This is a genomic window from Rhizobium sp. R634 (assembly GCF_002211305.1).
Lineage (GTDB): Bacteria > Pseudomonadota > Alphaproteobacteria > Rhizobiales > Rhizobiaceae > Rhizobium.
Genome location: NZ_LOKW01000027.1, coordinates 56,221 through 113,172, shown reverse-complemented (window position 1 = coordinate 113,172; position 56,952 = coordinate 56,221). Strand labels below are relative to the sequence as shown.

Sequence of the window (56,952 nt, the reverse complement as noted above, 5' to 3'; positions counted from 1 at the left end):
TTACACCGTGCTGATGCCGACGCGAGGGTCGATCATTCGGCCGGTGGTCGAGAATTTCCTCATCGCCAACGGCGTTTCCAGCCTGCCGAACCAGATCGAGACGGTTTCGGATTCCTTCGGCCGCGCGTTTCTCAGGGCAAGCGACGCGATTTGGATCATTTCCAATGGCGTGGTTGCCGACGATGTCGCCGACGGACTGCTGGCACTTCTGCCGGTCGATACCGGCGAGACCAAAGGACCCGTCGGATTGACGATGCGGGCCGATGCGGTGCCGTCGCTGCCGCAATCGATCCTGATGCAGACGATCCGGGAAGCGGCGGGGGAAATTTCCGGTAAACCGTGATCGGGACGATGCGGTTGTGCGGCCTACTGTCCGCAGGATATTTTCTCGGCGGGCGACGCTTTAAATTTGCTTGATGAATGCCCAGATTTGGACTAAATCTATTTCAAGACAGGAGGCTTTCATGCAGCATGCCAGACAGTCTGAGCAAGCGGACGGCCAAGGGCCGCAGCGGCTGGATACCGGGCGCTTCGCCCCGGCAAACCGAAAAAGGCTGAGCGCGCCGGCACTGCGGACCTTTCTGGCGATCGCCGATCTCTGGGGCCTTACCGAAGAGCAGCGTCTGCTCGTGCTCGGTTATCCATCCCGCTCGACCTACCATAATTGGGCCAAGCAGGCGCGCGAGCACGGCGCTTTCACGCTGGATGTCGATACGCTGACCCGGATCTCGGCCGTGCTCGGCATTCATCAAGCGCTGGGGGTGCTTTTTGCCGACGAACGCGCCGGCGTTGCCTGGCTGCGCATGCCGCATCAGGCCCCTATTTTCGGCGGGCAGCCGCCGCTTTATGTAGTGACGAACGGCACCCAGGACGGATTGATGACCGTGCGGCGATTTCTCGATGGTGCTCGCGGCGGTGTTTATATGCAGCCGAACGCGCTGGATGAAGCATTCACGCCCTACGAAGCCGCGGACATCGTGCTCCGGTGAGTGACCGTTTTGCCCAGGCGCCGCGTCCGTCCTACCGGCTGATCCCGTCGCAATTTCCGCCGATCGGTCTTTTCGACACGGTGACGCGGGCGGCCGATCTCGATGCCGTGATGGATCTTGTCGGCTGGACCAACGACCGCCTCGTCGCCGATCGCATCCAGCGGCTTCCACAAGACGAGTGGGTCTATGGCATGCCGAACGCCAGTATCGTGATGGCGTCGTTCCTGCATGTCGCGCCCGGTGGAATGCGCTTCAACGGCCCCGATCTCGGCGCCTGGTATGCAGCCGACAATCTGAAGACAGCCGCCGCCGAGGTCGGCCACCATCTCCGGCGCGAGGCTGTCGCGCGCGGGGTTTCCACGATGGCCCGCACCTACAGATGCTACGCGGCCACTCTGCATGGCGACTACCTCGATATTCGCAGAGAACAGGCGCTGCGGCCCGAGATCTATGACGGCACCAGCTACGCCGCGTCGCAGGTGTTCGGCGAGCAGGTGCGTTCGAAAGGCGGCGCCGGCATCCTCTATGACAGCGTCCGGCTCAGAGGCGGGGTGAATATCGTCGCGCACCGGCCGCGCAACATTTGGGACGTCGTGCAGGCCGATCATTTCGAAATCACCGTTTCCGCCACCGACCGCCGCATCGATGTCAGGAAACTCGCGGCCTGACGATGCAATCCGGTTCTCAAACCGGCAGGCGGTCGGCCCATGCCCTTACCGCCTTCGCCATCGTGGCGAGGTGATCGGCGCTGGAGAAGCCGGAGATCTTCTTGCGCGGCTTGAGGTCATGGTCGCCGTCTTCGAGCCAGAGGATCTCGATCTTGTCGGAAAGATCGTAGCCCGGCACCTCGTCCCGCGTGCCGAATTCGTCGCGTGTTCCCTGGCAGATCAGCGCGGGCGTCGCCAGCCCCTCGAGATGGGCGGTGCGCAGCTTCTCCGGCTGGCCGGGCGGATGAAAGGGGTAGCCGAGGCAGAGCAGGCCGGCGATCTTTCCCCTGCCATACAGATCGTCGGCGATCATGCTGGCGACCCTGCCGCCCATCGACTTGCCGCCGATGATCAGCGGGCCGCCGGCGCCAAGCTCGGCAATGGCTGCTTCATATTCGGGATTGAGCGTTTCGGCGCGCGGCGGCGGCTTGCGGTCATCCGAGGTGCGGCGGGCGGCCATATAGGAAAATTCGAAGCGGGCGACGCGGAAGCCGGCGCCGGCAAGCGCCTCCGCCGCGGAGGTCATCGATGCAGAATCCATCGGCGCGCCGGCGCCATGCGCGAGAAGGATCGTGAAGCGCGCATCCGACGGCCCCTGCAGCAGAAACCTGTCCATCATCGGCATCCTCTATCCCGTCACCGGAACCATGTCGGTGGTCGTGACTTCTTCCTTGAAAGGAGACGGACCATGCCGACGAATGATGCAAACGTAAAGCCCGAACAGCGCCGCCCCCGCGATGTCAGGTCCATTCCCGAAAAGCCGGAGCCGGCTGACGAAGAATCCGTGGCAACACCGGTCGTCCAGCCGGGCGGCGTCAAGGACAAAAGTGAGCGGCCGGTGGTCAATCCCGTCACCGGCGTTGCCTTTTAACGGCCGGTCGTAAACTAGAGCATAATGCCGAAAAGTGTAGGCGGTTTTCGGACGACATCATGCTCTAACTCTATAATTTAGAACAGGATTCAGATTTTAGACCAGCCGGGCCTAAAATCATCCTGTTCTAGGGTGCAGGACGCCCCTTGAAACCCTGCGGTAAAAGGTACATATAGCGGCCCTGCCTGAAAAACGGATGCGTGGGGTATCGACGTCGTCGAACCGTTCGCCGTCCGACAGGATAAGGGCGCTCCCCGCAAGGGTCGAGCGCCCTTTTTGCTTTTGGCTCTGCCTAGAGCATGATGCCGAAAAGTGTGAGCGGTTTTCGGACGACATCTGCTCTAACTCTTTAATTTAGAACAGGATTCAGATTTTAGGCCGACCGGGCCTAAAATCATCCTTTTCTAAGCGGATTTTTCGCGCCCTATTGTCGATTTTCGCATCTGTCGTTCGTCATTCCAATGATGTGCCGAATTCCTTGTGGTTTCAGCACGTCTGGCAACAGAAGGAGGATATCGTCATGGATAATCAGCATCTGGTACCCGCCGCAGTGCTCGCGGCGAAGAACGGCGTTCGGTTCCCCAATGAGAGCGAGGCCTATCGCAGCGCCCGCGATGCGCTGCTCGCCGAAGAGATCGAATTGCGCCGGCACATCGAGCGCGTGGCAAGACAGCGCCGGGCCCTGCCGCCGGGCGGCGAGGTGAAGAAAGACTACCGCTTCGAAGGCAGCAATGGCCCGGTATCCTTCAGCGAGCTCTTCGCCGACAAGGACACGCTTGTCGTTTACAGTTACATGTACGGGCGTGAACGCGAGCGCCCATGCCCGATGTGCACCTCGTTGCTCTCGGCCTGGGATGGTGAAGTGCCCGATATGCAGCAGCGCGTGGCGTTTGCCGTCGTCGCCCGCTCGCCGATCGAAAGGCTGCTTGCCTTCAAGAAGGAGCGCGGATGGCATCACCTGCCGCTTTATTCGGACATGACCGATGAATACAGCCGCGATTATCACGCGATCGGCAGGGACGGCAGCGACGGCGCCGCCTTCAACATCTTCACGCGGCGCGACGGCACCATCCGTCATTTCTGGAGCGAGGAGATGGGCGAGGCGACGGCCGATCCCGGCGAGGATCCGCGCGGCGCGCCCGATCTGATGCCGCTCTGGACCGTGCTCGATGCGACGCCGGAAGGCCGGGCGCCGGACTGGTACCCGAAGCTATCCTATTGAGGCCGTGGGCCGTCAGCCGGTCGAGCGGTTTCTGGAGGTCTCGATCCATTCGAGATTGGTCACCGAAGCCTCCGGCAGCGGCGGCGCATCGATGTCATAGACATAGCCGGCGAGCATATCGGCGGCGCGTTCCGCTGCCTTGATCTTCGCCTCGGTTTCCGCGACCGCCTTGCCGATCGCTTCGATGCGGGCGCGGAACATGTGAGCGAGCACATCGCGGCCGGACTGTTTTTCGAGTCGTTCCAGATGCAGCCCGATTCGCGAGGCGTGACGCTCCAGTTCGCTCTTGCTGAAACGCGCCTTGCGCAATTCCTCCGAGAGGCTGTCCTGCATGACCGCGACGGGATCGAAGCTTCCCGGCGCCCGCTCGTCGAGCACCGCATCGGTGACGAGCTTCTCGATCATGACAAGCGCCTGCAGCTCGGCCGCATCGGCGAATTCAACGTCGTAGCCGGTATCGTCGTAAACCTTGCGGCGGACGGGATCGAGAAGCAGCGCATAGGCTTTCTGCAGATTGTCGAAGGCGTCCGTATCGCCGCCCGAATCGGGGTGGGCGACCTTGGCGAGGCGCCGATAGGCGGCCTTCAGCTTTGCCTCGTCCGCATCGCGGTCAACGCCGAGAATTTCGTATGGGTCCGTCACGCCTTCTCCCCTGCTGCCCCTGAAGTTGCGGGCAGTCTAGGTCTTCTTTTGCATCACAAAGGCAAAGTTTAGACCGAAAGCGGGAATGCCGTCCATGGCCCGATATGAAAATGATCGGCGCGAGAGGCCGCGGCCGGCGCATATTCATTTTTAATTTCAATATGTTACAGGAATGTCAGCCGGCGGTGATCGATACGAGATAACATTTTGCATCGCCGTCGATTTCAAGTTCGGCTCCGGCCGCATTCTCTATCAGCAACGCATCGCCGGCTGCCAGCGCGCCGGTCTCGTCGCCGCGCCGGAATGACAATACGCCGCTGTGGCAGAGCAACAGGCATGTCGGCGCTGGAAGCAGCATGCTGCTGCTGCCATCGAGTTCGATCCGGCTGAGCGTATGGGCGAGCCCTTGGCGGCGCGTCATGACGTTGAGATCGGTGATCGCGCCGTCCTGAAGCCTGGCTGCGACCGGAACATCCGCCGGGAAGGCCAGGGGATCGCTCGCCACCGTCAGCAGCACCGGTGCGCGGCCTTCGATGTCGAGCGCCATGCCGTTGCCGTCGAGAATCACAAGCGTGCGGTCGATGCTGGGAAAGATCGAAAACGGTCCGTCCGTCGCAACCGTCGCCATGCTGACGCGCCAGTCGAAGCCGGCAAGGCCGGCCTCTTCGGGCGAAACGGCGATCTCCACCGTTTCGCCGCCGCCGTTTTTCCACGGCATCCGCTTATGATCGCTGGCGTGCAGGATCCGCATGGGCTCAGTTCCTGAGGATGCCCGGCAGGCGCAGGCCCTTTTCCCTCGCGCAGTCGAGGGCGATGTCGTAGCCGGCATCGGCGTGGCGCATGACGCCGGTGGCCGGGTCGTTCCAGAGCACCCGCTCGAGGCGCTTTGCCGCATCGTCGGTGCCATCGGCGCAGATGACGACGCCCGAATGCTGGGAGAAGCCCATGCCGACGCCGCCGCCATGATGCAGCGATACCCAGGTGGCGCCCGAGGCGGTGTTGAGCAGGGCGTTCAGAAGCGGCCAGTCGGAGACGGCGTCCGAGCCGTCCTTCATCGCTTCCGTTTCGCGGTTCGGCGAAGCGACGGAACCCGAATCGAGATGATCGCGGCCGATGACGATCGGAGCGGAAAGCTCGCCATTCCTGACCATTTCATTGAAGGCGAGAGCCAGGCGGTGACGATCGCCGAGGCCGACCCAGCAGATGCGCGCCGGCAGGCCCTGGAAGGCGATGCGTTCTCTCGCCATGTCGAGCCAGTTGTGCAGGTGGGTATTGCCGGGGGTCAGTTCCCTCACCTTGGCATCGGTCTTGTAGATATCCTCCGGGTCGCCTGACAGGGCGGCCCAGCGGAAGGGGCCGATGCCGCGGCAGAACAGCGGTCTTATATAGGCCGGCACGAAGCCGGGGAAGGCGAAGGCGTTTTCCAAGCCTTCTTCCTTGGCGACCTGGCGGATGTTGTTGCCGTAGTCGAGGGTCGGAATGCCGGCGTTCCAGAAGGCGATCATCGCTTCGACATGCTCGCGCATCGAGGCGCGCGCCGCTTTTTCCACCGCCTTCGGATCGCTTTCGCGCTTGGCCTTCCATTCGGCCATCGTCCAGCCCTTCGGCAGGTAGCCGTTGATCGGGTCGTGGGCCGAGGTCTGGTCGGTGACCATGTCGGGGCGGATGCCGCGACGGACCATTTCCGGCAGGATTTCGGCGGCATTGCCGAGCAGGCCGACGGATTTGGCTTCGCCTGATTTGGTCCAGCGGTCGATCATCTCGAGCGCTTCGTCGAGCGTTTCGGCCTTGGCGTCGAGATAGCGGGTGCGCAGGCGGAAATCGATCGAATCGGGATTGCATTCGACGGCGAGGCAGCAGGCGCCGGCCATGACGGCGGCGAGCGGCTGAGCGCCACCCATGCCGCCGAGACCGCCGGTCAAAATCCACTTGCCCTTGAGATTGCCGCCGTAATGCTGGCGTCCGGCCTCGACGAAGGTCTCGTAAGTGCCCTGCACGATGCCCTGCGTGCCGATATAGATCCACGAGCCGGCCGTCATCTGGCCGTACATGGCAAGACCCTTCTTATCCAGCTCGTTGAAATGGTCCCAGGTCGCCCAATGCGGCACGAGGTTGGAATTGGCGATCAGCACACGCGGCGCATCCTTGTGGGTACGAAAAACGCCGACCGGCTTGCCGGACTGCACCAGCAGCGTTTCTTCTTCCGTCAGCGTCTTCAGCGTCGCTACGATGCGGTCGAAATCCTCCCAGGTGCGGGCGGCGCGGCCGATGCCGCCGTAAACGACGAGCTCGTTCGGATTTTCCGCGACATCAGGGTCGAGATTGTTCATCAGCATGCGCAGCGGCGCTTCGGTCATCCAGCTCTTGGCATTGAGCTCGTTGCCGCGGGGCGCGCGGATTTCGCGGATGTTATGGCGTGGATTGCTCATGGCGGTTCCCCTGTCGTGTGATCGTTATCGTTTCAGGCCGGGTGCGATCTGCTCGATGCGCACCAGAATGTCTTTGAGATGGATGCGAAGCCTGTCGGCCTTGGCGGCGTCATAGGCAAAGGGCGGCACCTCGCTTTGCAGATGGGTCGATTGCGCGAGCTCCATCTGGATCGCATGCACGCCGATCTCCGGCCTGCCGTAATGGCGGGTCGTCCAGCCGCCCTTGAAGCGGCCGTTGAGCACGCTGTCATAGCCTTGCGCGGCTTCGACGACGGTGAGCGTCGCCTGCTCGATGGCGCCGTCGCAGGTCTTGCTCATATCGGTGCCGATGTTGAAATCCGGCAGCTTGCCTTCGAAGAGGAAGGGAATATGCGAGCGGATCGAGTGGCAATCATAGAGGACGGCCACGCCGTGGATTGCTCTGACGCGCTCGATCTCGGCGGCAAGAGCCGCATGATAGGGCGCATGAAAATCCCTGAGCCGCGCCGCGATATCGGGCTCGTCGGGCGCCTGCCCATCCTTCCAGATCGCCTTGCCGTCGAAGTCCGTTTCCGGGACGAGACCGGTGGTGTTCTGGCCGGGATAGAGGCTGACGCCGGCGGGATCGCGATTGGCGTCGATCACGTAGCGGTGGAAGGTGGCGCGCACGGTCGTCGCGTCATCGAGCAGCCCGTCATAGAGCTCGTGGATGTGCCAGTCGGTATCGGCGAGGATCCGGCCGTTGTCGTTGAGGCGATCGTAAATCGCCGGCGGGACGTCGGTGCCGGTGTGGGGGAAGGCGAGGATGACAGGGGAGGTGCTCCGATGGATTTCGTATGGTTCGGTCATAAGCAAAGAGCTCCGGCGTCTCGGGCATTACCCCCCTCTGTCCTGCCGGACATCTCCCCCACAAGGGGGGAGATCAGCTGGGCGGTCCCGCTCGTTCCAGCATCGATTGTTTGGGGAGATTCCACCCGCGAGTCGATCTCCCCCCTTGTGGGGGAGATGCCCGGCAGGGCAGAGGGGGGTACCAAGTGCACAAACATCACGATCAACCCTCCAGAACCGGCAAGATGCCAGATGAAACCGAGGCGTTCAGCGCGCCCGTTGCCACCAGCTCGGCGGCGGCGGCGAGGTCGTTTGCCATGTAGCGGTCGATGTCGAGGCTCGGAACCTTGCTGCGGATCGCGGCGATCGCCTTCAAGAGCTCCGGGCTCGTCGACAACGGCGCGCGCAGTTCGACGCCCTGGGCTGCGGTCAGCGCCTCGATGCCGATGATGGAAAACAGGTTTTCGGTCATCTGCAGAAGGCGGCGGGCGCCGTGGCAGGCCATCGAGACATGGTCTTCCTGATTGGCCGAGGTCGGCGTCGAATCGACCGAGGCCGGGTGCGACATCTGCTTGTTCTCAGACATCAGCGCCGCCGAGGTGACTTCAGCGATCATCAGGCCGGAGTTCAGGCCGGGCTTCTTGGCGAGGAAGGCCGGCAGGCCGTAGGACAGCGTCGGATCGACCAGCAGCGCGATGCGGCGCTGTGAGATCGCGCCGATCTCGCAGATGGCAAGCGCGATCTGGTCGGCGGCGAAGGCGACGGGTTCGGCGTGGAAATTGCCGCCCGAGACGACCGAATTGTCCGACAGAACCAGCGGATTGTCGGTGACCGCATTGGCCTCGATTTCCAGCGTGCGGGCGACCGAACGCAAGAGGTCGAGGCAGGCGCCGTCGACCTGCGGCTGGCAGCGGATGCAATAGGGATCCTGCACGCGCTCGTCGCCCTCGATATGGCTCTGGCGAATGATGGAGTTTTCGAGCAGGGCGCGAAGCGCGGCTGCGGTATCGATCTGTCCCTTATGGCCACGCAGTGTATGGATATCGGCGTGGAAGGGCGCCGAGGAGCCCATCGCCGCGTCGGTCGACATGGCGCCGGTGATCAGCGCCGACTGAGCGGCGCGGTGGGCGCGGAAGAGGCCGGCAAGCGCCAGCGCCGTCGAGGTCTGCGTGCCGTTGATCAGCGCCAGGCCCTCCTTGGCGGCGAGCGCGACGGGCTTCAGCCCGGCCCTTGCGAGGGCCTCGGCGCCGGAAAGACGTTCGCCGGCGAAGAAGGCTTCGGCCTCGCCCATCATCACCGCCGCCAGATGGGCGAGGGGCGCAAGATCGCCGGAGGCGCCGACCGAGCCCTTTTCCGGAATCAGCGGGATGACGCCTTTCTCAAGCATGCCTTCGATCAGCCGCACCAGCTCCAGCCGCACGCCGGAGGCGCCGCGGCCGAGCGAAACCAGCTTCAGCGCCATGATCAGCCGCACGATATTTTCCGGCAACGGCGCGCCGACGCCGCAGCAATGCGACAGGATGAGATTGCGCTGCAGCGTGGCGACATCGGCGCTGTCGATCTTGATCGAGGCGAGTTTGCCGAAGCCGGTGTTGATGCCATAGACCGGCGCGTTGCCGGCGGCGATCTCGGCGATGCGGGCGGCGGCCTTGGCGATGCCGGCATCGAAGGCGGGATCGAGCCTTGCCGGCTCGCCGGTCCAATAGATGATTTCCAGGTCCTTAAGCGAGACAGAGCCCGGGTGGAGCGTAATGGTCATCGGCCGTTCCTTTCGCCCTTGAAGACGCGTGCATGAAGTGGGTTGAAGCCGATGCGGTAGACGAGCTCGGCGAGGCTCTCGACATCCCAGACGGCAAGGTCGGCAGACTTGCCGGCTTCGAGCGTTCCGGTCTCGCCGATGAGGCCGAGCGCGCGCGCACCTTCGCGGGTGGCGCCGGCGATACATTCCTCGACGGTGAGGCCGAACAGCGTCGCCGACATGTTCATGGTGAGCAGCATCGAGGTCAGCGGCGAGGTGCCCGGATTGCAATCGGTGGCAATCGCGATCGGCACGCCGGCCCGGCGCAGCGCCTCCACCGGCGGTTTCTGCTTCTCATGGATGGCGTAGAAGGCGCCGGGCAGCAGCACGGCGACGGTGCCGGCAGCGGCCATCGCGGTAACGCCGTCCGCGTCGAGATATTCCAGATGGTCGGCCGACAGCGCACCATAGCTGGCTGCGAGTTTGGCGCCGCCGAGATTGGAGAGCTGCTCGGCATGCAGCTTGACCGGCAGGCCAAGCGCCTTCGCCTTGTCGAAGACGCGGGCGATCTCGGTCGTGGAAAAGGCGATGCCTTCACAGAAGCCGTCGACGGCATCGGCCAGGCCGAGATTATGCACGTCATCAAGGCCGGGCAGCACGACATCGTCGAGATAGTCGCCGTTGCGGCCCTTGTACTCCGCCGGCGTCGCGTGGGCGCCGAGATAGCTGGTGGCGACCCGGATGGGCCTGATGTGGCCAAGAAGGCGGGCGCCTTGCAGCATCTTCACTTCGCCGAGCCTGCTCAGCCCATAGCCGGATTTGATCTCGATCGTGGTCACGCCTTCGGCAAGCAAAGTGTCGAGCCGCAGCAGGGCCTCGGCGACGAGTTCTTCGACCGACAGCGCATTGGTCGCCTTGACCGAGGAGACGATGCCGCCGCCGGCGCGCGCGATCTCCTCATAGGTCGCGCCCTCCAGGCGCATCTCGAACTCGCGGGCGCGATTGCCGCCGTGAACGATATGGGTGTGGCAGTCGACGAGGCCAGGCGTCACCCAGCGGCATTCGAGATCGACGATCTCGGAGTGCTCGATGGCCGATGCCGGCAGCTCGCTTTCGGCGCCGGCAAAGGCGATACGGCCGTTTTCGGTGAGCAAGGCGCCCTTTTCAACGATGCCGAGCCCTGCTTTGTCAGGCGCGAGCGTCGCCAGGCGCGCATTGCGCCAGAGCACCGGCCTGACGTCGGCGGATGGGGTACGTTCAGAAAAATTGTTCCCGGTCATCAGCTTTGCGCCTTTCCTTATGCCAAAACATGTATATACATAATAAGCAGGTGACAAGAGAAATTTTGCGCGCTCTTCTGGAAAAGAAAGATCGGCGGGCGCGGGCAGGAGGAAAGGAAGGTCATGACCACACTTCACGCAGGCACGGCGCTGACACCGCAAGGCTGGCAGAAGAATGTGCGGCTGACGCTCGAAGCCGGGCGGATCGCACGGATCGAAGCGGGCGTTTCTCCGGAGGCCGGCGACGAACGCCACGCTCTGATCGTTCCTGCCATGGGCAATCTGCACAGCCATGCCTTCCAGCGGGCGATGGCCGGTCTTGCCGAAGTGCGCGGCCCGGCAAACGACAGCTTCTGGAGCTGGCGCACCGTCATGTACAAGTTCGCCCTGGCGATGACGCCGGAGCATGTCGAGGCGGTTGCCGCCAAGCTCTATGCGGAAATGCTGGAGACCGGATTTTCGCGCGTCGGGGAGTTCCACTATCTCCATCATGACAAGGACGGCACGGCCTACGCCAATATTGCCGAGCTTGCCGAGCGCATCGGCGCTGCAAGCGAAGAGACCGGCATCGGCCTGACCCTACTGCCGGTCTTCTATGCCCATTCCGGCTTCGGCGGCGCAGCGCCGATCGACGGCCAGCGGCGCTTCATCAATTCGCTCGAAAGCTTCGAAAGGCTGATGGAGGGATGCCGGGCGGTGACCGGCCGGCTCGACGGCGCCGAACTCGGGCTCGCGCCGCACAGCCTGCGCGCCACGACACCCGAGGAGTTGGCAAAGCTCGTGCCGATGGCCGGCGACGGTCCGATCCACATCCATGTCGCCGAGCAGGTGAAGGAGGTCGAGGACTGCGTTGCCTGGTCCGACGCGCGGCCGGTGGAATGGCTGCTCGATCACATGCCTGTGGATGAGCGCTGGTGCCTGATCCATGCGACCCATATGACCGAAGACGAGACGCGGCGGATGGCGAAGAGCGGCGCGATTGCCGGGCTCTGCCCGATCACCGAAGCCAATCTCGGCGACGGGGCCTTTGCCGCGCCGCTTTTCCTCGAAGAAGGCGGACGTTACGGCATCGGTTCGGATTCCAACGTGCTGATCTCGGTGCCGGAGGAACTGCGCCAACTCGAATATTCGCAGCGCCTGGCGTTGCGCGCCCGCAACGTCATCGCAGCCCCCGGCGGCTCGACGGCGCTTCGTCTGTTCACAGAGGCGCTTGCCGGCGGCGGCGCGGCGCTCAAGGCCCCGGCCGGTCTCGCCGAAGGCCATCACGCCGATCTCGTTTCGCTCGATATTTCGGCCGTTCCCTATCTCTCCGGCGATCAGATCCTCGATCACTGGCTGTTTGCCGGCGGCGTTTCGGTCGATTGCGTCTGGACACGCGGCCGCAAGCAGGTGGCGGGCGGGCGTCATCTCAAGCGCGAGGCGATCGACCGCCGTTTCCTTGCCGCGATGGGCGAATTGCTGGCTGCCTGAAAAAGAGCTTTTCACAGCCGGGTATTGGATTTAGATCGGGGGACCAATCGGAACGTGGCGATGAACCAAAGCAAGGATCCCACCTTGCACCAGCGCATCCTGGGCGAGATCGAGGGCCGTATCGTCTCGGGCGAATGGCCGCCGGGGCATCGCATTCCCTTCGAGGTCGATCTCGCCACGCAGTATGACGTCTCGCGCATGACGGTGAACAAGGTTCTAACCCAGCTCGCCAAGGCCGGCCTCATCGAGCGCCGCAAGAAATCCGGCAGCTTCGTCACCCAGCCGCAGGCGCAGTCGGCGATTCTCGAAATCCACGACATCAAGGCCGAGGTGCAATCGCTGAACCTGCCCTATTCCTATGCGGTTTCGAAGAAGGTGAGCCGCAAGGCCAAGGCGGAAGACAGCCGCCGGCTGGAACTGCCGGCCGCCTCTTCGGTGGTCGAGGTGATATGCATCCACAATGCCGGCGCGCGGCCCTTCTGTCTGGAGGAGCGGCTGATCAGCCTCGAAACCGTGCCGGAAGCCGCCGATGCCGATTTCCTGACGGTGGCGCCAGGCCCCTGGCTGCTCAATCAGGTGCCGTGGAGTGCGGCCGAGCACCGGATCCATGCCATATCCGCGAGCGCCGAGCTCGCCACGGCTCTCGACATCCCGCGAAACACCGCCTGCCTCGTCGTCGAACGCCGGACCTGGAGCGGCGCCGGGCCGGTGACACATGTACGCTTTACCTATCCCGGCGACCGTCACGCGCTGGTGGCGCGTTTCACGCCGGCGTCGCAGTAGGTTCCATATACAAGATATCCGGTGTTTTACTCTTCGAACATCTTGCCGCTGCGCGCTTCCAGCCGATAGCGATAGCCGGGATAGACGAGGCGAGCGGTTGATACCACCTGTTTTGCGGACCATGTGCGCCGGCGGATCGTCAGGCACGGCTCGGTCTTCAGGATGGTCAGCAGCTTGCATTCCCAGGCCTGCGGCATCGCCGCCTCGACCACGTGCTCGGAGCCGCTGAGCGGGGCGGCGGCGGTCAGATAGGCGTTCGGTGTCAGCGTCGTGAAATCCTGATCGAGATATTCGGGTGCGGCCTCCGGATGGACGAACCGGTCCTCGATCTGCACCGGGACGCCGTTTTCGCTGTGCACGATCAGTGAGTGAAAAACCGCCGCGCCGATGGGAAGCTCCAGCGCGTCCGCCACTTCGGGAGAGGCTGTTTCCCGGGCCAGAACGACAACCGACGCCTGGTGTTCATGGCCGCGCTCGGCGATTTCCTCGGCAATGTTGCGCACTTCGAACAGTGCCGAATAGCCCTTGCGCTCGGCAACAAAGGAGCCGACGCCCTGGATGCGGACGAGTTCGCCTTCATTGGCGAGTTCGCGCAGCGCCCGGTTGGCGGTCATCTTGCTGACGCCGAGCTCGACCACCAGCTCGTTTTCCGACGGCACCCGATATTTCGGCGGCCATTCGCCGCTATGGATGCGATCGAGGATCACCTGTTTGACGCCGGCATAAAGGGGCGTGCTGTCATTTCCCGCCAGCTCGCGCTTCATCTCCCCGGAACGCTTCATTGCCTATTCCTTTTGCACGAATGGAATTCGCCACATAAACCGACTTTCCTCTTGCATATCACAAAATATCTCATATGGTACCATATACAACCTCCCAATCGATCCTTGAGACATAAATAGGGCTGAGAGGGCAAGCCGGCGAAGATCGGCGATGGTGCCGCACGGTCAGTTTCAACATCAGAGGAGAATTCATCGATGAAATTCAGCGCCATTCTGTTTTGCGGCGTCGCCGCCCTTTCTACCTTTGCAGCGCCTGCCTTCGCCAAGGACTGGACGAAGGCGACCATCACGCTCGAAGGCGCGTATGCGCCGTGGAACCTCACCAACGCCGACGGCACGCTCGGCGGCTTCGAGCCCGAGCTTGCCAAGGTGCTCTGCGAGCGCGCCAAGATCGAATGCACGCTCGTCGCTTCCGACTGGGACGGTATGATCCCGGCGCTCAACGCCGGCAAGTTCGACGTCATCATGGATGCGCTGTCGATTACCGAAGAGCGCAAGCAGATCATCGACTTCACCATTCCCTATGCCGCCACGCCCGCTGCCTTCGCCACGGCCAAGGACAGCCCGCTGGCCAACGCCGCCGGCACCGGCGCCACGATCAAGATGACGACCGGCCAGACCGGCGTGAAGGAGATCGATGCGCTCAAGGAACTCTTCAAGGGCAAGACGATCGGCATCCAGGCGGCCACCGTCTACGCCAAGTTCGTCTATGACAATTTCGGCGACATCGCCGAGATCCGCGAATACAAGACCGGCGCCGACCGCGACCTCGACCTGCAGAACGGCCGCATCGACCTCGGCTTTGACGACGCCGTCTATTTCGCCAATGCCTTCCAGACCGCCAACGGCGCGCTTGCCTTCACCGGTCCGGAGATCGTCGGCCCGATCTGGGGCGAGGGCGAAGGCCTCGGACTGCGCAAGGCCGATACGGACCTGCGCGACAAGTTCAACGTGGCGATCAAGTCGGCGCTTGCCGACGGCACGGTCAAGGACCTCTCGATGAAGTGGTTCAAGATGGACGTCAGCCCGCAGCAATAAGCGTTTCGGCCTTTCGGCCGCAGACACGGGTCTCCGGCTTTATCGCCGGGGACTGCGTGTTATTGTCAATCCACAAAACACTGCCGCGGACGGGGAACGGACGATATGGCAAGTTTGGAACTGCTTGGCTTCGGCTCGACGGGGTGGGGCGCGCTGCTCATTTTCGCCGCCTTGATGACGCTGGCCGTCACCGCGACGGCGCTTGCGATCGGCGCGGTGCTGGGCGCGATCGTGGCGGGTGCGAAACTCTCCGGTAATCCCTTCTTCGTGGCGCTCGGCAATGTCTATACGACAGTGTTCCGCGGTGTACCGGAACTGCTGATCATCTATCTCATCTATTTCGGCGGCTCCTCGGCCGTGACCTCGATCGGCAAGGCGATGGGTTACGAAGGGTTCCTCGGCCTGCCGTCCTTCGCCGCCGGCGCGCTTGCCGTCGGCATCATCTCCGGCGCCTATCAGGCCGAAGTGTTCCGCGGCGCCTTCCTGGCCATTTCCAAGGGCGAACTCGAAGCGGCTTCGGCGATCGGCATGCATCGCGCCATGCGCTTTCGCCGCATCATCATGCCGCAGGTGCTGCGGCTGGCCATTCCCGGCCTCGGCAATGTCTGGCAGCTCAGCCTCAAGGACTCGGCGCTGATCTCGGTCACCGGCCTTGCCGAACTGATGCGCACCAGCCAGGTCGCGGCGGGTTCCACCCGGCAATATTTCCTGTTCTTCATCGCCGGCGGCTGCCTCTACCTGATCCTGACCAGTCTCTCCGACCGTATCTTCAACGGCGCGGAACGCCGCGCCAATCGCAGCATGCCGGCTTCCGCCATGGGCCAGGCGTAAGGAGGCGACGATGGATTTCACCTTTCTCGCCTCGACCATGGTGACGCTGCTCAAGGCGGTGCCGACGACGCTGATCCTGTTTTCGCTGTCGATCTTCTTCGGCGGCCTGCTGGCGCTGGTCATCGTCACGATGCGGGTCAGCGGCAACCGCTATCTGTCGGGCTTCGCCAAGGGCTATATCTTTGTCTTCCGCGGTTCGCCGCTGCTGATCCAGATGTTCCTGGTGTTCTACGGCCTCGGCCAGTTCGGCGTCATCCGCTATTCCTTCCTCTGGCCTTTCCTGCGCGAGCCGATGGTCTGCGCCGTGCTGTCGCTGGCGCTCTGCACCGCCGGCTACACGGCGGAAATCTTCCGCGGCGGCATCCGCGCCGTGTCCCCGAAGGAGATCGAGGCGGCCCGCTCGATCGGCATGTCCGGCTTCCTGCTGGTGCGCCGCATCCTGGCGCCGATCGCCTTCCGCCACGCGCTGCCGGCCTATTCCACCGAGATCGTGCTGATGATGAAGTCGACGGCGCTCGCCAGCCTCGTCACGGTCTGGGAAGTCACCGGTGTCGCCCAGCGGCTGATCTCGCAGACCTACCGCACGATGGAAGTCTTCCTCTGCGCGGCGATCATCTATCTCGTTTTGAACTTCATCATCCTGCAGGGCATGGCCCTGCTCGAATATTCGCTGTCCCGGCACCGCCGTGCGATTCCGCAGGCGCTGAGGGCATAAGCGATTTGACCTGATTGGAGCTACCATGCCAGGCGTAACCCGACTTTCGGTCCGCAATATCCGCAAGAGCTTCGGCACGCACGAGGTGCTGCGCGGCATTTCCCTCGATGCCGAGGACGGCGATGTGATTTCGCTGCTCGGCGCTTCCGGCTCCGGCAAATCCACCTTTTTGCGCTGCATCAACATGCTCGAAACCGCCAGCGACGGCGAAATCTGGGTCGATGGCGAGCACATCGAAATGGTTCATAAGAACGGCAAGACAAGGCCGGCGAGCCAGAAGCAGGTCGACCATATAAGATCCGAACTCGGCATGGTGTTCCAGTCCTTCAATCTCTGGTCCCACATGACGATCCTGCAGAATGTCATCGAAGGGCCGATCCATGTGCTGAAGCGGCCGCGCGCCGAATGCGTCGCAGAGGCCGAAGCGCTGCTCGAAAAGGTCGGCATCGCGGATAAACGCCATGCCTATCCCGCCCACCTTTCCGGCGGCCAGCAGCAGCGCGCGGCGATCGCCCGGGCGCTGGCGATGAAACCGAAGGTCATGCTCTTCGACGAGCCGACCTCGGCGCTCGATCCGGAACTGGTCGGCGAGGTGCTGCGCGTCATGCGCGCGCTTGCCGAGGAAGGCATGACGATGCTCGTCGTCACTCATGAGATGAGCTTTGCCCGCAACGTCTCGAACCGCGTCGTCTTCATGCGCGAGGGGCTGGTCGAAAGCAGCGGCAAGCCGGACGATATGTTCGGCGGCGGCGCGTCGCCGGCCTTCCGCCAGTTCATCGGCCATTTCGGAACAGGGCAATGACGATCACCATCGATAGAGTGCTGACCTGGCGCGATGTCGCGCGCGTCGGGGCAGGGGAGCCGCTTGCGCTGTCGCCGGCCGCCTGGGCGCGGATCGAGCAGGCAAGCCGCATCGTCGCCAGCATCGTCGAGACGGGCGTGCGCGCCTATGGCGTCAATACCGGCGTCGGGGCGCTGGCCGATACGGTGGTCGACCGTCCCTCGCAGAGCCGGCTGTCACGCAATATCGTGCTCAGCCATGCCTGCGGTGTGGGACCGCTGCTCGCCGCTCGCGAAGTCCGCGCCATCATCGCCGCTCAGATCGCCAATTTCGCCCACGGCCATTCCGGCGTGCGCCGCGAGATCGTCCAGCATCTCGCGGCCTTGCTGGAGCATGACTGCATTCCCGACGTGCCGTCGAAAGGCTCGGCCGGTTATCTCACCCACAATGCCCATACGGCGCTCGTTCTGATCGGCGAAGGCAGCGCGACGTTCGGCGGCCGGCGCATGAGCGGCCGCGAGGCGCTGGCGGCGATCGGCCTCGAGCCGCTGGTGCTCGGCGCCAAGGAAGGCCTGAGCCTCGTCAATGGCACGGCCTGCGCTACCGGCCTCATCGCCATGGCGCTCTCTCGCGCCGAACGGCTGCTTGATTGGGCCGATGCCACTGCGGCGCTGACGCTGGAAGCGGCTGGCTGCCAGATCGCCGCCTTCGACGAGGCGGTGCTCGCACTGCGCCCGTCTGCCGGAATCGAGACGGTCGGAGCCTCACTGCGCGCCCGGCTGCACGGCAGCGGCTTGGTCGCCGCCGCCTTCGGCCGGCGCACCCAGGATGCCCTCAGCCTCCGCTCGGTGCCGCATGCGCATGGCGCCGCCCGCGACGTTTTCGACAACTCCGCCCGCATCGCCGATCAGGAACTTGCCTCGGTGACGGATAATCCGGCTGTGTCAGGCACGCCGGAGCAACCGATCGTTTCCTCCGAGGCCCATGCCGTGGCGCCGGCGCTCGGGCAGGCGGCCGACAGCCTCGCGATTGCTCTGGCGCAGATCGGCGCGATCAGCGAACGGCGCACGGACAGGCTGGTCAATCCCTTGATAAGCGGCTTGCCGCCGTTCCTGGCGAGCGATGCCGGCAGCCATTCCGGTTTCATGATCGCCCAATATACCGCAGCCTCGCTCAGCAACGAGAACCGCCGGCTTGCTGCGCCCGCGGCCATGGATGGCGGCCTGACCTCCGGCCTGCAGGAGGATTTCCTCGCGCATCCCACAGCCGCCGCCGGCAAGCTGCTCGCCGTCATCGACAATGCCGAATATATCCTGGCGATCGAACTGATGGCCGCCGCCCAGGCCCATGATTTCCTGGCGGCGACGGCGCCGCGGGCGGCAGGCACCGACGTCATTTACAGGGTCGTGCGGGACCTTGTTCCTCACTATGGCGACGAGCGGCCGCTCAATGGCGATATCGAGGTTGTGCGCAATATGATCCGCGACACAGCGCCGCCGACCGGCTGAGCCGAACGTCAGAACGGTTTGCTGGTCGCTGAATCCTGCTTGGCCGTTTCGCCGGCTTCCAGTCGCTTGAGGCATTGGGAGAAGGTCGGGTAGAGCTGGTCCACTCTGGAGAGCGGCAGCGTCCAGTCGCCTTCGTCGCCGGCAAAGGTCAGTTGCACGTCGGGCGTTCCGGCAAAGGAATTCTTGATGATCTTTTTCAGGCCGGCGCTTCCCTTGCTGCCCAGGGGCCAGAGGCGAAGCGTGGTCTTGTCGAAGAATTCGGCGGCGACCACTTTCGTCACGTCGCGATCGGTCAGCGTCACCTCGGTCTTGGTGCCGGCCGGAATGTCCCAAGTGTTCTTGGCGACCAGCCAGAAGGTCTCGCTGGCGCTCTGGCGGAACTCCATGGTCTTGCCGATCTCGCTGTCCCAGCGCAGGCGGCAATAGGATTGCGGGCCGTGGTTCTCAAAGCCGACCGACCATTGTCTCGCGCCGCCCATCCATTCGGTCTCGCCCAAAGCCGAGGCCGGCTGCAGGGCAGCCGCCATCAGAAGCATCGCGGTCAGAATTTTCATCGCTGAACCATCTCCAGGACAATCGGCTCAAGCCATAGCAAAAGAAGGTTTAGCCTTTGCTACCGGGCGGCTCCGAGACCGGCCGTCGATGGCCGCAAGTTTCCTTGACCGACGCAAGGTCTTGAATTTGCGGCCCACCTTGCCGATTTGGCGAGGATCGGCATGATGTGAAGGGAGTTCGACGGCGGCATGAGCGAGATCCAACGACGCGGATTTTTGGCGCGACTCACGGCCTATGAGCCGTTGACGCTGATTACCATGGCATCGGTCGCAGGCGGGCTGTTCGTGCTGCAGCGGCTGACGAGCGAGGTTCTCGAAGGCGAGACCTTTCGTTTCGATGAGGCGATCCTGCTGGCGCTGCGCCAGCAGGGAGATCTTGCCGTGCCCATCGGCCCCGCCTGGCTGACGCATGCGGTTGACGATATCACCAGCCTCGGCGGGGTCACCGTGCTGACGCTGCTGACCGGCCTCATAACCGTCTATCTTCTGCTCGACCGGCGCTGGCAGATCGCCCTCTTCGTCTTTTCCTCGGTGCTGACAGGCTGGCTGGCGAGCACGCTTCTGAAGATCCTGGTGGCGCGGCCGCGCCCGGATGTCGTGCCGCATCTCGTCGAGGTGAGCGATCTGAGCTTTCCCTCAGGACATGCCATGGTCTCGGCGGTGACCTATCTGACGCTGGGGGCGCTGGTGGCGCGCACGCAGCGTTACCGCTCGACGCGGATCTTCGTCATGGGCGCCGGCGTCTTCCTGGCCGTCATCGTCGGCCTCAGCCGCGTCTATCTCGGTGTCCACTACCCGACGGATGTTTTCGCCGGATGGTGCGCCGGCGCGCTCTGGGCGCTCGGCTGCTGGCTGATCTCGAAGCGGTTCATTCCAAGCCGCTCCTCCGACGATGCCGCCGAAACCGAAAACGGCGACGACAGGTAACACTGACAGCGCCGCGCATCCTTTCAGACACGCGGCGCTCTAAGAAATGAACTGCACGCCCTTGAGTTGGATCAACCCAGCAATTTTTCGTCGTCCGGAGGGACCCGAAAACGTGAATGAATAGTTCCGCTCAACGCGCTTCAGCTCGGAGACGAGAACGAGCCGGGCGGCTACGGCGGCGGTGGAACTGGAGATGGCGGCGGCTAGTCTCTCATTTAGAGGTTTTGCGGCCAAATATGCCGCCAACAGTCGTCGTGATGATCGTGAAGAAGCCATTTCTTTCATCGTGCGGATTGCTGCTTATCCGCAGATTACCAGCACCCAACTTTTATTGGTGCCGGGCTAATAGAAGTCACGGTGCGAACAATCTGCGTGAATCGTTACGATTGACTTGCCGCTTTTTTCGCATCCGGATAGTTACCCGTCGCCGAAGTCAAGCGGACTTTCGGAAAGACGTTTTTCGACCTTTCCAGAGATTAACTACTCAGTACATGAGGAGTGTCTATGCAAACATAAGTTGTCTAGGTGGTTATTTTAGCTTATACTTGTTTCCGTTGGGATTGTACTTAGGGGGACCAAATGCCACAGGCAGACACAGCACAAAATGACGCGGAACAGGACGGCCCAATCCCTCCTCCGCGAGAGACACAAGCACAAGGTCAAAAAGACGCCAAAAAAGATTCCTCGGTCCGAACGCTGTCAACGGCAGAGGAAAAAGCAATATCTGCCGTCAAGCGCTACGACCCTAAGGTGATATCAGTTGACACTTATGACGAAATTCCTTGTTACGGAGGAGGAACTTTGGTTCTAACCGAAGTCTACTACAGACCTCGCGACGGCGAGACCGATCTTGTAGGACCAAGCGAATACCAGGTCCTCGTACGGAAGGAGCGGTCAATCGTATTCAACGATTGGCAACACGCGCTCAGAGCCGGGTCAGGACAGGGAGAGGTAATTTCTACTTTAGCCTCCCCTGATGTGGTTACCGCTGCTCTCACCTTCGTCCTAGTGATCTCTTACATCATACTGGTGACCATTACTACAGACGCCGATCCGAACGCTGAAGCTCTTAAGGCATTAGGGCCCGCGTTGACCACGGTGCTTGGCTTTTGGTTCGGTAGGCAGTCTAGATAGTGCTGGCTCTCGGAGGCTGGGATGAAAACATCCAAGGTCAACTGTTTGCTTGCGGCGCCAGATCCAACAAGACGCGGTCTACGCTTCGCGATTATGCCGAATTTCAGTGCCCCAACTGCGGCCGCTACTTTCCCGATGCCATGCGCAGATTTGCGCAGGCTCTCAGCATCTCGGTGAAATCGGAGGTGGAAGGAGAACAGCCCCGCTTGACACAGGCCAACTGCAGAAACAATCTGCAGTGGAGATTTCGATCCACAAGTGCCGCAAGCAAAAGGAGGCTAAAGTGGCGTCACGACCAAGACCAAGCTCACCCACCCCAAGTTCGCCGCGCCCTACTCCCCCAGTTGGGCAGCCGCCAGGAGTCAGACCGCCCCCGCGCTGGTACATGCTGATCGACGTGTGAAATGCAGCCCGGCGACGCCCTACCGAGGTGGGATTTACAATGAAACGGTCCGTCAGGGATCTCCGCTTCGACGCTCTTCGCAATGGCCTGTACCATACCGCCCGCCGGATGACCTTCGAGCGACGGAACCGGATCTGCAACTTCCTAGTGATCATCTTGGGAGCCGCGGCGATGGGTGATGCGTTCAAGCCATACGGATTCGATATCCAAAAAGGATGGTTTGGCGCTTCGGTGGCAATTATCGGAGCAGCGCAACTGGTATTCGATTTCGGCGGCCGAGCGAGAGACCATCAATCCCTGCAGAAGGAATACTATCATCTTCTCGCGGATATCGAAGCTTGCCTCAGCCCCACAGATGAGCAAGTTGCGGTCTGGAATGGCCGAATGACAAGGATATTAAGCGACGAGCCGCCGACGTATCGTGTGATTGATGCGAAGGCTTACAACGACGCGTTGGATTCTCTCGGGAATTATGATCGATCGAACAGGCTCATCATTCCCTACTCTCACCGGCTTCTTGGCAGCCTATTCACGTTTGACGGCGCCCCTTACGACACGATCGCGGAGTCTGGTGAGAAGAAGAAATCGGTCCTTAATTCGAGCGGATGATCGGGGCAGACGGTCGTAAGCATCGCCTTTGCGAAGCTCATCATTTGTTCTGGCGTGGCCACTTTATCGGCGTGTCCGGCCAATTCAAATTCTCTGGAGGAAAGCCTTTGCGAGATAAAGTCGCCAGCTGACTGCCCCTGTCCTTCAAATCTGACGATGATGGCGTGAATGTGCCGCGACTCTCGATCGTCGACATGTAGCCATCGATCAAATCGTAAGGCACCTTGTCCCTCAGAAGCTCAAAAACAATCGCCTCCAGGTTCTCCACCTTTTATCGGGGTGTGTGCTCATTAAATCCCTCCATTACGATGGCTTTCGTTCTGTTGCTTCTCTTGCGGTCAACGAAACGCTGAATGGAGCTGGCGCGCAAGCCTTACAAAGCATGGTTCCTTTTGGCCCAGGGCTTCCCCGATACAAATGAGGCCCGAACTGAAATTCGTTCGTGCAGCTGTCGCAGCTGTAGAAGTATTTCCCGTCGCGCATTTCTTTGAAAGGCATTGGCCCACCCCTCGATTCGCAATGAGTTTCTCATATCGGCCGGCGGGAGCGCAAGGCGAACGAACGATCCGATCTAATATGCTGTCAACTCAGCGGGGAAGCCATGCGAAATGATGCGCAGGGCGCACCATTCATCTTTCACGCCTGCGCCGCTATGGTCTCTGGAATGGCAATTTGCGATGCACCCCGGGGAGTCGAATGGCATACGGAATTGGCCCACCTAGTTACCTCGAGCGCGCGAAACGCCGGCTGGAAGAGAAAACCGAGGAAAGCCTTTTTTACGCAGCACTAGAATTGCGAAGCTATTTGGAGTCCCGCCAGGATCAATATCTCGACGCGCAACGTGCGTATGCAAAATCGTTTCCGTCTGCATGGGAAACCTCCAAACAATGGAAGTCGCTGCGGAAGATTTTCAAAGATGACAAGATTCAACACCTCGCCTTTAAGTTTGAGGACGGTTGGGCATTTGATGCATATCATGTGCCCGTCACGGAAACTTTCCGGAAAAGCGCAGAAAAGCTGTCTGACTTGCTTCATGCGCAATCGATCTATCGAGCACCTGGAAATACTTGGTGGGAAGAAGCGCGCGAGAAGGTGGTTGCAGTCTATCGATCGGCCTGGATCTGCCAGCAAGGCAACCTGCTTTGTCCGGCCCTTATCGACAAAGACATGATCAAAGGGCGGCTCGCTCTTGAGCTTCCAGCAGGAGAACCGGAAGACTACAAGAGACACTTTGCCAAAGATCAGACGATGCTCCTGAATGTCAACTACCTGGCGATTAATCCTTCTGAGTGGATACCAGACTTATAACTGCCGGTGCTGCAAAACTTTCAATTCTCGCGCCGATGTATCAGGTGCGCGGCTTCAGATTTTCCGGGTCGTAGATCGGCTTGTAGCCGACGCCGACGACTTCCACCGGATAGGTCTCGTCAAAATACTCGACATTCAGCTTGCGTCCGACCTGGCAATGCGACCAGGGCAGGTAGGCCAGAGCAATGTTCTTGCCGACCGTCGGGCCGTAGGCGATCGAGGTCGTGTAAGACCGGCGGCCGAGCTCGTCGATCAGGACCTCTCCGGTGGCGGGATCGACGACCGGCAGGTTGCCGAGCGGATAACGCTTGACGCCCGCTTTGTCGGTATTCTCCGTCATCACAAGCGTGCAGAGCATGGCCGGCTGGTGTTCGCGCGCCTTGTATTCGAGATGTTTTGCCTTGCCCCGGAAATCGGCTTCCTTGACCTTCGGACGGGCGAGATCGGCTTCGATCAGGTTGTACTGGGTCAGCAAGTCGGCATTCTGCAAGCGCAGGCTCTTTTCCATGCGCCGAGAGTTTGCATAGGTCTCAACGCCGAAAGCCATCACGCCGGTCGAGCGCAGCGCATCCCAGACGGCGAGGCCGTCTTCGTACTTCATGTGCAGTTCCCAGCCCTGCTCGCCGACATAGGAGATGCGGAAGGCGGTGACAGTTTTACCGGCGATTTCGATCGGCTTGATCGCTGCGAAGGCAAAGTTTTCCTGATCGAGACCGGCGGGATCGGCCACGACCTTCTTCAGCGTGTCGCGGGCGTTCGGACCCCAGATGCCGACCGTTACGAATTTTTCCGAGACGTCGGTGATGGTGACGTCGAGGCCGCGGTCCTGGGCGACGCGCTTCATATAGTGCAGGTCGCGCGGGCCGGCATCGGCGCCGTTGACGAGACGGCAGCGGTCGGCCATGCGGAAGACGGTGAAGTCGGCGCGGACCATGCCTTCGTCGTCGAGGAAGTGGGTGTAGACGCCCTTGTCGATGTTGGCATCGCCCCCGACCTTGGCGGCGCACAGCCATTCCATCAGCTCGACATGATCAGGCCCCTCGATATCGACCATATGGAAGTGGCTGAGATTGACGATGCCGCAATCCTCGCTCATCGCCAGATGCTCGGCATTCGAGACGCGCCAGAAATGGCGGTTGTCCCATTCGTTCTCGCGAACCGGAACGCGGTCGCCGTATTTTTCCAGCAGGTGCTCGTTGGCGGCGTAGCCATGCGCACGCTCCCAGCCGCCCAGTTCCATGAAATAGCCGCCCAGCTCCTTTTCGCGCTCGTAGAAGGGGGAGCGCTTGGCGTTGCGGCCGGATAGATAGGGTTCGCGGGTGTGAACGGCCGGGAAATAGATCTTCTGAGCAGCTTCGTAGCAGCGGCCTTCGATGAATTCTTCCGTCAACTGATGCGGATAGAAGCGGGCGTAATCGATGCTGTTGTGATCGATTTCGGTGCGGCCGTCGGTCATCCAGTCGGCGATCAGCTTGCCGTAGCCCGGGCCGTCCTTGACCCAGATGGCAACGCAATACCAAAGACCGCGCACCTTCTGGCTTTCGCCGCAGGATGCGCCGCCGCCGGCGGAAACCTGCAGCAGGCCGTTGAAGGAGTGGCCTTCGTTATAGCCGAGTTCGCCGAGGATCGGCGTCAGTTCCATGGCACGCTCGAGCGGCTCGATGATCTGTTCCATTTCGAGATCGCGCTGCGAGGGCGAAAGGCGCGCTTCGTGTTTTTCGAGAAGCTCGCGTGGATGGCACATGCGCGGATTGGTGGCTTCGTAATAGCCCCACTCGATCTGGCCGCCCTCGGTCGTCGCCGGGTCGCCGGTATCGCGCATATAGGCGGAGTTGCCCTGGTCGCGCAGCAGCGGGAAGCCGATTTCCTTGCCGGTGCCTTCGAACTCGTTATAGGGGCCGAAGAAGGTGAGCGGGTGATCGACCGGCATGACCGGCAGGTCTTCGCCGACCATCTCGGCGATCAGGCGGCCCCAGAGGCCGGCGCAGACGATGACGTGGTCGGCCATGATGGTGCCGCGATGGGTGACGACGCCCTTGATGCGGCCGCCTTCGACGACCAGCGACTTCGCCGGCGTATTGCCGAAGACCTTGAGCTTGCCGGCCTTTTCGGCGGCATCGACCAGCTTGCCGGCAACGGTCTGCGAGCGCGGAATGACGAGGCCGGCATCCGGATCGAAAAGGCCGCCCATCACCTGATCTTCCTCGATCAGCGGGAACTTTTCCTTGATCTCGGAAGGGCTGACATAATGGGCGCGCGTGCCGAAAGCGCGGGCCGAGGAGAGCTTGCGCTTGATTTCCTCCATCCAGGCATGGTCGCCGGTGCGCGCCACTTCGAGGCCGCCGATGCGGGCGTAGTGGCCCATCTTCTCGTAGAAATCGATCGAATATTGCGTGGTCCAGACCGAGAGATAGTCGTGGCTCGTGGTGTAACAGAAGTCCGAGGCATGGGCTGTCGAGCCGATATCGGTCGGTATGCCCGACTTGTCGATGCCGACGATATCGTCCCATCCACGCTCGACCAGATGGTGAGCGATGGAGGCGCCGACGATGCCGCCGAGCCCGATGATGACGACCTTTGCCTTTTCCGGAAATGCTGCCACGTGCTGTTCCTTCTACTTATGGCACGAATTAAAATAACCTAGCCGCGCTGGGTTGCGCTTCACGCATGAGATCCAGGAGCCATGTCAGCCTCGTAACCGTGTCACGTTTACCGAAGCTGCAAACCCCCCAAGGCCTCTTCGCATGGAAGCTGTGATGAGGGCATTATGCCTAAGGCTCATGATCGTCATTGGTCCTACGCCGCCGAGTAACGGCGCAATTACGCCAGTCCGGATCGCCGCTGAAGCAAAGCGTTTCTTCGTCACGGCGCAGAAATCGCCTTCAGCCGGTCGATGTCCACCAGCACGATCTCTTCCGAAACCGGCTCGCGATTGTGCAGGCGGAACCATTCCATCGCCTCCCGCACGCGCTCTCCATGCGGCGATGGATAGGCGCCCAGTCCGAGAACCCATTCGCGCACGGTTTCGCGCTCCATCCGCCCGGCCCGGTATCGGTCGCAGACGGTTTTCGCCGAGGCGACGAGATCATTGATGCTTTTCACGGGGCTGCCCCTCAATGCACGGAAGGCTCTTCATCTTCGAGAAAGGAACGGATGCCGTCGCGCGCCACCACAGCCAGGAATTCGTCGAAGGCCTCCCGATCGGTCGCAAAGGGCTCGTCCCAGCGGATCAGGTCCTCCGCCTGGGTGACGACTTCCATCGTCCAGTCCTCGTTGCTGCCCGAGGTTCGAAATATATCGACGAGCACCGTAACCCCGTCCTCGGTGAATTCGCCCGCCAGTTCGGAGTGCTCAATTTTCTGCTTCTTTGCCATTCATCCGCCAGCCCCGGGCGGGGCGTCGTTTTTGAGATGTTCTTCGTATTGAACCGTCTCGGTTTCGTTCGTGTCGATCGAGGCATTCGCGCGTTTCGCCAGGCGAACGCCGGCACCGCCGCCATTCTCCAGTATGAAAAGCACGCCGGCCGTTTCGAAGCTACGCTTCATATCCTGCAGGATTCGTTCGGGCGGGGAAAGTATCCCGGCCTCGAAATCGGCAATCGTCTCCGTGGAGATTTTCGAGGCGGAAGACAGCTCATCCAGAGACCATCCGATGAGAGCACGCGCGGCGCGGCACTGAGCTGGAAGTAGAGACAAGATAACCATCCGGCATTGAAATTTCGATCTTTGCTGGGTCAGCACTATCAAGATGTGCCCGCAGGTGAAGAAGACAAGCACACTGTCCTCGCGATCGGGAATCGTGCTTGCTTGCCCGTTTCTCACCCCGTCACGCAGGGTGGAAACCGGGCGCTTACCGGGCACGAAATTCCCGCAGCCTTGGTATCTAGCCTCTTTGGGCGATAGGCAGGGTTGATTGACTGAATATCATGAAGGCCTAATTTAAGGTCTCTTTGTCACGCGAGGGGAGGCTACGATGCGTGAGCCGGATATGCAGAAACTCGATGCGCTTGTCGGTCGTCTTGTCGGCGACGTCGGCGCCGCCATGTCGGGCGCTTTGGTCGTGCTCGGCGACAAGGTCGGACTCTACAAGGCGATGGCTGACGGAAAGCCGATGAGCATTGAGCAGCTTGCCGCCAAAACCGGGGTGAAGGAGCGTTACCTCAAGGAATGGCTGAGCGCCCAGGCGGCGGCCGATTATGTCACTTACGATGCAAAGACCGATCGTTTCAGCCTGACGGCGGAGCAGGCGATGGTGTTTGCCGAAGAAAACAGTCCGGCCTTCTTCGTCGGCGCCTTCGAGGTCGTGCAATCCATGTGGATGGACGAGCCGAAAGTGGCCGAAGCCTTCCGCACCGGCCAGGGTCTTGGCTGGCATGAGCACAGCACCTGTCTCTTCCGCGGCACCGAGCGCTTCTTCCGCCCGGGCTACAACAGCCATCTTGTCAACGAATGGATCCCGGCACTTGCCGGCATGGACGAAAAGCTGAAAGCCGGCGCCAGCGTCGCCGATGTCGGCTGCGGTCACGGTGCATCGACCATCCTGATGGCGCAGGCCTATCCCGCCTCCCGCTTTACCGGTTTCGATTATCACGGGCCATCGATCGAAAAAGCCAGGGAAGCCGCAAAAGAAGCGGGCGTTGGAGACCGCGTGACTTTCGAGCAGGGCAAGGCTGCCGAATTTCCGGGGCGCGGCTATGACATGGTCGCCATGTTCGATTGCCTCCACGATATGGGCGATCCCGTCGGCGCCGGCCGGCATGTCAGGGAAACGCTTGCGCCGAACGGCACGTGGCTGATCGTCGAGCCCTTCGCCCATGACCACCTCAAGGACAATCTCAATCCGGTGGGCCGCGTCTATTACGGCGCCTCGACGATGATCTGCACGCCGGCTTCGCTTTCCCAGGAGGTGGGACTGGGGCTCGGCGCCCAGGCGGGAGAAATGAAACTGCGGAAGGTCGCGCTCGACGCCGGATTCAAGCATTTCCGCCGGGCGACGGAGACGCCGTTCAACATGGTGTTCGAGGTGCGGGCGTGACTATCTCGGCTTGCCGATGCTGGCATACATGCCGGTCGTGCGGAATTCCGTCGGGTTGGTGCCATAGACACGGCGGAAGACCTTCGAGAAATAATTGGCGTCCTCGAAGCCGCACATGATGGCGACCTCCTTGACCGGCAGGAAGTCCGCCTTGGTCAGAAGCTTGACGGCGCGCTGCAGGCGCTGCTGCAGCACGAATTCAGCCGGCGGCACGCCTTCGCTTTCGGCGAAGCTGCGGGAGAAATGCGCGCGGCTGAGGCCGACGATGGCGGCGAGTTCGCCGACCGGCAGCGGTTTGTCGAGATTGGCGTTGATATGGTCGATCACCGGCTGCATGAGGCTGAGCTCGGCGGCAAAGGCCGGCGAGCCGAAGACGTCGTCATAAAGCGCCATCGCCGCTTCATAGGCGATCGCCGAGGCAGCCCCCGGCGAGGTCGCGCCTTTGACGAGACGCAGACTGCAATCGGCGAGATGATCGACGGTCGAAGGCTGCAGCTTCAGGACCGGACCGGCTGTCGACAACACCAGCTGATGGATGCGCAGGGTTTCCTCGCCATTCATCGAGATCCAGAAATATTCCCAGCGCTCGCCCTTCTCCAGCCAGTAGCGATGATTGTGCGGGACGAGCACCAGCAGCGTGTCGCCGCCCTGCAGGCGATAATTGCGGTTCTGGTAGCGCAGCCGTCCGGTGCCGCTGATCGTGTGCTGCAGCACGGTGAAAGGGGTCTGGCCGCGCTTTCGGCCATCCCAGTCATAGGGCTCGTTCTCGCGCACTTCATAGCCGGCGCTGGTCGGCATGGCGTGCAAACGCTGGCGGCCGCGGGGCAGGGAAACCGTCCTCATCGACTGTCCGTTGGCGATCAAATCCTGCAGCACAAAATTACCCCTGAAAGCATAATCCTTCTCTGGTCGGCCTGCCGAATTCGGGCATAATCCCGGTCGACAAGAAGAAGGGACGACGGCCGGGATGAGCGGCCGGGAGGAAAACAGGCAGGTTTTTCGGCTTTTTCAACCACATGCGCCGGCATGCGGCCTGATCCTCCATAACCCGTCTTTTCTCTAGCATTCCATTGGGTCGAGGTGAAGATCATGAGTTTCAAAATCGCTATCATCGGTGCGGGCAGCGTCGGTTTCACCAAGAAGCTGTTCACCGACATATTGTGCGTTCCGGAGTTCCGCGACATTGAATTCGCGCTGACCGATCTCAGCGAGCATAATCTCGAAATGATCAAAGCGATCCTCGACCGCGTCGTCGAGGCGAACGGGCTGCCGACCAAGGTGACGGCGACGACCGATCGGCGCCAGGCGCTGGCAGGCGCGCGTTACGTCATCAGCTGTGTCAGGGTCGGCGGGTTGGAGGCCTATGCCGACGACATCCGCATTCCGCTGAAATACGGCATCGACCAGTGCGTCGGCGATACGATCTGCGCCGGCGGCATCCTTTACGGTCAGCGCAACATCCCCGTCATACTCGATTTCTGCAAGGATATAAGAGAGGTCGCCGAGCCGGGTGCGAAATTCCTGAACTATGCCAACCCGATGGCGATGAACACCTGGGCCGCGATCGAATATGGCAAGGTCGATACGGTCGGCCTCTGCCACGGCGTCCAGCACGGGGCCGAACAGATCGCCGAGGTGCTCGGCGCCAAGTCGGTGCGGGAGCTCGACTATGTCTGCTCCGGCATCAACCACCAGACCTGGTTCATCGACCTGCGCCTCAACGGCCGCAAGATCGGCAAGGACGAGCTGGTCGCCGCCTTCGAGGCGCACCCCGTCTATTCGCAGCAGGAGAAGCTGCGCATCGACGTGCTGAAGCGTTTCGGCGTCTATTCGACCGAGAGCAACGGCCACCTTTCGGAATACCTGCCCTGGTATCGCAAGCGGCCGGAGGAAATTACCCGCTGGATCGATATGTCGGACTGGATCCACGGCGAAACCGGCGGCTATCTCCGCCATTCCACCGAGACGCGCAACTGGTTCGAGACCGAATTCCCGCAGTTCCTGGAATCCGCTTCGAAGCCGATCGATCCGGCCAAGCGCTCGAACGAACATGCGAGCCACATTCTGGAGGCCCTGGAGACCAACCGGGTCTATCGCGGCCACTTCAACGTCAAGAACAATGGCGTCATCACCAACCTGCCGTCCGATGCGATCATCGAATCGCCCGGCTTCGTCGACCGCTTCGGCATCAACATGGTTTCGGGCGTCACGCTGCCGGAAGCCTGTGCGGCCACTTGCATTGCCTCGATCAACGTCCAGCGCATGTCGGTGCATGCCGCCATAACGGGCGACATCGACCTGTTGAAGCTTGCCGTGCTGCATGATCCGCTGGTCGGCGCCGTCGCCACGCCGGAGGAGGTCTGGCAGATGGTGGACGAGATGGTCGTCGCCCAGGCCCGGTGGCTGCCGCAATATGCCGATGCCGTGCCGGCCGCCAAGGAGCGGCTGTCGAAATCGAAGGTGCAGACCCGCGACTGGGCAGGGGCTGCGCGGCGCAATGTCCGCTCCATCGAGGAGCTGCGCGCTGAAAAGGCGGCGCTGAAACAGGCCGTCTGAGTTCGTGGAGGACGGGCCGCCATGGCTTTCCGGGAGGGAAGGCCATGGCGCAAGCCCGCTTTCACGTCGTTCGAGGAGAAGGGAGCCGCGTGAGCCGCGCTCCGGAACAAGAGGGAGAAACGATGATGAATTTCCGCACAGCAGGCATTCTCGCCGGGCTGGCGTTCAGCGTCTCGGCCGCTGCGCTGAACGCCTATGCCTCTGAACCAACCAATCCGCCGGTGGCGCCGGAATTTCCGGCGGAAGGCAAGATCAATTACGTCGCGCGCGACTCCATTCTGGAGTTCAAGGCGCTGCCCGAATATCACGAGCCCGATTGGGTCACCAAGAATTTCGTCGCCACCGGCAAGCTGCCGCCGGTGAAAGACCGGCTGCCGAAGGAGCCGCTTGTCTTCAAGACGGGCAATATGCCCGATGGCATCGGGGTTTACGGCGATACGATGCGCCATGTGATCGGCGGTCGGCCGGAAGGCTGGAACTATGGCGCCGGCCAGACGCAGGGCTGGGGCGGCATCGACATCGGGCTTTCCGAATGCCTGACGCGCACCGCGCCGCTCTTCCAGGTCGAAGCCAAGGATACCGAACCGCTGCCGAACCTTGCCAAGAGCTGGGATTGGTCCGAGGACGGCCACAAGCTGACCATGCATCTGATCGAGGGCGCCAAGTGGTCGGACGGCGCGCCGTTCAACGCCGACGACATCATGTTCTACTGGGACGACGAAGTCATCGATCCGAACGTCTCGCCGCTCGGCGGCGGCGCTTCGCCTGAAGCTTTCGGTGTCGGCACGACGCTGAAGAAGATCGACGACTACACCGTCGAATGGACCTTCAAGGAGGCCTTCCCGAAGCAATATCTCTACACGATGGCCTACCCGAACTTCTGCCCGGGTCCGTCGCATATCCTGAAACCCCAGCATCCGAAATATTCGAAGAACACCTACGACCAGTTCAAGAACGCCTTCCCGCCGGAATACATGAACATGCCTGTCATGGGCGCCTGGGTGCCGGTGGAATATCGCTCCGACGACATCATCGTGCTCCGCCGCAACCCCTATTACTGGAAGGTCGACGAGAAGGGCAACCAGCTGCCTTATCTCAACGAGCTGCACTACAAGCTCTCGACCTGGGCCGACCGCGACGTGCAGGCGGTGGCGGGCTCCGCCGACTTCTCGAACCTCGAGCAGCCGGAAAACTTCGTCGCCTCGCTGAAGCGCGCCGCCGAAAAGACCGCGCCCGCCCGCCTGGCTTTCGGCCCGCGCCTGATCGGCTATAACCTGCGCATGAACTTCTCCGCCAATGGCTGGGGCAACCCGGATGAGCGCGGCCAGGCGATCCGCGAGCTGAACCGCAACGAGGACTTCCGCAAGGCCGTGACCATGGCGCTCGACCGCAAGGCGATCGGCGACTCGCTGGTCAAGGGGCCGTTCACGGCGATCTATCCGGGCGGGCTTTCCTCCGGCACCAGCTTCTACGACCGCACCTCCACCATCTACTATCCCTTCGATCTCGAGGGCGCCAAGGCGGAGCTCGCCAAGGCCGGTCTCAAGGATACGGATGGCAACGGCATCGTGAACTTCCCGGCCGGCACGGCGGGCGGCAAGGATGTCGAAATCGTCATGCTGATCAACAATCAGTACACGACCGACAAGAGCCTTGCCGAAGGTGTCGTCGCCCAGATGGAGAAGCTCGGCCTCAAGATCGTCATCAATGCGCTCGACGGCGCCAAGCGTGACGATGCGCATTATGCCGGCCGCTTCGACTGGCTGATCCAGCGCAACACCACGGAACTGTCGTCGGTGGTGCAGAATACCGAGCAGCTTGCCCCGGTCGGCCCGCGCACCAGCTGGCAGCATCGCGCCGGCAAGGATGATCAGCTCGATCTGATGCCCTTCGAGAACGAACTTGTCGATGTCGTCAACAAGTTCAGGACGAGCCAAGACAATGACGAGCGCGTCAATCTGATGAAGCAGTATCAGAAGATCTCGACGGAACACGTCAATACCGTCGGCCTGACGGAATATCCGGGCGCGCTGATCATCAACAAGCGCTTCTCGAATGTGCCGCAGGGAACGCCGATCATGATGTTCAACTGGGCTGAAGACTCGGTCATCCGTGAACGCCTGTGGGTGGCTGCCGACAAGCAGGGCAAATACGAGCTGTTCCCCGAGCAGCTGCCCGGCAAACCCGGCGACAAAGGCCCGATAAACTGATGCATCGCATCAGGAAATAAAGAGCAAAAGCGTCGCATGTTATGCGACGCTCTGGAGAGCTCCCTCCCAGCTGAAGTGAGCTTCCGGCCGCGCGTGGCGCGCGGCCGGACAAGAACAACGAGCCGGCCGCGCTGACAAGGAGCGACTGGCGGCAAGGAGAAGCGAACCGTTCGATGTTACGATTCCTGCTCGTGCGCATAGCCTCCGCGATCCCCGTTCTCTTCATCCTGAGCGTGGTGACCTTCGCGATCATCCAGGCCCCGCCCGGTGACTACGCCGATTATATTAGATCGCAGCTGATCAACCAGGGCGGCGCATCTTACGCCCAGGCCGAAGCCCAGGCGCAGGCCTACAGGATCGAGCACGGGCTCGATAAGCCGCTGGTCGTCCAATACGTCAACTGGATCGGCGGGATCGTGACGCGCGGCGACTTCGGATACAGCATGTTCTACAACAAGCCGGTCGCCGACGTCGTCGCAGAGCGGCTGCCGCGGACCTTGCTCCTGGCGCTCGTTTGCCACATCTTCGCCTCGGTGCTCGGCATCGGCTTCGGCATCTGGGCGGCGACGCGCCAGTACAGCTGGATCGACAGCCTGCTTTCGGGAATTTCCTTCCTCGGCATGACGGTGCCGCGCTTCCTGATGGCGCTGATCATCGTCTATCTCCTGGTCTTCCAGTTCAACGTGACCGAGATCGGCAGCTTCTTCTCGCCGCAATATGGCGGGGCGCCATGGTCCTGGGCGAAATTCGTCGATCTTATCCACCATGTCTGGCCTGTTGTGGCGATCGCCACCTTCGGCGGGCTCGCCTACAACATGCGCGTCATGCGCGGCAATCTGCTCGATACGCTGAATGCGCAATATGTCGAGACGGCCAAGGCCAAGGGGCTTTCCGGTGGTGCTGTCGTTATGCGCCACGCCGTGCCGAATGCGCTGCATCCGCTGGTCATGTATCAGGGCGTCGTGCTGCCCTACATGCTGACCGGCGAGATCGAAACCGCGATCATCTTCGCGCTGCCGACCGTCGGGCCGGCGATCGTCGGCTCCATGGCGATCGGCGACGTCTATGTTACCGCCACTTTCATGATGGTGCTGTCTGCGACGCTGATCGTCGGCAATATCATCGCCGACATGCTGCTCGCCCTGCTCGATCCGCGCGTCCGTCAATTCGGAGGAGCCTGAGATGCTTGCTTTCGACTCTTCCGACACGCCTCCGACAGCCGAGCGCGCGATCAAGAAGCCGCCGCACGGCAATGAGAGCTATCTCGCGCTCGTCTGGCGCCGGCTGCGGCGGTCCTGGACCGGCATGGCGGGCCTCGTGCTGGTCGGGCTGCTGCTCCTCATGGCGGTCTTTGCCGATTTCTTTGCGCCGATGGACCCGAAGGCGACCGATGTCGGCTTCGCGCCGCCGCAGGTGATGAGCTTCCACGACAAGGACGGCAACTTCGTCTTCCAGCCGCGCGTCTATGCGCTGTCGGATTCCGAGGAACTCGATCCGGTTACCTTCCAGCCGATCGTCGGCATCGACTACGACAATCCCCGCCTGCTCGGCTTCTTCGTCAAGGGCGCCGAATACAAGCTGTTCGGCTTGATCCCCGCGAACCGGCATTTCTTCGGCTCGACCGATGGCCAGCCGGTGCATTTCCTCGGCACCGACAAGTTCGGCCGCGACGTGCTGTCGCGCGCCATCATCGGCTCGCGCATCTCGCTGATGATCGCGCTCACCGTCGTCTTCATCGTCACCCTGATCGGCACGACCGTCGGCATGGTGTCGGGTTATTTCGGCGGCACCTTCGACGTCTGGCTGCAGCGCTTCGTCGAGCTGGTGCTCGCCTTCCCGCAATTGCCGCTCTATCTGGCGCTGACCTCGCTCATTCCGGTGACGGCACCGACCAACGTCTTTCTTGCCTTCGTCATCTTCGTCATGTCGGCGCTCGGTTGGGCACAGATGTCGCGCGAGGTGCGCGGCAAGACACTGGCGCTTGCGCGTATCGATTATGTCAGGGCGGCCATGGCGGTCGGCGCCACCGACCGGCGCATCATCATCCAGCATATCCTGCCGAACGTGATGAGCCACGTCATCGTCGCGGTGACGCTGCACATTCCGAGCGTCGTGCTGCTCGAATCCTTCCTTGGCTTCCTCGGCTTTGCCGTCAAGCCGCCGCTGATTTCCTGGGGGCTGATGCTGCAGGATACGGCGACCTATTCGGTCATCGGCTCCTATCCCTGGATTCTCTCCCCTGTCGGCTTCGTGCTCGTCACCGTCTTCGCCTTCAATGCGCTCGGCGACGGACTGCGCGACGCGGTCGATCCTTATTGAGGTGATTGATATGGCTCTTGCACTGGTCAATTCCTTCGCCCCGCCCGTCCGCCATGATCATGATGGCCGCGCGGAGACGCCGATCATCGACGCCCGCAATGTGGCGGTGAATTTCAAGGTCGAGGACGGCATGGTCGAAGCCGTCAAGGATGTGTCCTTCCAGCTCTATCGCGGCGAGACCATCGCCATCGTCGGCGAATCCGGCTCCGGCAAATCGGTAACGGCGCGTACAGTGATGGGGCTCTTGTCGAAGCGCGCCGTCGTCTCGGAGAAATCGACAGTCTCCTATGACGGCAGCAATATCCTGAAATTCTCCGAGCGGGCGCGCCGCAAGCTGCGCGGCGACCGCATCTCGATGATCTTCCAGGAGCCGATGAGCTCGCTGAACCCGATCTATACGATCGGCAGCCAGATCGTCGAAGCGATCCGCGTGCATCGGCGCATGAGTCGCGGGCAAGCGGAAAAGCGGGCGCTGGAGCTGCTCGAACATGTGCAGATCCCCGATCCCGCCGCGCGGCTGAAGCAATATCCGCATCAGCTTTCCGGCGGCCAGCGCCAGCGCGTGATGATCGCCATGGCGCTCGCCAACGATCCCGACGTGCTGATTGCCGACGAGCCGACGACGGCGCTGGATGTCACCGTGCAGGCGCAGATCCTCAACCTGATTCGCAACCTGCAGAAAGAGCTGGGGATGGCCGTCATCCTCATCACCCACGATCTCACGGTCGTGCGGCAGTTCTCTGATTACGTCTATGTGATGCAGCATGGCGAGGTGCGCGAGCACAACGTGACCGAAGCGCTGTTCGCCAATCCGCAGCACGCCTATACCAGGCATCTGCTCGCCTCCGAACCGCGCGGCGAGGCCAATCCGCTGCCGGAGGGATCGGATATCATCCTCGATGCCAAGGGCGTGCGCGTTGCCTTCATGATGCGCCACGGCACATTCCTCAAGCCCGAGATGCGCGAACTCGTCGCCGTCGACAGTCTTGGCCTGACGCTGCGCCGCCACGAGACGCTCGGTCTCGTCGGCGAATCCGGCTCCGGCAAGACGACCTTCGGCCAGGCGATCCTGCGGCTGAACAATGCCCAGGCCGGCGAAATCCATTTCGACCGGCAGCCGATCCATGGCCTCTCGCGCGCCGAGATGCGGCCGCTGCGCGCCCGCATGCAGGTGGTGTTCCAGGATCCGTTCTCATCGCTCAACCCGCGCATGACGATCGGCCAGATCATCGAGGAGGGGCTCGTCGTCAACCGGCTGGGCGCCACCAGGGGCGAGCGGCAGGACCGGGTGCGCGAGGCGCTTGTTGCCGCTGGCATGCCGGGCAATATCCTGTCGCGTTTCCCGCATGAGTTTTCCGGCGGCCAGCGCCAGCGCATCGCCATTGCCCGCGCCGTCGCCCTGGAGCCGGAATTCATTCTGCTCGACGAGCCGACATCAGCGCTCGATCTTTCCGTCCAGGCCCAGATCATCGAACTCCTGCGCAAGCTGCAGGACGAGCGGGGCCTCAGCTACCTCTTCATTTCGCACGATTTGAAGGTCGTCCGGGCGCTCTGCCATCGCGTCATCGTCATGCAGCATGGCAGGATCGTCGAAGAAGGACCCGTCAACGAAGTTCTCACCCATCCCAAGACCGCTTACACCGAACGGCTCGTCAAGGCCGCTTTCGAGGTAGCGTGATTGACCCGCATGCCGGAGGTTATAATGGCAGCAAATCCCAAAATCACTTTCATCGGAGCTGGCTCCACCGTCTTCATGAAGAACATCATCGGCGACGTTCTGCAGCGTCCGGCACTTTCGGGCGCGACGATTGCGCTGATGGATCTCAGCCCGCAGCGGCTTGAGGAAAGCGCCATCGTCGTCAACAAGCTGATCTCGACGCTCGGCGCCAAGGCCAAGGCCGAGACCTATTCCGACCAGCGCAAGGCGCTCGCCGGCGCCGATTTCGTCGTCGTCGCCTTCCAGATCGGCGGCTATGAGCCCTGCACCGTCACCGATTTCGAGGTGCCGAAGAAATATGGGCTGCGCCAGACGATCGCCGATACGCTCGGCGTCGGCGGCATCATGCGCGGGCTTCGCACCGTGCCGCATCTCTGGAAGGTCTGCGAGGACATGCTCGCCGTCTGCCCCGAGGCGATCATGCTGCAATATGTCAACCCGATGGCGATCAACACCTGGGCGATCTCGGAGAAATATCCGACCATCCGCCAGGTCGGCCTCTGCCATTCGGTGCAGGGCACCGCGATGGAGCTGGCCCACGATCTCGACATTCCCTACGAGGAAATCCGTTATCGCGCCGCCGGCATCAACCATATGGCCTTCTATCTCAAATTCGAGCATCGCCAGGCCGATGGCTCCTATCGCAACCTCTATCCCGATCTGCTGCGCGCCTATCGCGAGGGCAGGGCGCCGAAGCCCGGCTGGAACCCGCGCTGCCCGAACAAGGTGCGCTACGAGATGCTGACGCGGCTCGGCTATTTCGTCACCGAAAGCTCCGAGCATTTCGCCGAATACACGCCTTACTTCATCAAGGAAGGCCGCGAGGACCTGATCGAGAAATTCGGCATCCCGCTGGATGAATATCCGAAACGCTGCATCGAGCAGATCGAGCGCTGGAAGGGCCAGGCGGAAGCGTATCGCAGCGCCGACAAGATCGAGGTTCAGCCGTCTAAGGAATATGCTTCCTCGATCATCAATTCGGTCTGGACCGGCGAACCCTCCGTCATTTACGGCAATGTCCGCAACAATGGCTGCATCACCTCGCTGCCATCAAATTGCGCCGCCGAAGTGCCCTGCCTGGTCGACGCCTCAGGCATCCAGCCGACCTTCATCGGCGACCTGCCGCCGCAGCTGACCGCGCTGATCCGCACCAATATCAACGTGCAGGAGCTGACGGTGCAGGCGCTGATGACGGAAAATCGCGAGCACATCTACCACGCCGCGATGATGGACCCGCACACGGCAGCCGAACTCGATCTCGACCAGATCTGGTCGCTGGTCGACGACCTGCTCGCCACCCACGGCGACTGGCTGCCGGAATGGGCCCGCACATCCAAGAAAGTCCAGGCCGCCTGACCTTTTTCTCCCGGGTTAGGCATCAAGGAGCCCCGCGGTGTGGCAACGACCGCGGGGCTTTTGTTTTGGGGAGGATTGGGCGCTTTGCGATTAGCGGGCCGCTCGTTTCTGCCGTTTCATTCCAGCTCGCACCATCCCGAACGTCATGAGCCCGAATTGCGTGCAGCACATGACCATCACGTTATATACCAGGCTCGGAGGATCAAAGACGTAGATAAGTCCCCACCCCGCCGCAACGAATGCGAGATAAAGATACAGCGGCTTGAAGGCCGAACTGCGCAACGTCGCTATTCTTTTTCCGATGGTGAGTTGCTGCGTCGGCTGCGGCATACTTCTTGGAGGCGGATCTGCCTCCATCAGGCTTGCTGGATTAGTCCGGAACCTGTCCCGAGCCCGGCAAAGAGCCTTCGGAGTTCCTCCGATTTACTGGGATCTTCTTCATCTGAGATGCGAACTGGCCGGTGCCCGAACGGCGGGACCAGCGCCTCGGGTAAAGTCCAGGGAAGATCAGAAGCCTTATGGGTGCGCGCAAACTCTCGCAGCTCTTCGGCTTCTTCAACTGTCCAGCTGCACACCTCTTCGCCTTCCCACAGCTCTTGTCCCCCATAGTAAATTTCCGATCGGCTATAAAAGCCGGCATTGACGCGGTCGACCAGCCTCTTGATCGTCAAATTGTCTTCTTCGAAGGTGTCGGGATGTTCAAGACACTCCAGGGGGCCTGCTCGCCAGAAGTAGCTTGCGGCAGTTGCCAAATCGCAGCCCGGCTGCGTCAAAATCCACTCGAACACATCTTCAGCGAAGTCGAAGTTCAGATCTTCTGCAATGGCATGGCGAGCATCGGGAGACCGGCCGGTCAACCAATTGATCATGGCCCGCTGTTCGGCATCATAACTATCAAATTTGCCGTCCATCTCTCTCCCCGCGGAATGCCCGATCGCCTACTACGCTTCAAAGCCATTCTCAGCAATCGCGGGGGCATGGGAATGCATATCGACATTCAGTTGCAGGAACGATTGTTGTTGGGCGGCGAGTCCTTAGATCCCTGACCCATCGAGCTGCTGAGCGTCGTCGCCTTCCCAGGGTGAAGGCATCGAGGTGCGATTGGCCGAGGGCATCGGCATCCAACACTTCAATTCCGGCTCGGCATATTCGATGATGTGCCCGGGCGAGGAATCGGAGGCGCGCCAGCCTTCTCCTGCGAATTGATCGCCATGCGACCAATAGGCGAGATCAACTTCCGCCGGCCCCTGTTCGGACGCGCGGATCGTCACCAGAATCCGGCTACCGTCTTTTGGTGCGCTTGCCATCTGGCGCCAGCGATCTGGGTCGTCCATAGTTTCCTCCTGCCTTGCTGCGAGTTGAAGTGTCGCTTCGCTATCGGAAACGGTCAATTGAAACTTTGCGAACCCCCGTCGCTTGTTGATGCTCAACCGTGATGCATCCGATCGTTCCTCACCCAGCCATTGCTGATCAATTCTCTTCAAATGGAGGATGCAAGCGCGTATCTGAACCGAACTGGCCGTGCTACGCATCGGATATGGGATTCGGGGTTTTCATCCACCGCTCAGATTCGATCTATGACGACAGCCCGGCAGAACAATATCAGTTCCCGCGCCAGTATCTCGGTCGTGTGCAAGCCTGCCTCGGAGAATGGATCATTTATTACGAGCCGCGCAAGGTTGCGACGAGCCGCGGCTATTTCGCCATCGCCAAGGGGGCCCAAGTCATTCCGGATCCGAAGGCACCCGGCATGTATCTGGCACTTATCGAGCCAGGCAGCTACCTCGATTTCATCAACGCTGTTCCGTTCAGTGGGCCGGACGGTGTCATTGAGCGAGGCGTGTTGAATGAGGAGGGGCGGATTTCCGGTAGAGCACAAGCTGCGGTGCGCCCGATATCCGCAACGGATTTCAATCGTATCGTGTCGATTGGGCTGGATGAGCACGAGCCCGAACTGCCTCGGTTGGGGTGAGGTGAGCGTAACCCGCCCTGCCGATGGGTTTGAAGACGGAGTTCAGGCGCCGTTCCTATTTGAGCACGAGCGAGACCGGACTACACAGCTCTCATCGCGGATCGTTCGCAATCGGCTGTTTCGCCGGTTCGTTCTGCAGGCCTACGATAAACGATGTGCAATCACAGGCCTGAAGCTTATAAACGGTGGCGGGCGTGCTGAAGTCGATGCTGCGCATATTCGTCCCGTGGAGGCAAACGGACCTGACATCCTCACCAATGGCATTGCTCTGTCCGGCACCGCACACTGGATGTTTGACCGTGGGCTCATCTGTCTCTCGGACGACCTCGACATCCTGATCTCGCGGCAAGCCAACGATCCGGAAAGCATCCGCGGTCTGATCAATAAGACGGGAAGAGCAATCGTGCCCTCAAAACCGTTCGAGCGGCCTCATCCTCATTTTCTCCAGTGGCACCGTCAAAATTGCTTCAAACAGTAGAAGGGAGCGATCCTAAGCCGTTTAGCTACGCCTAAACATCGCAGACAATATACTGGTGATCTGAGACGCTTCCGGCGGGCTGGACGACGACCCTGGTGCTGCGCTGGCAATTGACCGACGTGATCACCTTTTTCAACCTGAAGGCCCACCCTGTGGCTCGGGGATCACCGGAGAAAGCCCGACCATCACGGAAATCTACGGGATCAACGATCTGCCGACGACGTTGCTGATGTTCGAGCTCGCGGAAGAGGATCATGCCCTCATCGCCTATTAGGCGTGAATGGGGCGCTGTCTCCGCATTTGACGCGCGCTGCCGGACTGCGGCGCATGGCCTAACGTCCGTGGGCATCCGCCCATCTCCCCCGCGCGACTCACCCCACCTCACCAAACTCCGCCGCCAACACCGCATCCTTCAGCGCCCTTGAATACTCATGCTGCGGATCATCCAACACCGCCCGCGCCCGCCCGCGCTCGACGATCTCGCCCTTCCTCATGATGATAATATTGTCGCTGACGTAATAGGCGGTCGCGAGGTCGTGGGTGATGTAGATGATCGAAAGGCCGAGTTCGTTTTTCAGGCGGCCGAAGAGGTTGACGATCGCCATGCGCAGCGATGCGTCGACCATCGAGACGGGTTCGTCGGCGACCAGCAGGCGGGGTTGGGGGATGAGGGCGCGGGCGATGGCGACGCGTTGCAGCTGGCCGCCGGAGAGTTCGTGGGGGAAGCGGCCTTTCACCTCTTCGAGGGTGAGGCCGACGTGATGGAGGGCGGCGTCCGCCATGCGCTCGGCCTCCTGCTTGTCCGGCCGCTTTCCCGACGCGGAGAAATTGCGGGCGGTTTCGAAGAGGTAGCGGTCGACCCGCTTCAGCGGATTGAAGGCTTCGAAGGGGTTTTGCAGAACCGGCTGGACCTCCTTCATGAAGGCCTTGCGTTCGGCTCTGTTATGGATGGCGACGGTGCTGCCGGCGAATTGAAGCTCTCCTTCCGTCGGCTCGGTCTGGCCGAGGATCATCGCCGCGACCGTCGATTTTCCCGAGCCGGATTCGCCGACGATCGACAGGATTTCCGGCTCCTCGCCGAGTTCGAAGCTGACGTCCTTGACGGCCGTGATCAGGCGCCGGCCGAGCATGCCGCCCTGGCGGTAGATTTTCGTGACATGCGAGAGGCTGAGCAGAGCGGTCAAACCTGATCTCCCGTAACGGCAAAACACGCCACCCGCCGCTGCGGCCCGACGGTGACGAGCGGCGGAACCTTCTGCGAGCAGATCTCCATGCGCTTCGGACAGCGCGGGTGAAACCGGCAGCCTTCCGGCGGCATGGCGAGGTTCGGCGGGCGGCCTTCCAGCGAGGGACGCGTCGTGGGGTCGCCGATCTTCGGCAGGCTGCCGACCAGATGCTGCGTATAGGGGTGGAGCGGCATGCTGAAGAGCTTGGCGGTCGGCGCCTCCTCGACGAGACGCCCGGCATAGACGATGCCGATGCGGTCGGAGACCGTCGCGTGAACCCCCATGTCATGGGTGACGAACAGGAAGGACGAGCCCATCTCGCGCTGGATGTCGCGGATCATCGTCAGCACATCGCGCTGCACGATGACGTCGAGTGCGGTCGTCGGCTCGTCGGCGATGATGAATTCCGGCGTCAGGATCGTGGCGAGCGCAATGGTCATGCGCTGGCGCATGCCGCCGGAGAGTTCGTGCGGATAGGCGTCGAGCAGCTGCGGATCGAGCTTCAGCCTCTGCAGGTGCGCGGCCACCTTTTCGAAGAAGATGCTCTTGCTCACCTTCATGTGGCGGAAGGCGAAATCGGTGAAGGAGTGGCGAATCCGGCGCACCGGATTGAGCACGTTCATCGAGCCCTGCATGATATAGGACAGATGCCGCCAGCGCAGCGCCATGCGCTCCTCCGGCTTCATCGCATAGAGATCCTGAGTGCCGCCGCCGAAATGGAATTTCACGTTCCCGGATACGACCCTAAGCGGCGGGCGGATGGCGCCGGCGATCGTCTTGATCAGTGTCGTCTTGCCGCTGCTCGATTCTCCGGCGACGCCGTAGACCTCGCCGCGGCCGATCGTCAGGCTGATATCGTCGACGGCGCGCACCTCGCGATCGACGCCGTAAAGGAAGGCGCGGTAATAGGCTTTCAGATTCTGGATTTCGACCAAAGCATCCATTCTAACTTCCCATCCGGTTCAGCCGGCTGCGCGGATCATTGTATTCGTTCATCGACATCGACAGCAGGAAGAGCGCCAGGAAGAGGATGACGATGACGGCGACGGGGGCGGCCACCCACCACCATATTCCCGAGATCAGCGCCGAATGCGCATTGGCCCAGTAGATCATCATGCCCATGGTCGGCGTCTCGATATCGGTGAAGCCGAGCACCGAGAGCGTGATTTCCATGCCGATCGACCAGATCATGTTGTTCATGGTGGTGGCGAAGACGATCGGCAGCACATAGGGCAGGTGCTCTTCGACCAGGATCTTGCTCGTGCTCATGCCGGAATAGACGCTCTGGGTGGTAAACGGCCTGGTCTTCAGGCCGATCGCCACCGAGCGGATGAGGCGGGCATCATAAGACCAGCCGAGCGAGGCCATGATGACGATCAGCGCCATCCAGGTCATGTTATCCTTCAGCACGAAATAGAAAAGGATCAGCAGCGGAAATTGCGGGATGACCATGACGCTGTCGTTGATCGCCATCAGCACCCGGTCGACCGCCCCGCCGGCATAACCGGCGACGAGGCCGACGACCAGCGAGATGATGCGCGAGAGAAAGGCGACGCCGATGCCGAAATAGAGCGTGTTGCGCAGCCCCGTCGTCAGTTGCCAGAACACATCCTGGCCGCGCGATGTCGTGCCGAGCCAATATTCGCCGTCGGGCGGCATGTCGGGCGGCAGAAGATAGATGTCCGTTGCGCCATAGGGCGAGAAATAAGACAGGATCACCAGGCCGACGATGACGGCGAAGAGCAGCAGGCCACAGAGGAATTCCATGTTGTGGCGCGAGAGGTCGCGGACGATGGTAAACATGTTCTATTCCACCTTGATGCGCGGATCGATCAGCGGGCTGAGCACGTCGATGATGAAGACGGCGGCGGCGACGCCGACGATCGACAGGGCGCTGAGGCCGAGCACCAGGCTGTAGTCGCCGGCATGCACCGCTTCGATCAGCAGATTGCCGATGCCGGGATAACCGAAGACGATTTCGGTGATGACGGTGCCGTTGAAAATCGCGCCGAGCGACATGGCAAGGCCTGTGAACTGCGGCACCATGGCGTTGCGGGCGATGTAGGAGCGGAGAATTTTTCCCTTCGGCACGCCGCCGAGCTCGGCAAAGACGACGTAATCGTCGGTGATGATGTTGGAAACCAACGCCCGCATGCCGATCAGCCAGCTGCCGGCGCCGACCAGGATCAGCGACAAAGCCGGCAGGATGGAATGTTTGAGGATATCGAGGACGAGCGCGAAGGAGAGGTCCAGATTGGCGTTCATCTCATAGCCGCCATTGATCGGCAGCACCGGCCAGATGAAGCCGAAGACGATGAGCAGCACGAAGGCGAGGATATAATAGGGGATGGGCAGCAGCGCGATGAAGACGAGGCTGACGGCCTTCAGCACCATGTCCTTGCGGTAATAGCCGGCGAGCGCGCCGATGGCGTTGCCGAGCACGAAGGTGATCAGCGTCGACACCGTCATCAAGCCGATCGTCCAGGGGAGCGATCGCAGGATGATGGTGGAGACAGGGGTCGGAAAGGCCGAGAGCGAGGGGCCGAGATCGCCGGTCGCAAGCCGCAGCCAGAAATGCAGATATTGCTCCCAGATCGAGCCCTGCATTCCATATAGCTCGCGCAGCGACTGGCGCATCAGTTCGATCGCATTCGGGTCGGACTGGCCCATCTGCGTGATGGCGCCTATGCTTTCTTCGACCGGGTCGATCGGGGTCAGGTGGGTGACGAAGAAGGTGATCGTCACGCCAAGGAATACGACGAGCAGAAACTGACCGAACCGCTTCAGCACAAAGATCAGATAGGGCGTCATAAGGCGTTGGTTCCTCTCAGGTTCCCTTTCAAAGCAAGGAAAGGATCGACGGGCATTTGCCCGTCGATAAGGGGGCCGGCGCGATGGCTGCGCGCCGGCTTTGGGAGGATTATTTCGGTTGTGCCGGCTTCAGCTTGACCATCATGAGCCTGGAATTCGCCCAGTTCGGCACCGGATCGGTATAGGGATCCTTGATCGTCGGATAGCCGGTCCAATAGGTCGTATCCATCGAGGTGAAGACGTTGTAGGACATCAGCGGGATCGTCGGCATTTCGCGGGCGACCAGCTTCAGATAATCCTTGCCGAGCTCGATGCCCTTGGGATCGTCGGCGCTGATGCCGCGGATGTTCTCGATGATCTTGTCGAGCTCCGGATTGGACCAGCGCTGCCAGTTGCGCGGCGGCTGAACGTCACCCTTCTTCGCCACGAACTGCGAGTGCCAGCTGTCGAGGAAGAAGGAGAGGTCGGGATCGCCGCCCCAGGTTTCGACGCTCCAGGCGATCGCCACCTGGAAATCGCCGGGCTGCAGCGCCGTCTGCCAAAGTTTCGCGGCCGGCACGGCTTTCGCGTCGATACCGAAGGCCGCCCATTGCTGGGCAATCAGCGTGCCGGCGCGGGTGAAGACCGACCGTGTGTCGCCTTCAACCGTCATCCGGATCTTGAAGGGCTGGCCGTCCGGGGTCAGCCATTTGCCGCCGGATTTCTTGAAGCCTGCCTTTTCCAGAAGTTCGCCGGCCGCTTTCGGATCCGGTTTCCACCAGCCATAGCCGAAGGCACCGCTGATCGCCTGCGGGTCGGTCGGGATCTGGTCCTTGAACTTCGGCTGCTTGCGCAGGATATCGGCGATCTGCTGGCCGATGGTCGGGTCGTAGGGCTTGATCTTGCTCTTGCCGGTATCGATCTCGAAGTCCTTCAGCCAATCCTGCATCGGCGCCTGATAGTCTTTCATCGTGGCCGCCGTCGGCGGCACGCCGAGCGCAGACAGCGTCGCCGCGCCGCGGTAGCTCGCCATGTCGACCGCCTTGATGTCGATGAGGAGCGCCAGCGCCCAGCGAACATCGGCATTGTCGAAGGGCGGATTCTGGGTGTTGAAGATGACGGCCGGCAGCGTCGGATCCGGATGGGCGAAGGGGAAGCCCGGGAACCACGTGTCGATGGTCTTCGACTTCTCCTTGAGGGTGAACATGCCCTCCGGCGTGTTGTCGTGAATGATATCGAGATTGTGCTCGAGCTGGGCGATCGTCCGTTTATCCGGCGGGCCTGGATCGGTATAGGTCACATATTTCGGAGCCGGTTCGCCGAAGCGGGCAAGCGAGGTCCGCTGCCAGTCGTCGCGCTTCTCCCAAGTATACCATTTGCCCTGAGGGTCATAGGCCTTCAGCTTATAGGCGCCGAGCGAGACCGGGTTGGCGAAATCGTAACGAAGCGGATCCTCCACCTTCTCGAACACGTGCTTCGGCATGATCCAGGCGCCGTTCCAACGCACGGTGAAGATGGCATGGAAGCGCGAATTGGGCTTCTTCAGCTTGAACACGACCGTCTGCGGATCGGTCGCCTCGACGCTCGCCACCTGCACGGAGAAGGCCGCGCTCCAGACCATGCCGGGGTGGTCCATCTGCGTCTTGACGGTATAGACCACGTCGTCGGCCGTGAACTCGACGCCGTCGCTCCAGAAGAGCCCCTTGCGCAGTTTCACCGTCATCTCGGTGAAGTCGGCATTGTATTGCGGTTTGTCGGCGGCGAGCGAATTGTCCCAGGCCGCGCCGCCGAGCCCCTGTTCGGGGTCGATGAACCAGAGCGTATCCATCGTCAGCTGCTGCAGGCCGGTCGAAACACCGCCGCCGCCATTGACCCAGATGTTGAACCAGCCGGGATTCTTGATCGTCCCTTCCGGATTTTCGACGATGAGCGTCTCCTTGCGCGGCAAGGAGGTGTAGTCATCGGCCTTGGCCGCCGCCGTCAGGCCGAGTGCGGCCAGCGCGACGCCAAATGCGAGCCTCTTCCACTGTTGCATGAACTCCTCCCTAGAAAGCGACGATCTGGCGGCCGCAAAGGCACGCATGGGCACGTCGCGGTTGTCGGTTTGCGGAGGCATCGGGACCTTAAGTCCAGCGCTCCAGCGAACCATCCCTCCGGCCCGCCTGCCTCCTCGCAGGTGAGCCGAATCTCTCAGCCGGTCATCTATCCGGCGGCGGCTGTCACACGGACAGCCGGATGACGTTGTAGGACAGCGGCTTCAGCGCCGTCCGCAACCTTCCGTCCTCGATCTTGGCGCTCTCGACATTGACGGGAGCGACCGTCTGCGGCCGTGCTGCCGTGTTGACGGCTTCGAGATCGCCATGGGTCATCTCCACCTGCTCGATCAGGCGGGCGGCGCCGAAGCCTTCCAGCCTCACGTCCAGGTCGAGTGCTGTCTGCGGATGGCGGTTGACGGCAAAGAAGGTGAGCGTCCTGCCGTCCTCGGAATGAACCGCTGATACGTCGAGATAGGGAACATCGTTCTCCTCGTCGCCGTCATAGGTCGGGCCGTCGACGACCAGCTGCAGCGCCGCGCCGCGGCCATAGCGGGAGGCATAGTAGAACGGGTAATAGATGGTCTGCCGCCAGGCAGCGCCGCCATCCTCGGTCATGATGGGAGCGATGACATTGACGAGCTGGGCGATGCAGGCGATGCGCACCCGGTCGGAGCGGCGGATGAAGGTGTTCAGGATGCCGCCGACCTGCAGCACGTCCTCGAAATTATAGACGTCTTCCAGCAGATGCGGGGCATCCGGCCATTCGTCGCGCGCCAGGATCTCCTTGTCCTGCTGGTTGGAATGGTACCAGACGTTCCATTCGTCGAAGGAAATGCCGATCGTCTTTTTCGAGCGCTTTTTCGCCTTGATGTAATCGATCACGCCGCCGATCGTGGTGATGTAGCGGTCGAGCTTCGTCGCGCGGGCGAGGTAGTTCAGCGTATTCTTCTCGCGGTTGGCGAAATACATATGCAGCGAGATGTAATCGGCGCTGTCATAGCACTGCTCGAGAACCTGGGCCTCCCAATCGGGATAGGTCTTCATATCGGAATTGGACGAGCCGCAGACCACGAGTTCGAGCGATTTGTCGAAGCCGCGCATGGCCTTCGCCGTCTCATCCGCCAGCCGGCCATATTCATAGGCGGACTTGTGGCCGACCTGCCAGGGTCCGTCCATCTCGTTGCCGAGGCACCATAATTTGACGTCGTGCGGATTTGACCAGCCGTGCTTGCGGCGCAGATCCGACCAATAGGTACCGCCGGGATGATTGCAATATTCCAGGAAATTGCGGGCGGCATCGAGGCCGCGGGAGCCGAGATTGACGGCGAGCATCGGCTTGGTGTTGGCCTTCTTGCACCAGTCGACGAATTCGTTGACGCCGATCTGATTGGCTTCGCGGGTGCGCCAGGCAAGGTCGAGGCGAACCGGGCGCTCCGAACGCGGGCCGACGCCATCCTCCCAGTTATAGGCCGAGACGAAATTGCCGCCGGGATAACGGCAATAGGGCGTGTCGAGATCGCGGACCAGATCGAGCACGTCGCGGCGAAATCCGTCTTCGTCGGCTGTGGGATGTCCGGGCTCGTAAATGCCCCCGTAGATCGCTCTGCCGAGATGTTCGAGGAATGAACTGTAGAGCCTGGCGTCAATGGTCGCGATGCGAAAATCGCGGTGGGCAACGACATTCGTCTTCAACGGATCCTCCCGTTTATATATCAAGATTTTTGTTTTCTTGCCTCTAACTTGATATCAGGAATGTCGTGCTGTCAACCGAGTCAGGCTTTTTATCATACTAATTTTAATTTCGACAAAAATAGTTCAATAACAATATGTTGGATCGATTTTTTCGCCGCTGAAACTCGATGGGATCGCTTTTTATAAATCAGAATTTCCGATAGTATGTGATCACACGTGCAGCCGCATGATGATATCGCGGCCGTGATTTCCGAAGCCGCGGCCGAAAATATTGACGCCGCCGGTATGACCGGCATTCTCCGCGATGCCGACGCGGAGCCGAATGGACGAATGCTGACCGAGCGCGAGATCGGCGAGCGTAACATTCGACGCGGCGACACCGTCGATGAAGGTTCCGCGCGTCGAGATGCGCCAGGTCTTCATCGCCCCATATTGCGAACCTTCGAGCTTCCACCAGGCCGGGGTGAAGGCGCCGCGCTTGTCGCCATAATCGCCGGGCGACGTCCAGGTTCCAATCGCCATGCCATTGACCCAGAGCGTGATGTCGGACGGCCAGTCCGGATTGGTGCCGGGCACCTCGGAAGACAGTTCCAGCGAAAATTCGATGGCACGGATATCCTTATTCAACACCTTGGCATTATTAGGAAATTTGTATTCGACATAGCCCCTGCCGAACCAGACGAGCCCGGCCTGCATGCGCTGCGGATCAAGGAAATAGTCCGGCACATCAAGGGGACCGATGACGCTCTCGGTGGAGCAAAGACCGCATGGCGCATGCACGTCGCAGCTGGTGTACAGGCCCACCGGCATCTCGACTTCGATGATATTATTGGCCCGCTGGGCGGCACTTTCCTCGAAGCTGATCAGGATCTCGCTATAGATCGCCGAGCAGATCTTCTGGTTGCCTTTGCGGGCCTTGGCCAGTTGCGAGTCGACGAGCCGCGCATCTTCCAAAATCTGAATGCCCGTTGCGACCGTGGATTGGGGGAGGGACAGCGCGCGGGCGATATCATTGATATTCATCGGCCCTTTGGCGCAGAGCAGCTTGAGAATCTCGATGCGCGCCGGGGCAGAAAGCGCGCGTATCGCGTCACTATTCTCGCCAGCGGCAATCGTCAAAAACGAACGTTCCATCATTTCCCCATCATTTCCGATGTTATGATGTATATCGAGAAATTTGATACATCAAGCCGTCTTCAGTCAGCTCGGGGGATTCTTTTGTTATTGTCAGATCTCAAGCATCTTTTCGCTATGGCAGCGGAGCCGGCCCGCCTACCGCCGCAGCAGCGGGCGCAACGCAGCCTGCGTTTCTTTCAGCAACTTGAGATAACGCTCCTTCATTTCCGCAGCCGGAACGAGGGCGGCCGGCGCGCCGATATTGATTGCCGCGACCGTTTGGCCGCGGTCGTTTTCGACGGGCACGGCTATCGAGCAGAGACCGATCTCCAGCTCCTGATCGATGATGGCGTAGCCTTCGGCGCGCACGCGCCGGAACTCGGCGATGAGTTCCTCAGGGTCGGTCTTGGTATTCGGCGTATTTTGCTTCAGCTCGCTGCGGGCAAGAATGGCGCGCGCCTCGTTCTCGGCGAGGGCCGCGAGCAGCACCCGGCCCATCGAGGCGCAATAGGCGGGTAGGCGGCTGCCGGGCGTGAGATTGATCGACATGACGCGGCGCTGCGAGGCGCGGGCGATATAGACGATTTCGGTGTCGTCGAGCACCGAGGCCGAGGCGCTCTGGCCGGCGCGTTCCGAGAGAAGATCGAGATGCGGCTGCAACAGCGCCGGAAGCGGCGTCGCTGCGAGATAGGCATGTCCAAGGCGCAGGATCTTCGGCGTCAGCGTGAAGAACTTGCCGTCATAATCGGCATAGCCGAGTTCGGCGAGCGTCAGCAGCGACCGACGTACCGTGGCTCGGTCGAGCTCCGTCAGTTTCGCGGCCTCGGCGATGGAAAGCCGCTGCCGCGTCTCGCCGAAGGCTTCGATGACTTTCAGGCCGCGGGCGAAGCCGCTGACGAAATCCGTTTCGCGCATGATTCAAGTCTCCAATCAGTCGCATCAGTCTGTGCGATATATGAACAAATGTCAAATAACGCACAAATTATCTTGCCGCTGCGGCAACCGCGTTTTATCCCTGACGTTAGAACGAGAGAGGAGACCCCACATGGACAAGACAGTCGAGAGCACGGCAGAGGCCGTCTCCGGGATCGGTGACGGCGCCACCGTCATGATTGGTGGTTTCGGTGGTTCGGGTGCGCCCATCGAATTAATCCACGCCCTGATCGACAACGGCAGCAAGAACCTCACCGTGATCAACAACAATGCCGGCAACGGCCGCATCGGTATTGCGGCGATGATCGATGCCGGCATGGTCAGGAAGATGATCTGCTCATTCCCGCGCTCGTCGGATCCGCGTGCTTTCACGGACAAATATCTGGCCGGCGAGATCGAGCTCGAACTGGTGCCGCAGGGAACACTTGCCGAGCGCATCCGCGCCGGCGGGGCCGGCATTCCGGCCTTCTACACGCCGACGGCCTATGGCACCGAACTGGCCGCGGGCAAGGTCATCGCCGAATTCGACGGCCGCCACTATGTGCAGGAACGCTGGCTGAAGGCCGATTTCGCCATCGTCAAGGCGGAGATCGGCGATGTCCATGGCAACCTCACCTACAACAAGGCCGGCCGCAACTTCAATCCGCTGATGTGCATGGCGGCGGCAAAGACCATCGTCCAGGTCTCATCGATCGTGCCGGCCGGCGGCATCGATCCCGAGCATGTGGTGACACCCGGCATCTTTGTCGACCGCGTCGTTGCCGTTCCCAATCCCCAGCAGGAAGAAGAGCTCATTCGAGCCGGAGTGGCCTACGTATGACCGTCGATATCCGCCCTATAAACACCCGTGAAGACATCAAGCTCACCAATGCGCAGATCGCCTGGCGCGCCGCGCAGGATATCGCCGACGGCGCCTATGTGAACCTCGGCATCGGCTTTCCCGAGATGGTCGCCCGCTATCAGCCGCCCGGCCGCGAGGCGATTTTCCACACCGAAAACGGCATCCTGAATTTCGGTGAGCCGCCGGCGGAAGGTGAGGAGGACTGGGATCTGATCAATGCCGGCAAGAAGGCGGTGACGCTGAAGCCGGGCGCGGCCTTCTTCCACCACGCCGACAGTTTCGCCATGGTGCGCGGCGGCCATCTCGACGTCGCCATCCTTGGCGCCTATCAGGTCGCCCAGAACGGCGATCTCGCCAACTGGCGGGTGGGCAGCAAGGGCGTGCCGGCGGTCGGCGGCGCCATGGATCTCGTGCACGGCGCCAAGCAGGTCTGCGTCATCACCGAGCATGTCACCAAGACGGGCGAGCCGAAGCTGGTGGAGAAATGCACCTTCCCGCTGACCGGCGTCGCCTGCATCACGCGCGTGTATACCAGCCATGCCATCATCGACATCGTCGATGGGCGCTTCGTCCTGCGGGAGAAGCTGGCTGCGATGTCGCTGGAGGAATTGCAGGCGATAACCGGTGCGCCGCTGCATCTCGACGGGCCTGTTGCCGATCTCGTCGTTCCGAAACTCTAAAGGAAAAGCCATGACCGAAGCCTTTATCTGCGACTATATCAGGACGCCGATCGGCCGCTTCGCCGGCTCGCTCTCGCAGGTGCGCGCCGACGATCTCGGCGCTATCGCGCTGAAGGCGCTGATGCAGCGCAACGGCGGCGTCGATTGGGAAGCCGTCGACGACGTGATCTTCGGCTGCGCCAACCAGGCGGGCGAGGACAACCGTAACGTCGCGCGCATGTCGGCGCTCTTGGCCGGTCTGCCGATCGCCGTCCCGGGCACCACGATCAACCGGCTGTGCGGCTCCGGCATGGATGCGGTGATCACGGCCGCACGCGCCATCCGCGCCGGCGAGGCCGAACTGATGATCGCGGGCGGCGTCGAAAGCATGTCGCGCGCGCCCTTCGTCATGCCGAAGGCCGAGACGGCCTTTTCGCGCGCGGCCGAAATCCACGACACCACCATCGGCTGGCGTTTCGTCAACCCTCTCATGAAGAAGCAGTACGGCGTCGATTCCATGCCGGAGACCGGCGAGAATGTCGCCGAGGATTATAAGATCAGCCGCGAGGATCAGGATGCCTTTGCGGTGCGCAGCCAGGCGAAGGCGGCGGCCTCCCAAGCGAGCGGACGGCTGGCGAAGGAGATCACTGCGGTGACCATCCCACAACGCAAGGGCGATCCTGTCATCGTCGAGAAGGATGAGCATCCGCGCGCGACGACGGTGGAGACGCTGGCGAAACTCGGCACGCCTTTCAAGAAGGAAGGCGGCACGGTGACGGCAGGCAATGCCTCCGGCGTCAATGATGGCGCCGCCGCGCTGATCGTCGCTTCGGAAGCGGCGGCGCGAAAATATAGCCTGACGCCGATCGCACGCATCCTCGGCGGTGCCGCCGCCGCCGTTCCGCCGCGGGTGATGGGCGTCGGCCCGATCCCGGCCTCGCGCAAGCTGATGGCCCGGCTCGGCATGACCCAGGAACAGTTCGACGTCATCGAACTCAACGAGGCCTTTGCCAGCCAGGGCCTGGCGGTGCTGCGCGCGCTCGGCATTGCCGACGACGACCAGCGGGTGAACCGCAATGGCGGCGCGATCGCGCTCGGCCATCCCCTGGGCATGTCTGGCGCCCGCATCACCGGCACGGCGGCGCTGGAGCTTCAGGAAACCGGTGGGAAATATTCGCTGTCGACCATGTGCATCGGCGTCGGGCAGGGGATCGCCATCGCGCTCGAAAGGGTTTGAGCGCTCGGCCCGTTGCGCGCCATGTCGGGCTTCTGTAGAAATCGGGCATGCTGATCCGGCCCGCAGAAAACGACGATCGAGATGCCATCTGGAGGATCATCGGCCCGACGATCCGTGCCGGCGAGACCTATGCGCTCGACCGCGATCTCTCGGAAGCCGATGCGCTCGCCTACTGGATGGGGCCGGACCGCGAGACCTTCGTCGCCGAAGAGGATGGCGTCATCCTCGGCACCTATTACATCAAGGCCAATCAGGCGGGCGGCGGGCGCCATGTCTGCAATTGCGGCTACATGACCGATCCGGCCGCAAGCGGCCGCGGTATCGCCCGCCGCATGCACGAACATTCGCTGGAGCATGCCCGTGCCAGGGGCTTTCGGGCCATGCAGTTCAATTTCGTCGTCAATCGCCGCGCCGTCGAGCTCTGGCAATCGCTCGGCTTCGAGACCGTCGGCCGGCTTCCCGACGTCTTCCTGCATCCGACCGAAGGGTATGTCGACGCGCTGGTGATGTTCCGCACCCTGTAGGACCGTACGGAAAAAGATGTGACGGCGCTGTCGAAATCGCAGCGGTTCAAACGTCTTTGATCGTAGGCGAGATGCGGCCGGCCGCTTGCCTCGCGATCACTCTGTCGGCAGGGAGGTTTCAAGCCATGGGTGTTTCCTATCGTTGGGTCATCGTCGCCGTGGGCGCATTGATGTCGTGCGTGGCAATCGGCGCGATGTTCTCGCTGGCGATTTTTCAGGAACCGATCGCCAGCGCCACCGGCTGGTCGCATGTCGGGATTGCGAGCGCGATGACGCTGAACTTCATCGTCATGGGCTTCGGCGGCTTCCTCTGGGGTGCTGCCAGCGACCGCTTTGGTCCGCGGATCGTGGTGATAACAGGATCCGTGCTGCTCGGTCTGGCGCTGGTGCTTGCCAGCCGCGCCGAGACGCTCACGCAGTTCCAGCTGACCTACGGCGTGCTCGTCGGATTGGCCGCCAGCGCCTTTTTCGCGCCGATGATCGCCGCGACGACCGCCTGGTTCGACGAAAACCGCGGGCTTGCCGTGTCGCTCGTCTCCGCCGGCATGGGCGTGGCGCCGATGACCATCTCGCCTTTCGCGCGCTGGCTGATTTCCGCCTATGAATGGCGTCCCGCCATGCTGATCATCGGCGTTGCGGTATGGGTGCTGCTGCTGCCGGCCGCCCTGCTGATCAGGCGTCCGCCTGCCGCTGCCGCCGAAAGCGATAGCGAGTTCGCGGTCGATGGCGCCCGGCCACAGCTGTCGAAAGTCTTCCGGTCGCCGCAGTTCATCGTACTTGGCCTGACCTTCTTTGCCTGCTGCGCGGCGCATTCCGGGCCGATCTTCCATATGGTCAGTTATGCGACGATCTGCGGCGTCGCCCCGATGGCCGCCGTCAGCATCTACAGCGTCGAGGGCCTGGCGGGACTGGGCGGCCGGCTGCTTTATGGCAGCCTTGCCGACCGGATCGGCGTGAAGCCGGTGCTGGTTGCCGGCCTCACGGTGCAGGCGGCGGCACTTGCGACCTATCTCTTCGTCAGCCGGCTCGGCGAATTCTATGCGCTCGCCATCGTCTTCGGCAGCGCTTATGGCGGCGTGATGCCGCTTTATGCGGTGCTGGCGCGGGAATATTTCGGCCAACGCATCATCGGTACGGTCCTAGGCGCGGCGACGATGCTCTCCAGCCTCGGCATGGCTTTCGGTCCCCTGATCGGCGGCTGGATCTTCGACACCTACGCCAATTATTCCTGGCTGTTCATCGGCTCCGCCATGGTCGGGCTGGGCGCGGCGGCGATCGCGCTGGCCTTTCCGCCTCTCACTCGCGAGAAACCGCAGCCGGCTTTCGGCGTAACTTCTTGATTAGATGGAGCTAGGCGAGGTCAGCGCCTCATCCGGCTGCCGCCACCTTCTCCCCGCTTGCGGGGAGAAGGAGACAAGCCGGGGCCTCTCCATTCCCCCGCTCCCCTCTCGCAGGGTACGTTCCCTCTCCCCGTCAGAACGGGGAGAGGGTTAGAGTGAGGGGCAATTTGCGGGGCGAGCAAGACAGCATCGCATCCCCCACCATACCAATCCTCGCCTTTTCGTGCATTGCCCTCCTCGGATTTCGACTGCTAGACTTCCCAGGTCTGTTTCATCACCTATGTCCGTGATTTTGGGAGGCTATCTTAGCCATGGCAGAACTTGCTCAATTGCTTGCATCCATCAAACTGCCGGATCTCGCCGGCAAGGCCGTGCTGATCACCGGCGCCTCGACCGGCATCGGGGCGGCGCTCGCCCGCGCCTTTGCGGCGCAGGGCGCCAAGGTTGGCGTGCATTACAATTCCAGCCGCGAGCCGGCGGAGAAGCTCGGCGAGGAAATCCGCGCTGCCGGCGGCACGGTGCATCTGATCCAGGGCGACGTGTCGAGGGAAGGCGAGACCGAGCGGGTCGTGGAGGAGACGGCGAAGACCTTCGGCCATCTCGACGGCCTCATCAACAATGCCGGCGGCATGCTCGGGCGCAAGCCGACCTCGGAATATACCGACGAACATTATGCCGCGGTGATGGATCTCAACGCCCGCTCGGTGCTGGTGGCGACGCGTGCGGCGCATCCCTGGCTGAAAAAGCAGGGCGGTTTCATCATCAACACCACCTCGATCGCCGCGCGCAACGGCGGCGGCAATGGCGCGATCCTCTATGCAGCGTCCAAAGGCTTCGTCTCGACGATCACGCGCGGCCATGCCAAGGAATTCGTCGCCGACAGGATCCGCGTCAACGCGGTGGCGCCCGGTGTCATCGCCACGCCCTTCCACGAACGTTATACTAACGACGAGCAGATGGAGCTGCAGCGCAAGTCGATCCCGATGGGCTTCGTCGGCACGTCGGAGGATTGCGTCGGCGCTTATCTCTTCCTCGCCTCGCCGACGCTTTCGGGTTACATCACCGGTCAGATCATCGAGGTCAATGGCGGCCAGCTGATGCCGTAGGACTGCCGCCGAAGGCATCCGTTTCTTTTCCCCTTCCGAGGGGAACTTTAGAACCACCATCACGTTTCCTGCTTGGTCATATTTTCAAGCGGGGCGCCATGAGCTTTTCATTCTCGGAACTCGACTTCCTCAAACCGGAACTCGGGGCGGAATATATTGGTTCAGGTACCCATTTCGCCGTTTTTTCGGCCCATGCGGAACAGATAGAGCTTTGTCTCTTCTCGCCCGACGGAAAGGAAGAAGTCGCCCGGCTGCCGCTGCCGAAGCGCGAGGGAGACATCT

The 56,952-nt window shown here is 61.7% G+C and carries 54 protein-coding genes and 1 pseudogene (2 of these 55 cut by a window edge); 31 read left to right on the top strand and 24 right to left on the bottom strand.

All coding sequences use genetic code 11. From position 1 onward, the window contains the following. The 3 genes from pcaQ to ATY77_RS28050 form a co-directional block, all read left to right on the top strand. Positions 1-343, top strand: partial view of a pca operon transcription factor PcaQ gene (pcaQ, locus tag ATY77_RS28060; RefSeq protein ID WP_088689767.1) — the final stretch only. Its footprint begins 584 nt before the window's first position; 343 of the gene's 927 nt are visible here — the last part of the coding sequence; the start codon falls outside the window, past its left edge; its stop codon occupies positions 341-343. A gap of 121 nt (positions 344-464) precedes the next feature. Then, positions 465-989, top strand: coding sequence for an MbcA/ParS/Xre antitoxin family protein (locus ATY77_RS28055; RefSeq protein WP_088689766.1), 525 nt, complete (start codon positions 465-467; stop codon positions 987-989). Then, positions 986-1,657: an RES family NAD+ phosphorylase gene (locus ATY77_RS28050; RefSeq protein WP_088689765.1), complete on the top strand. Its 672-nt coding sequence runs from the start codon at positions 986-988 to the stop codon at positions 1,655-1,657. Before ATY77_RS28055 ends, ATY77_RS28050 begins: the two co-directional genes overlap by 4 nt. 16 nt (positions 1,658-1,673) lie before the next feature. Here ATY77_RS28050 and ATY77_RS28045 read toward each other — a convergent pair whose 3' ends face one another. Next, a complete protein-coding gene (locus ATY77_RS28045) occupies positions 1,674-2,315 on the bottom strand; it encodes an alpha/beta family hydrolase (RefSeq protein ID WP_088689978.1) in 642 nt (213 codons plus the stop codon). Positions 2,316-2,384: 69 nt separating this feature from the next. On the opposite strand from ATY77_RS28045, the gene ATY77_RS28040 reads away from it, so the two are divergent. Then, positions 2,385-2,567 carry a hypothetical protein gene (locus ATY77_RS28040; protein WP_088689764.1) on the top strand — a complete coding sequence of 61 codons (183 nt, stop codon included), beginning with the start codon at positions 2,385-2,387 and terminating at the stop codon, positions 2,565-2,567. Positions 2,568-3,087: 520 nt separating this feature from the next. After that, positions 3,088-3,789: a DUF899 family protein gene (locus ATY77_RS28035; RefSeq protein ID WP_088689763.1), complete on the top strand. Its 702-nt coding sequence runs from the start codon at positions 3,088-3,090 to the stop codon at positions 3,787-3,789. 12 nt (positions 3,790-3,801) lie between these two features. On the opposite strand, the gene ATY77_RS28030 is transcribed toward ATY77_RS28035, so the two are convergent. The 6 genes from ATY77_RS28030 to hutI all read right to left on the bottom strand — a co-directional run bounded on the left by ATY77_RS28030 (position 3,802) and on the right by hutI (position 10,685). Next, the gene (locus ATY77_RS28030; RefSeq protein WP_088674729.1) at positions 3,802-4,431 is read right to left on the bottom strand and encodes a J domain-containing protein; all 630 of its coding nucleotides are present in this window, start codon (positions 4,429-4,431) and stop codon (positions 3,802-3,804) included. 175 nt (positions 4,432-4,606) lie between these two features. Continuing rightward, positions 4,607-5,182, bottom strand: coding sequence for a HutD family protein (locus tag ATY77_RS28025; RefSeq protein ID WP_088689762.1), 576 nt, complete (start codon positions 5,180-5,182; stop codon positions 4,607-4,609). A 4-nt stretch (positions 5,183-5,186) separates the two neighbouring features. Continuing rightward, positions 5,187-6,860 carry a urocanate hydratase gene (hutU, locus tag ATY77_RS28020; protein WP_088689761.1) on the bottom strand — a complete coding sequence of 558 codons (1,674 nt, stop codon included), beginning with the start codon at positions 6,858-6,860 and terminating at the stop codon, positions 5,187-5,189. 24 nt (positions 6,861-6,884) lie between these two features. Further along, entirely contained in the window at positions 6,885-7,688 is an 804-nt protein-coding gene (gene hutG / locus ATY77_RS28015) for an N-formylglutamate deformylase (RefSeq protein WP_088689760.1), read from the bottom strand. Positions 7,689-7,890: 202 nt separating this feature from the next. Further along, positions 7,891-9,426, bottom strand: a complete 1,536-nt coding sequence (gene hutH / locus ATY77_RS28005) for a histidine ammonia-lyase (protein WP_088689759.1) — start codon at positions 9,424-9,426, stop codon at positions 7,891-7,893. Next, positions 9,423-10,685 carry an imidazolonepropionase gene (hutI, locus tag ATY77_RS28000; protein WP_088689758.1) on the bottom strand — a complete coding sequence of 421 codons (1,263 nt, stop codon included), beginning with the start codon at positions 10,683-10,685 and terminating at the stop codon, positions 9,423-9,425. Before hutI ends, hutH (ATY77_RS28005) begins: the two co-directional genes overlap by 4 nt. 123 nt (positions 10,686-10,808) lie before the next feature. Between hutI and ATY77_RS27995 the strand changes: the two genes are divergently transcribed. Together ATY77_RS27995 and hutC (ATY77_RS27990) are read left to right on the top strand one after the other, a co-directional pair. Then, complete coding sequence (locus ATY77_RS27995; RefSeq protein ID WP_088689757.1) at positions 10,809-12,155, top strand: formimidoylglutamate deiminase; 1,347 nt, start codon at positions 10,809-10,811, stop codon at positions 12,153-12,155. 60 nt (positions 12,156-12,215) lie between these two features. Then, positions 12,216-12,938, top strand: coding sequence for a histidine utilization repressor (gene hutC, locus ATY77_RS27990; protein WP_088674722.1), 723 nt, complete (start codon positions 12,216-12,218; stop codon positions 12,936-12,938). Positions 12,939-12,964: 26 nt separating this feature from the next. On the opposite strand, the gene hutC (ATY77_RS27985) is transcribed toward hutC (ATY77_RS27990), so the two are convergent. Next, positions 12,965-13,720: a histidine utilization repressor gene (hutC, locus tag ATY77_RS27985; RefSeq protein ID WP_088689756.1), complete on the bottom strand. Its 756-nt coding sequence runs from the start codon at positions 13,718-13,720 to the stop codon at positions 12,965-12,967. 195 nt (positions 13,721-13,915) lie between these two features. On the opposite strand from hutC (ATY77_RS27985), the gene ATY77_RS27980 reads away from it, so the two are divergent. The 5 genes from ATY77_RS27980 (at position 13,916) to hutH (ATY77_RS27960) (ending at position 18,593) form a co-directional block, all read left to right on the top strand. Beyond that, positions 13,916-14,758: a transporter substrate-binding domain-containing protein gene (locus tag ATY77_RS27980; protein ID WP_088689755.1), complete on the top strand. Its 843-nt coding sequence runs from the start codon at positions 13,916-13,918 to the stop codon at positions 14,756-14,758. 105 nt (positions 14,759-14,863) lie between these two features. After that, the gene (locus tag ATY77_RS27975) at positions 14,864-15,589 is read left to right on the top strand and encodes an ABC transporter permease subunit (protein ID WP_088689754.1); all 726 of its coding nucleotides are present in this window, start codon (positions 14,864-14,866) and stop codon (positions 15,587-15,589) included. A 10-nt stretch (positions 15,590-15,599) separates the two neighbouring features. Next, the gene (locus ATY77_RS27970; protein ID WP_088689753.1) at positions 15,600-16,304 is read left to right on the top strand and encodes an ABC transporter permease subunit; all 705 of its coding nucleotides are present in this window, start codon (positions 15,600-15,602) and stop codon (positions 16,302-16,304) included. A 25-nt stretch (positions 16,305-16,329) separates the two neighbouring features. Beyond that, positions 16,330-17,106 carry an ATP-binding cassette domain-containing protein gene (locus ATY77_RS27965; RefSeq protein WP_088689752.1) on the top strand — a complete coding sequence of 259 codons (777 nt, stop codon included), beginning with the start codon at positions 16,330-16,332 and terminating at the stop codon, positions 17,104-17,106. Continuing rightward, on the top strand, positions 17,103-18,593 hold the full coding sequence (gene hutH / locus ATY77_RS27960; protein ID WP_088689751.1) for a histidine ammonia-lyase: 1,491 nt from the start codon (positions 17,103-17,105) through the stop codon (positions 18,591-18,593). The genes ATY77_RS27965 and hutH (ATY77_RS27960) overlap by 4 nt, the downstream gene beginning before the upstream one ends. An 8-nt stretch (positions 18,594-18,601) precedes the next feature. On the opposite strand, the gene ATY77_RS27955 is transcribed toward hutH (ATY77_RS27960), so the two are convergent. Next, positions 18,602-19,147 (bottom strand): hypothetical protein, encoded by a 546-nt coding sequence (locus ATY77_RS27955; protein WP_088689750.1) that lies wholly within the window; start codon positions 19,145-19,147, stop codon positions 18,602-18,604. Between the two features lie 189 nt (positions 19,148-19,336). Between ATY77_RS27955 and ATY77_RS27950 the strand changes: the two genes are divergently transcribed. The 4 genes from ATY77_RS27950 to ATY77_RS27930 all read left to right on the top strand — a co-directional run bounded on the left by ATY77_RS27950 (position 19,337) and on the right by ATY77_RS27930 (position 23,528). Beyond that, entirely contained in the window at positions 19,337-20,074 is a 738-nt protein-coding gene (locus ATY77_RS27950; RefSeq protein WP_088689749.1) for a phosphatase PAP2 family protein, read from the top strand. 181 nt (positions 20,075-20,255) lie between these two features. Beyond that, the gene (locus ATY77_RS33005; RefSeq protein ID WP_190237706.1) at positions 20,256-20,420 is read left to right on the top strand and encodes a hypothetical protein; all 165 of its coding nucleotides are present in this window, start codon (positions 20,256-20,258) and stop codon (positions 20,418-20,420) included. A 1,230-nt stretch (positions 20,421-21,650) separates the two neighbouring features. Then, complete coding sequence (locus ATY77_RS27940; RefSeq protein ID WP_088689747.1) at positions 21,651-22,220, top strand: hypothetical protein; 570 nt, start codon at positions 21,651-21,653, stop codon at positions 22,218-22,220. 696 nt (positions 22,221-22,916) lie between these two features. After that, complete coding sequence (locus ATY77_RS27930; RefSeq protein WP_088689745.1) at positions 22,917-23,528, top strand: hypothetical protein; 612 nt, start codon at positions 22,917-22,919, stop codon at positions 23,526-23,528. Positions 23,529-23,568: 40 nt separating this feature from the next. Here the strand turns inward: ATY77_RS27930 and ATY77_RS27925 are convergent, their stop codons facing one another. From ATY77_RS27925 to ATY77_RS27910, 4 genes are all read right to left on the bottom strand, one after another. Further along, complete coding sequence (locus ATY77_RS27925) at positions 23,569-26,130, bottom strand: FAD-dependent oxidoreductase (RefSeq protein ID WP_088689744.1); 2,562 nt, start codon at positions 26,128-26,130, stop codon at positions 23,569-23,571. A gap of 260 nt (positions 26,131-26,390) precedes the next feature. Further along, complete coding sequence (locus ATY77_RS27920; protein WP_088674712.1) at positions 26,391-26,630, bottom strand: hypothetical protein; 240 nt, start codon at positions 26,628-26,630, stop codon at positions 26,391-26,393. 11 nt (positions 26,631-26,641) lie between these two features. Next, entirely contained in the window at positions 26,642-26,902 is a 261-nt protein-coding gene (locus tag ATY77_RS27915) for a hypothetical protein (RefSeq protein WP_088674711.1), read from the bottom strand. Further along, the gene (locus ATY77_RS27910; protein WP_088689977.1) at positions 26,903-27,223 is read right to left on the bottom strand and encodes a helix-turn-helix transcriptional regulator; all 321 of its coding nucleotides are present in this window, start codon (positions 27,221-27,223) and stop codon (positions 26,903-26,905) included. Positions 27,224-27,500: 277 nt separating this feature from the next. On the opposite strand from ATY77_RS27910, the gene ATY77_RS27905 reads away from it, so the two are divergent. Continuing rightward, a complete protein-coding gene (locus tag ATY77_RS27905) occupies positions 27,501-28,562 on the top strand; it encodes a class I SAM-dependent methyltransferase (protein WP_088689743.1) in 1,062 nt (353 codons plus the stop codon). Here ATY77_RS27905 and ATY77_RS27900 read toward each other — a convergent pair whose 3' ends face one another. Further along, entirely contained in the window at positions 28,563-29,405 is an 843-nt protein-coding gene (locus ATY77_RS27900; protein WP_088689976.1) for an AraC family transcriptional regulator, read from the bottom strand. Positions 29,406-29,651: 246 nt separating this feature from the next. Between ATY77_RS27900 and ATY77_RS27895 the strand changes: the two genes are divergently transcribed. The 6 genes from ATY77_RS27895 (at position 29,652) to ATY77_RS27870 (ending at position 38,720) form a co-directional block, all read left to right on the top strand. Further along, positions 29,652-31,118 (top strand): alpha-glucosidase/alpha-galactosidase, encoded by a 1,467-nt coding sequence (locus ATY77_RS27895; RefSeq protein ID WP_088674709.1) that lies wholly within the window; start codon positions 29,652-29,654, stop codon positions 31,116-31,118. 122 nt (positions 31,119-31,240) lie between these two features. Then, entirely contained in the window at positions 31,241-33,328 is a 2,088-nt protein-coding gene (locus ATY77_RS27890) for an ABC transporter substrate-binding protein (RefSeq protein ID WP_088689742.1), read from the top strand. Positions 33,329-33,501: 173 nt separating this feature from the next. Continuing rightward, on the top strand, positions 33,502-34,509 hold the full coding sequence (locus ATY77_RS27885; RefSeq protein WP_088689741.1) for an ABC transporter permease: 1,008 nt from the start codon (positions 33,502-33,504) through the stop codon (positions 34,507-34,509). Between the two features lies 1 nt (position 34,510). After that, complete coding sequence (locus ATY77_RS27880) at positions 34,511-35,647, top strand: ABC transporter permease (protein ID WP_088689740.1); 1,137 nt, start codon at positions 34,511-34,513, stop codon at positions 35,645-35,647. A 10-nt stretch (positions 35,648-35,657) separates the two neighbouring features. Continuing rightward, positions 35,658-37,325 carry an ABC transporter ATP-binding protein gene (locus ATY77_RS27875; protein ID WP_088689739.1) on the top strand — a complete coding sequence of 556 codons (1,668 nt, stop codon included), beginning with the start codon at positions 35,658-35,660 and terminating at the stop codon, positions 37,323-37,325. 24 nt (positions 37,326-37,349) lie between these two features. Further along, positions 37,350-38,720, top strand: a complete 1,371-nt coding sequence (locus ATY77_RS27870; RefSeq protein ID WP_088689738.1) for an alpha-glucosidase/alpha-galactosidase — start codon at positions 37,350-37,352, stop codon at positions 38,718-38,720. 356 nt (positions 38,721-39,076) lie between these two features. Here ATY77_RS27870 and ATY77_RS27860 read toward each other — a convergent pair whose 3' ends face one another. Together ATY77_RS27860 and ATY77_RS27855 are read right to left on the bottom strand one after the other, a co-directional pair. Beyond that, positions 39,077-39,631: a DUF4274 domain-containing protein gene (locus ATY77_RS27860; RefSeq protein WP_088689736.1), complete on the bottom strand. Its 555-nt coding sequence runs from the start codon at positions 39,629-39,631 to the stop codon at positions 39,077-39,079. 123 nt (positions 39,632-39,754) lie between these two features. After that, on the bottom strand, positions 39,755-40,054 hold the full coding sequence (locus ATY77_RS27855) for a hypothetical protein (RefSeq protein WP_088674703.1): 300 nt from the start codon (positions 40,052-40,054) through the stop codon (positions 39,755-39,757). A gap of 203 nt (positions 40,055-40,257) precedes the next feature. On the opposite strand from ATY77_RS27855, the pseudogene ATY77_RS27850 reads away from it, so the two are divergent. Continuing rightward, positions 40,258-41,170: pseudogene (locus tag ATY77_RS27850) on the top strand (HNH endonuclease). Between the two features lie 371 nt (positions 41,171-41,541). Here the strand turns inward: ATY77_RS27850 and ATY77_RS27840 are convergent. The 8 genes from ATY77_RS27840 to ATY77_RS27805 all read right to left on the bottom strand — a co-directional run bounded on the left by ATY77_RS27840 (position 41,542) and on the right by ATY77_RS27805 (position 50,945). Then, positions 41,542-42,354: an ABC transporter ATP-binding protein gene (locus tag ATY77_RS27840; protein ID WP_088689734.1), complete on the bottom strand. Its 813-nt coding sequence runs from the start codon at positions 42,352-42,354 to the stop codon at positions 41,542-41,544. Then, positions 42,351-43,340, bottom strand: a complete 990-nt coding sequence (locus ATY77_RS27835) for an ABC transporter ATP-binding protein (RefSeq protein WP_088689733.1) — start codon at positions 43,338-43,340, stop codon at positions 42,351-42,353. The genes ATY77_RS27840 and ATY77_RS27835 overlap by 4 nt, the downstream gene beginning before the upstream one ends. Before the next feature lies 1 nt (position 43,341). Beyond that, positions 43,342-44,199 (bottom strand): ABC transporter permease, encoded by an 858-nt coding sequence (locus ATY77_RS27830; RefSeq protein ID WP_088689732.1) that lies wholly within the window; start codon positions 44,197-44,199, stop codon positions 43,342-43,344. 3 nt (positions 44,200-44,202) lie between these two features. Then, positions 44,203-45,207, bottom strand: coding sequence for an ABC transporter permease (locus ATY77_RS27825; RefSeq protein WP_088674696.1), 1,005 nt, complete (start codon positions 45,205-45,207; stop codon positions 44,203-44,205). A 109-nt stretch (positions 45,208-45,316) separates the two neighbouring features. Continuing rightward, positions 45,317-47,221, bottom strand: coding sequence for an ABC transporter substrate-binding protein (locus tag ATY77_RS27820; RefSeq protein WP_088689731.1), 1,905 nt, complete (start codon positions 47,219-47,221; stop codon positions 45,317-45,319). A gap of 184 nt (positions 47,222-47,405) precedes the next feature. Then, positions 47,406-48,914 carry an alpha-N-arabinofuranosidase gene (locus ATY77_RS27815; protein ID WP_088689730.1) on the bottom strand — a complete coding sequence of 503 codons (1,509 nt, stop codon included), beginning with the start codon at positions 48,912-48,914 and terminating at the stop codon, positions 47,406-47,408. 210 nt (positions 48,915-49,124) lie between these two features. Further along, entirely contained in the window at positions 49,125-50,051 is a 927-nt protein-coding gene (locus tag ATY77_RS27810) for an ArsR family transcriptional regulator (protein ID WP_190233628.1), read from the bottom strand. 135 nt (positions 50,052-50,186) lie between these two features. Continuing rightward, positions 50,187-50,945, bottom strand: coding sequence for an IclR family transcriptional regulator C-terminal domain-containing protein (locus ATY77_RS27805; protein ID WP_088689729.1), 759 nt, complete (start codon positions 50,943-50,945; stop codon positions 50,187-50,189). Between the two features lie 130 nt (positions 50,946-51,075). Here ATY77_RS27805 and ATY77_RS27800 point away from each other — a divergent pair, with 130 nt between their 5' ends. The 7 genes from ATY77_RS27800 to glgX form a co-directional block, all read left to right on the top strand. Then, complete coding sequence (locus tag ATY77_RS27800) at positions 51,076-51,783, top strand: 3-oxoacid CoA-transferase subunit A (protein WP_088689728.1); 708 nt, start codon at positions 51,076-51,078, stop codon at positions 51,781-51,783. Then, positions 51,780-52,484, top strand: coding sequence for a CoA transferase subunit B (locus ATY77_RS27795; RefSeq protein WP_088689727.1), 705 nt, complete (start codon positions 51,780-51,782; stop codon positions 52,482-52,484). Before ATY77_RS27800 ends, ATY77_RS27795 begins: the two co-directional genes overlap by 4 nt. A gap of 10 nt (positions 52,485-52,494) precedes the next feature. Continuing rightward, complete coding sequence (gene pcaF / locus ATY77_RS27790; RefSeq protein ID WP_088689726.1) at positions 52,495-53,700, top strand: 3-oxoadipyl-CoA thiolase; 1,206 nt, start codon at positions 52,495-52,497, stop codon at positions 53,698-53,700. Positions 53,701-53,747: 47 nt separating this feature from the next. Beyond that, on the top strand, positions 53,748-54,224 hold the full coding sequence (locus tag ATY77_RS27785) for an N-acetyltransferase (protein WP_088689725.1): 477 nt from the start codon (positions 53,748-53,750) through the stop codon (positions 54,222-54,224). A gap of 125 nt (positions 54,225-54,349) precedes the next feature. Next, the gene (locus ATY77_RS27780; RefSeq protein WP_088689724.1) at positions 54,350-55,564 is read left to right on the top strand and encodes an MFS transporter; all 1,215 of its coding nucleotides are present in this window, start codon (positions 54,350-54,352) and stop codon (positions 55,562-55,564) included. Between the two features lie 311 nt (positions 55,565-55,875). Next, positions 55,876-56,670 carry an SDR family NAD(P)-dependent oxidoreductase gene (locus ATY77_RS27775; RefSeq protein WP_088689723.1) on the top strand — a complete coding sequence of 265 codons (795 nt, stop codon included), beginning with the start codon at positions 55,876-55,878 and terminating at the stop codon, positions 56,668-56,670. 98 nt (positions 56,671-56,768) lie between these two features. Beyond that, positions 56,769-56,952 carry the 5' portion of a glycogen debranching protein GlgX gene (glgX, locus tag ATY77_RS27770; RefSeq protein ID WP_088689722.1) on the top strand. The gene runs 1,973 nt beyond the window's last position, so 184 of the gene's 2,157 nt are visible here — the first part of the coding sequence; its start codon is at positions 56,769-56,771; the stop codon falls past the right edge of the window.

Excerpts from the sequence above, each read along its gene's own strand:
- ATY77_RS27915 (WP_088674711.1), bottom strand. The coding sequence starts at position 26,902 with ATGGCAAAGAAGCAGAAAATTGAGCACTCCGAACTGGCGGGCGAATTC.
- ATY77_RS27970 (WP_088689753.1), top strand. The coding sequence starts at position 15,600 with ATGGATTTCACCTTTCTCGCCTCGACCATGGTGACGCTGCTCAAGGCG.
- ATY77_RS27780 (WP_088689724.1), top strand. The coding sequence starts at position 54,350 with ATGGGTGTTTCCTATCGTTGGGTCATCGTCGCCGTGGGCGCATTGATG.
- ATY77_RS28025 (WP_088689762.1), bottom strand. The coding sequence starts at position 5,182 with ATGCGGATCCTGCACGCCAGCGATCATAAGCGGATGCCGTGGAAAAAC.
- hutC (WP_088674722.1), top strand. The coding sequence starts at position 12,216 with ATGAACCAAAGCAAGGATCCCACCTTGCACCAGCGCATCCTGGGCGAG.
- ATY77_RS27885 (WP_088689741.1), top strand. The coding sequence starts at position 33,502 with ATGTTACGATTCCTGCTCGTGCGCATAGCCTCCGCGATCCCCGTTCTC.
- hutH (WP_088689751.1), top strand. The coding sequence starts at position 17,103 with ATGACGATCACCATCGATAGAGTGCTGACCTGGCGCGATGTCGCGCGC.
- ATY77_RS27950 (WP_088689749.1), top strand. The coding sequence starts at position 19,337 with ATGAGCGAGATCCAACGACGCGGATTTTTGGCGCGACTCACGGCCTAT.
- ATY77_RS27775 (WP_088689723.1), top strand. The coding sequence starts at position 55,876 with ATGGCAGAACTTGCTCAATTGCTTGCATCCATCAAACTGCCGGATCTC.
- ATY77_RS28035 (WP_088689763.1), top strand. The coding sequence starts at position 3,088 with ATGGATAATCAGCATCTGGTACCCGCCGCAGTGCTCGCGGCGAAGAAC.
- hutG (WP_088689760.1), bottom strand. The coding sequence starts at position 7,688 with ATGACCGAACCATACGAAATCCATCGGAGCACCTCCCCTGTCATCCTC.
- ATY77_RS28045 (WP_088689978.1), bottom strand. The coding sequence starts at position 2,315 with ATGATGGACAGGTTTCTGCTGCAGGGGCCGTCGGATGCGCGCTTCACG.
- ATY77_RS27795 (WP_088689727.1), top strand. The coding sequence starts at position 51,780 with ATGACCGTCGATATCCGCCCTATAAACACCCGTGAAGACATCAAGCTC.
- ATY77_RS27785 (WP_088689725.1), top strand. The coding sequence starts at position 53,748 with ATGCTGATCCGGCCCGCAGAAAACGACGATCGAGATGCCATCTGGAGG.
- ATY77_RS27870 (WP_088689738.1), top strand. The coding sequence starts at position 37,350 with ATGGCAGCAAATCCCAAAATCACTTTCATCGGAGCTGGCTCCACCGTC.
- ATY77_RS27955 (WP_088689750.1), bottom strand. The coding sequence starts at position 19,147 with ATGAAAATTCTGACCGCGATGCTTCTGATGGCGGCTGCCCTGCAGCCG.
- ATY77_RS27975 (WP_088689754.1), top strand. The coding sequence starts at position 14,864 with ATGGCAAGTTTGGAACTGCTTGGCTTCGGCTCGACGGGGTGGGGCGCG.
- ATY77_RS27930 (WP_088689745.1), top strand. The coding sequence starts at position 22,917 with ATGGCATACGGAATTGGCCCACCTAGTTACCTCGAGCGCGCGAAACGC.
- ATY77_RS27940 (WP_088689747.1), top strand. The coding sequence starts at position 21,651 with ATGAAACGGTCCGTCAGGGATCTCCGCTTCGACGCTCTTCGCAATGGC.
- ATY77_RS27880 (WP_088689740.1), top strand. The coding sequence starts at position 34,511 with ATGCTTGCTTTCGACTCTTCCGACACGCCTCCGACAGCCGAGCGCGCG.
- ATY77_RS27875 (WP_088689739.1), top strand. The coding sequence starts at position 35,658 with ATGGCTCTTGCACTGGTCAATTCCTTCGCCCCGCCCGTCCGCCATGAT.
- ATY77_RS27965 (WP_088689752.1), top strand. The coding sequence starts at position 16,330 with ATGCCAGGCGTAACCCGACTTTCGGTCCGCAATATCCGCAAGAGCTTC.
- ATY77_RS27820 (WP_088689731.1), bottom strand. The coding sequence starts at position 47,221 with ATGCAACAGTGGAAGAGGCTCGCATTTGGCGTCGCGCTGGCCGCACTC.
- ATY77_RS27810 (WP_190233628.1), bottom strand. The coding sequence starts at position 50,051 with ATGATGGAACGTTCGTTTTTGACGATTGCCGCTGGCGAGAATAGTGAC.
- ATY77_RS27800 (WP_088689728.1), top strand. The coding sequence starts at position 51,076 with ATGGACAAGACAGTCGAGAGCACGGCAGAGGCCGTCTCCGGGATCGGT.
- hutC (WP_088689756.1), bottom strand. The coding sequence starts at position 13,720 with ATGAAGCGTTCCGGGGAGATGAAGCGCGAGCTGGCGGGAAATGACAGC.
- hutH (WP_088689759.1), bottom strand. The coding sequence starts at position 9,426 with ATGACCATTACGCTCCACCCGGGCTCTGTCTCGCTTAAGGACCTGGAA.
- ATY77_RS27825 (WP_088674696.1), bottom strand. The coding sequence starts at position 45,207 with ATGACGCCCTATCTGATCTTTGTGCTGAAGCGGTTCGGTCAGTTTCTG.
- ATY77_RS27830 (WP_088689732.1), bottom strand. The coding sequence starts at position 44,199 with ATGTTTACCATCGTCCGCGACCTCTCGCGCCACAACATGGAATTCCTC.
- ATY77_RS27855 (WP_088674703.1), bottom strand. The coding sequence starts at position 40,054 with ATGGACGACCCAGATCGCTGGCGCCAGATGGCAAGCGCACCAAAAGAC.
- ATY77_RS27890 (WP_088689742.1), top strand. The coding sequence starts at position 31,241 with ATGATGAATTTCCGCACAGCAGGCATTCTCGCCGGGCTGGCGTTCAGC.
- ATY77_RS28055 (WP_088689766.1), top strand. The coding sequence starts at position 465 with ATGCAGCATGCCAGACAGTCTGAGCAAGCGGACGGCCAAGGGCCGCAG.
- ATY77_RS27905 (WP_088689743.1), top strand. The coding sequence starts at position 27,501 with ATGCGTGAGCCGGATATGCAGAAACTCGATGCGCTTGTCGGTCGTCTT.
- ATY77_RS27895 (WP_088674709.1), top strand. The coding sequence starts at position 29,652 with ATGAGTTTCAAAATCGCTATCATCGGTGCGGGCAGCGTCGGTTTCACC.
- pcaF (WP_088689726.1), top strand. The coding sequence starts at position 52,495 with ATGACCGAAGCCTTTATCTGCGACTATATCAGGACGCCGATCGGCCGC.
- ATY77_RS27900 (WP_088689976.1), bottom strand. The coding sequence starts at position 29,405 with ATGAGGACGGTTTCCCTGCCCCGCGGCCGCCAGCGTTTGCACGCCATG.
- hutI (WP_088689758.1), bottom strand. The coding sequence starts at position 10,685 with ATGACCGGGAACAATTTTTCTGAACGTACCCCATCCGCCGACGTCAGG.
- hutU (WP_088689761.1), bottom strand. The coding sequence starts at position 6,860 with ATGAGCAATCCACGCCATAACATCCGCGAAATCCGCGCGCCCCGCGGC.
- ATY77_RS27860 (WP_088689736.1), bottom strand. The coding sequence starts at position 39,631 with ATGGACGGCAAATTTGATAGTTATGATGCCGAACAGCGGGCCATGATC.
- ATY77_RS27805 (WP_088689729.1), bottom strand. The coding sequence starts at position 50,945 with ATGCGCGAAACGGATTTCGTCAGCGGCTTCGCCCGCGGCCTGAAAGTC.
- ATY77_RS27980 (WP_088689755.1), top strand. The coding sequence starts at position 13,916 with ATGAAATTCAGCGCCATTCTGTTTTGCGGCGTCGCCGCCCTTTCTACC.
- ATY77_RS28040 (WP_088689764.1), top strand. The coding sequence starts at position 2,385 with ATGCCGACGAATGATGCAAACGTAAAGCCCGAACAGCGCCGCCCCCGC.
- ATY77_RS27995 (WP_088689757.1), top strand. The coding sequence starts at position 10,809 with ATGACCACACTTCACGCAGGCACGGCGCTGACACCGCAAGGCTGGCAG.
- ATY77_RS27835 (WP_088689733.1), bottom strand. The coding sequence starts at position 43,340 with ATGGATGCTTTGGTCGAAATCCAGAATCTGAAAGCCTATTACCGCGCC.